Source organism: Mycolicibacter senuensis (genome assembly GCF_002101885.1).
GTDB lineage: Bacteria > Actinomycetota > Actinomycetes > Mycobacteriales > Mycobacteriaceae > Mycobacterium > Mycobacterium senuense.
The window spans coordinates 1-55379 of the sequence record NZ_LQPS01000027.1 but is presented as its reverse complement, the minus strand read 5'-3'; the positions used below and the strand labels follow the sequence as shown (position 1 = coordinate 55379).

The 55379-nt window shown below is 68.3% G+C and carries 60 protein-coding genes and 2 pseudogenes (1 of these 62 running past the window's edge); 36 read left to right on the top strand and 26 right to left on the bottom strand.

Annotated elements, in window-relative coordinates:
• The 5 genes in view from AWC24_RS06070 to AWC24_RS06050 are tightly spaced (at most 50 nt apart) and all read right to left on the bottom strand, a layout consistent with a single transcriptional unit that may run on beyond the window.
• A protein-coding gene (locus AWC24_RS06070; RefSeq protein WP_085083026.1) for an HpcH/HpaI aldolase family protein crosses the window boundary here: on the bottom strand, positions 1 to 105 show its beginning. The gene continues 648 nt to the left of window position 1, outside the view; the window shows 105 of its 753 coding nt (coding positions 1-105); its start codon is at positions 103 to 105; the stop codon falls past the left edge of the window.
• On the bottom strand, positions 102 to 1079 hold the full coding sequence (locus tag AWC24_RS06065) for a zinc-binding dehydrogenase (RefSeq protein WP_085083024.1): 978 nt from the start codon (positions 1077 to 1079) through the stop codon (positions 102 to 104). The genes AWC24_RS06070 and AWC24_RS06065 overlap by 4 nt, the downstream gene beginning before the upstream one ends.
• A gap of 3 nt (positions 1080 to 1082) precedes the next feature.
• Positions 1083 to 2255, bottom strand: coding sequence for a cytochrome P450 (locus tag AWC24_RS06060; protein ID WP_049792980.1), 1173 nt, complete (start codon positions 2253 to 2255; stop codon positions 1083 to 1085).
• A gap of 50 nt (positions 2256 to 2305) precedes the next feature.
• Complete coding sequence (locus AWC24_RS06055) at positions 2306 to 3022, bottom strand: NIPSNAP family protein (RefSeq protein WP_085083022.1); 717 nt, start codon at positions 3020 to 3022, stop codon at positions 2306 to 2308.
• Positions 3022 to 3579, bottom strand: coding sequence for a hypothetical protein (locus tag AWC24_RS06050; RefSeq protein WP_085083020.1), 558 nt, complete (start codon positions 3577 to 3579; stop codon positions 3022 to 3024). The genes AWC24_RS06055 and AWC24_RS06050 overlap by 1 nt, the downstream gene beginning before the upstream one ends.
• Before the next feature lie 148 nt (positions 3580 to 3727).
• Between AWC24_RS06050 and AWC24_RS06045 the strand changes: the two genes are divergently transcribed.
• Entirely contained in the window at positions 3728 to 4423 is a 696-nt protein-coding gene (locus tag AWC24_RS06045; RefSeq protein ID WP_085083018.1) for a DUF427 domain-containing protein, read from the top strand.
• Here the strand turns inward: AWC24_RS06045 and AWC24_RS06040 are convergent.
• A complete protein-coding gene (locus AWC24_RS06040; RefSeq protein WP_085083016.1) occupies positions 4420 to 5322 on the bottom strand; it encodes an acyl-CoA thioesterase in 903 nt (300 codons plus the stop codon). The two genes, AWC24_RS06045 and AWC24_RS06040, sit on opposite strands and share 4 nt — an antisense overlap.
• 129 nt (positions 5323 to 5451) lie before the next feature.
• Between AWC24_RS06040 and AWC24_RS06035 the strand changes: the two genes are divergently transcribed.
• On the top strand, positions 5452 to 6270 hold the full coding sequence (locus AWC24_RS06035) for an SMP-30/gluconolactonase/LRE family protein (protein WP_085083070.1): 819 nt from the start codon (positions 5452 to 5454) through the stop codon (positions 6268 to 6270).
• Positions 6271 to 6287: 17 nt separating this feature from the next.
• Positions 6288 to 7112, top strand: coding sequence for a thioesterase family protein (locus AWC24_RS06030; RefSeq protein ID WP_174813669.1), 825 nt, complete (start codon positions 6288 to 6290; stop codon positions 7110 to 7112).
• Here AWC24_RS06030 and AWC24_RS06025 read toward each other — a convergent pair whose 3' ends face one another.
• Positions 7113 to 7745, bottom strand: a complete 633-nt coding sequence (locus AWC24_RS06025; RefSeq protein WP_085083014.1) for an SDR family NAD(P)-dependent oxidoreductase — start codon at positions 7743 to 7745, stop codon at positions 7113 to 7115.
• A gap of 105 nt (positions 7746 to 7850) precedes the next feature.
• On the opposite strand from AWC24_RS06025, the gene AWC24_RS06020 reads away from it, so the two are divergent.
• Positions 7851 to 8432: a TetR/AcrR family transcriptional regulator gene (locus AWC24_RS06020; RefSeq protein WP_085083012.1), complete on the top strand. Its 582-nt coding sequence runs from the start codon at positions 7851 to 7853 to the stop codon at positions 8430 to 8432.
• Here the strand turns inward: AWC24_RS06020 and AWC24_RS06015 are convergent.
• The gene (locus tag AWC24_RS06015; protein WP_085083066.1) at positions 8402 to 9742 is read right to left on the bottom strand and encodes an FAD-binding oxidoreductase; all 1341 of its coding nucleotides are present in this window, start codon (positions 9740 to 9742) and stop codon (positions 8402 to 8404) included. The two genes, AWC24_RS06020 and AWC24_RS06015, sit on opposite strands and share 31 nt — an antisense overlap.
• A gap of 49 nt (positions 9743 to 9791) precedes the next feature.
• Between AWC24_RS06015 and AWC24_RS06010 the strand changes: the two genes are divergently transcribed.
• On the top strand, positions 9792 to 10688 hold the full coding sequence (locus AWC24_RS06010; RefSeq protein WP_085083010.1) for an alpha/beta hydrolase: 897 nt from the start codon (positions 9792 to 9794) through the stop codon (positions 10686 to 10688).
• A 6-nt stretch (positions 10689 to 10694) separates the two neighbouring features.
• On the opposite strand, the gene AWC24_RS06005 is transcribed toward AWC24_RS06010, so the two are convergent.
• Positions 10695 to 11342, bottom strand: coding sequence for a TetR/AcrR family transcriptional regulator (locus AWC24_RS06005; RefSeq protein WP_085083064.1), 648 nt, complete (start codon positions 11340 to 11342; stop codon positions 10695 to 10697).
• Between the two features lie 131 nt (positions 11343 to 11473).
• On the opposite strand from AWC24_RS06005, the gene AWC24_RS21555 reads away from it, so the two are divergent.
• Both AWC24_RS21555 and AWC24_RS06000 read left to right on the top strand, forming a co-directional pair.
• Entirely contained in the window at positions 11474 to 11617 is a 144-nt protein-coding gene (locus tag AWC24_RS21555) for a hypothetical protein (protein WP_013827042.1), read from the top strand.
• Between the two features lie 100 nt (positions 11618 to 11717).
• A complete protein-coding gene (locus AWC24_RS06000) occupies positions 11718 to 12536 on the top strand; it encodes a tyrosine-protein phosphatase (RefSeq protein WP_085083008.1) in 819 nt (272 codons plus the stop codon).
• Between the two features lie 52 nt (positions 12537 to 12588).
• On the opposite strand, the gene AWC24_RS05995 is transcribed toward AWC24_RS06000, so the two are convergent.
• The 4 genes from AWC24_RS05995 to AWC24_RS05980 form a co-directional block, all read right to left on the bottom strand.
• Positions 12589 to 13452 (bottom strand): SDR family NAD(P)-dependent oxidoreductase, encoded by an 864-nt coding sequence (locus tag AWC24_RS05995; RefSeq protein WP_085083006.1) that lies wholly within the window; start codon positions 13450 to 13452, stop codon positions 12589 to 12591.
• A 40-nt stretch (positions 13453 to 13492) separates the two neighbouring features.
• A complete protein-coding gene (locus AWC24_RS05990) occupies positions 13493 to 14869 on the bottom strand; it encodes an aldehyde dehydrogenase family protein (protein WP_085083004.1) in 1377 nt (458 codons plus the stop codon).
• 70 nt (positions 14870 to 14939) lie between these two features.
• A complete protein-coding gene (locus tag AWC24_RS05985; protein ID WP_085083002.1) occupies positions 14940 to 15875 on the bottom strand; it encodes a class I SAM-dependent methyltransferase in 936 nt (311 codons plus the stop codon).
• 61 nt (positions 15876 to 15936) lie between these two features.
• On the bottom strand, positions 15937 to 16599 hold the full coding sequence (locus tag AWC24_RS05980; RefSeq protein ID WP_085083000.1) for a TetR/AcrR family transcriptional regulator: 663 nt from the start codon (positions 16597 to 16599) through the stop codon (positions 15937 to 15939).
• 115 nt (positions 16600 to 16714) lie between these two features.
• Between AWC24_RS05980 and AWC24_RS05975 the strand changes: the two genes are divergently transcribed.
• Positions 16715 to 17308, top strand: coding sequence for a TetR/AcrR family transcriptional regulator (locus AWC24_RS05975; RefSeq protein WP_085082999.1), 594 nt, complete (start codon positions 16715 to 16717; stop codon positions 17306 to 17308).
• Here the strand turns inward: AWC24_RS05975 and AWC24_RS05970 are convergent.
• Positions 17295 to 18209, bottom strand: a complete 915-nt coding sequence (locus tag AWC24_RS05970; RefSeq protein ID WP_085083062.1) for a DNA-3-methyladenine glycosylase family protein — start codon at positions 18207 to 18209, stop codon at positions 17295 to 17297. The two genes, AWC24_RS05975 and AWC24_RS05970, sit on opposite strands and share 14 nt — an antisense overlap.
• Positions 18210 to 18273: 64 nt before the next feature.
• On the opposite strand from AWC24_RS05970, the gene AWC24_RS05965 reads away from it, so the two are divergent.
• Positions 18274 to 18663 carry a nuclear transport factor 2 family protein gene (locus AWC24_RS05965; protein WP_085083060.1) on the top strand — a complete coding sequence of 130 codons (390 nt, stop codon included), beginning with the start codon at positions 18274 to 18276 and terminating at the stop codon, positions 18661 to 18663.
• 6 nt (positions 18664 to 18669) lie between these two features.
• Here the strand turns inward: AWC24_RS05965 and AWC24_RS05960 are convergent, their stop codons facing one another.
• From AWC24_RS05960 to AWC24_RS05950, 3 genes are read right to left on the bottom strand one after another with little or no spacing between them, the layout of a single operon-like run.
• A complete protein-coding gene (locus tag AWC24_RS05960) occupies positions 18670 to 19065 on the bottom strand; it encodes a DUF427 domain-containing protein (protein WP_085082997.1) in 396 nt (131 codons plus the stop codon).
• Complete coding sequence (locus AWC24_RS05955; protein ID WP_085082995.1) at positions 19062 to 20099, bottom strand: NAD-dependent epimerase/dehydratase family protein; 1038 nt, start codon at positions 20097 to 20099, stop codon at positions 19062 to 19064. Before AWC24_RS05955 ends, AWC24_RS05960 begins: the two co-directional genes overlap by 4 nt.
• Positions 20096 to 20602 (bottom strand): nuclear transport factor 2 family protein, encoded by a 507-nt coding sequence (locus tag AWC24_RS05950; protein WP_085082993.1) that lies wholly within the window; start codon positions 20600 to 20602, stop codon positions 20096 to 20098. Before AWC24_RS05950 ends, AWC24_RS05955 begins: the two co-directional genes overlap by 4 nt.
• 120 nt (positions 20603 to 20722) lie before the next feature.
• On the opposite strand from AWC24_RS05950, the gene AWC24_RS05945 reads away from it, so the two are divergent.
• The 6 genes from AWC24_RS05945 to msrA are packed head-to-tail and all read left to right on the top strand — an operon-like array spanning position 20723 to position 25592.
• Positions 20723 to 21262, top strand: coding sequence for a VOC family protein (locus tag AWC24_RS05945; RefSeq protein WP_163705487.1), 540 nt, complete (start codon positions 20723 to 20725; stop codon positions 21260 to 21262).
• A gap of 11 nt (positions 21263 to 21273) precedes the next feature.
• Positions 21274 to 22104: an enoyl-CoA hydratase/isomerase family protein gene (locus tag AWC24_RS05940; protein WP_085082989.1), complete on the top strand. Its 831-nt coding sequence runs from the start codon at positions 21274 to 21276 to the stop codon at positions 22102 to 22104.
• Entirely contained in the window at positions 22101 to 22754 is a 654-nt protein-coding gene (locus AWC24_RS05935) for a TetR/AcrR family transcriptional regulator (RefSeq protein ID WP_234807273.1), read from the top strand. The genes AWC24_RS05940 and AWC24_RS05935 overlap by 4 nt, the downstream gene beginning before the upstream one ends.
• 16 nt (positions 22755 to 22770) lie before the next feature.
• Complete coding sequence (locus tag AWC24_RS05930; RefSeq protein WP_085082987.1) at positions 22771 to 23883, top strand: alpha/beta hydrolase; 1113 nt, start codon at positions 22771 to 22773, stop codon at positions 23881 to 23883.
• Positions 23883 to 25070: a cytochrome P450 gene (locus AWC24_RS05925; protein ID WP_163705485.1), complete on the top strand. Its 1188-nt coding sequence runs from the start codon at positions 23883 to 23885 to the stop codon at positions 25068 to 25070. Before AWC24_RS05930 ends, AWC24_RS05925 begins: the two co-directional genes overlap by 1 nt.
• An 18-nt stretch (positions 25071 to 25088) precedes the next feature.
• Positions 25089 to 25592, top strand: a complete 504-nt coding sequence (gene msrA, locus AWC24_RS05920; RefSeq protein WP_085082983.1) for a peptide-methionine (S)-S-oxide reductase MsrA — start codon at positions 25089 to 25091, stop codon at positions 25590 to 25592.
• Between the two features lie 20 nt (positions 25593 to 25612).
• On the opposite strand, the gene AWC24_RS05915 is transcribed toward msrA, so the two are convergent.
• Together AWC24_RS05915 and AWC24_RS05910 are read right to left on the bottom strand one after the other, a co-directional pair.
• Entirely contained in the window at positions 25613 to 26044 is a 432-nt protein-coding gene (locus tag AWC24_RS05915; protein ID WP_085082981.1) for a PaaI family thioesterase, read from the bottom strand.
• A gap of 38 nt (positions 26045 to 26082) precedes the next feature.
• Complete coding sequence (locus tag AWC24_RS05910; RefSeq protein ID WP_085082979.1) at positions 26083 to 27432, bottom strand: cytochrome P450; 1350 nt, start codon at positions 27430 to 27432, stop codon at positions 26083 to 26085.
• A gap of 107 nt (positions 27433 to 27539) precedes the next feature.
• Here AWC24_RS05910 and AWC24_RS05905 point away from each other — a divergent pair, with 107 nt between their 5' ends.
• Together AWC24_RS05905 and AWC24_RS05900 are read left to right on the top strand one after the other, a co-directional pair.
• Positions 27540 to 28148: a TetR/AcrR family transcriptional regulator gene (locus AWC24_RS05905; RefSeq protein ID WP_085082977.1), complete on the top strand. Its 609-nt coding sequence runs from the start codon at positions 27540 to 27542 to the stop codon at positions 28146 to 28148.
• Between the two features lie 46 nt (positions 28149 to 28194).
• Positions 28195 to 28407: a TOBE domain-containing protein gene (locus AWC24_RS05900; protein ID WP_085082975.1), complete on the top strand. Its 213-nt coding sequence runs from the start codon at positions 28195 to 28197 to the stop codon at positions 28405 to 28407.
• A 13-nt stretch (positions 28408 to 28420) separates the two neighbouring features.
• Here the strand turns inward: AWC24_RS05900 and AWC24_RS05895 are convergent, their stop codons facing one another.
• Entirely contained in the window at positions 28421 to 29536 is a 1116-nt protein-coding gene (locus AWC24_RS05895) for a fatty acid desaturase family protein (protein ID WP_234807272.1), read from the bottom strand.
• A 100-nt stretch (positions 29537 to 29636) separates the two neighbouring features.
• Positions 29637 to 30686, bottom strand: a complete 1050-nt coding sequence (locus AWC24_RS05890; RefSeq protein WP_085082973.1) for a flavin reductase family protein — start codon at positions 30684 to 30686, stop codon at positions 29637 to 29639.
• Positions 30687 to 30756: 70 nt separating this feature from the next.
• On the opposite strand from AWC24_RS05890, the gene AWC24_RS05885 reads away from it, so the two are divergent.
• From AWC24_RS05885 to AWC24_RS05860, 6 genes are all read left to right on the top strand, one after another.
• The gene (locus AWC24_RS05885; RefSeq protein ID WP_085082971.1) at positions 30757 to 31464 is read left to right on the top strand and encodes a TetR family transcriptional regulator; all 708 of its coding nucleotides are present in this window, start codon (positions 30757 to 30759) and stop codon (positions 31462 to 31464) included.
• Between the two features lie 224 nt (positions 31465 to 31688).
• A complete protein-coding gene (locus AWC24_RS05880) occupies positions 31689 to 33143 on the top strand; it encodes an alkaline phosphatase family protein (protein WP_085082969.1) in 1455 nt (484 codons plus the stop codon).
• Positions 33144 to 33149: 6 nt separating this feature from the next.
• Positions 33150 to 34622 (top strand): alkaline phosphatase family protein, encoded by a 1473-nt coding sequence (locus tag AWC24_RS05875; RefSeq protein WP_085082968.1) that lies wholly within the window; start codon positions 33150 to 33152, stop codon positions 34620 to 34622.
• Positions 34623 to 34698: 76 nt separating this feature from the next.
• Entirely contained in the window at positions 34699 to 34932 is a 234-nt protein-coding gene (locus AWC24_RS05870; RefSeq protein ID WP_085082966.1) for a FitA-like ribbon-helix-helix domain-containing protein, read from the top strand.
• Positions 34929 to 35372 carry a type II toxin-antitoxin system VapC family toxin gene (locus AWC24_RS05865; RefSeq protein WP_085082965.1) on the top strand — a complete coding sequence of 148 codons (444 nt, stop codon included), beginning with the start codon at positions 34929 to 34931 and terminating at the stop codon, positions 35370 to 35372. Before AWC24_RS05870 ends, AWC24_RS05865 begins: the two co-directional genes overlap by 4 nt.
• A gap of 25 nt (positions 35373 to 35397) precedes the next feature.
• Positions 35398 to 36516 carry a nitronate monooxygenase gene (locus AWC24_RS05860; RefSeq protein WP_085082963.1) on the top strand — a complete coding sequence of 373 codons (1119 nt, stop codon included), beginning with the start codon at positions 35398 to 35400 and terminating at the stop codon, positions 36514 to 36516.
• Here AWC24_RS05860 and AWC24_RS05855 read toward each other — a convergent pair whose 3' ends face one another.
• The gene (locus AWC24_RS05855; RefSeq protein ID WP_085082961.1) at positions 36517 to 37122 is read right to left on the bottom strand and encodes a GNAT family N-acetyltransferase; all 606 of its coding nucleotides are present in this window, start codon (positions 37120 to 37122) and stop codon (positions 36517 to 36519) included. It abuts the gene before it with no gap.
• A gap of 42 nt (positions 37123 to 37164) precedes the next feature.
• On the opposite strand from AWC24_RS05855, the pseudogene AWC24_RS05850 reads away from it, so the two are divergent.
• Together AWC24_RS05850 and AWC24_RS05845 are read left to right on the top strand one after the other, a co-directional pair.
• Positions 37165 to 37936, top strand: a pseudogene (locus AWC24_RS05850) (dipeptidase).
• Positions 37937 to 38146: 210 nt separating this feature from the next.
• Positions 38147 to 38479 (top strand): VOC family protein, encoded by a 333-nt coding sequence (locus tag AWC24_RS05845; RefSeq protein WP_407663473.1) that lies wholly within the window; start codon positions 38147 to 38149, stop codon positions 38477 to 38479.
• Between the two features lie 3 nt (positions 38480 to 38482).
• On the opposite strand, the gene AWC24_RS05840 is transcribed toward AWC24_RS05845, so the two are convergent.
• Together AWC24_RS05840 and AWC24_RS05835 are read right to left on the bottom strand one after the other, a co-directional pair.
• On the bottom strand, positions 38483 to 38833 hold the full coding sequence (locus tag AWC24_RS05840; protein ID WP_133055701.1) for a hypothetical protein: 351 nt from the start codon (positions 38831 to 38833) through the stop codon (positions 38483 to 38485).
• A gap of 139 nt (positions 38834 to 38972) precedes the next feature.
• A complete protein-coding gene (locus AWC24_RS05835; protein ID WP_085082957.1) occupies positions 38973 to 40130 on the bottom strand; it encodes a DUF4226 domain-containing protein in 1158 nt (385 codons plus the stop codon).
• Between the two features lie 138 nt (positions 40131 to 40268).
• Between AWC24_RS05835 and AWC24_RS05830 the strand changes: the two genes are divergently transcribed.
• On the top strand, positions 40269 to 41228 hold the full coding sequence (locus tag AWC24_RS05830; protein WP_085082955.1) for a hypothetical protein: 960 nt from the start codon (positions 40269 to 40271) through the stop codon (positions 41226 to 41228).
• A 93-nt stretch (positions 41229 to 41321) separates the two neighbouring features.
• Here the strand turns inward: AWC24_RS05830 and AWC24_RS05825 are convergent, their stop codons facing one another.
• Both AWC24_RS05825 and AWC24_RS05820 read right to left on the bottom strand, forming a co-directional pair.
• On the bottom strand, positions 41322 to 41687 hold the full coding sequence (locus AWC24_RS05825) for a hypothetical protein (protein WP_085082953.1): 366 nt from the start codon (positions 41685 to 41687) through the stop codon (positions 41322 to 41324).
• 92 nt (positions 41688 to 41779) lie between these two features.
• Complete coding sequence (locus AWC24_RS05820) at positions 41780 to 42850, bottom strand: DUF4226 domain-containing protein (protein ID WP_085082951.1); 1071 nt, start codon at positions 42848 to 42850, stop codon at positions 41780 to 41782.
• Between the two features lie 121 nt (positions 42851 to 42971).
• Between AWC24_RS05820 and eccB the strand changes: the two genes are divergently transcribed.
• The 10 genes and pseudogenes from eccB to AWC24_RS05770 form a co-directional block, all read left to right on the top strand.
• The gene (eccB, locus tag AWC24_RS05815; protein ID WP_085082949.1) at positions 42972 to 44471 is read left to right on the top strand and encodes a type VII secretion protein EccB; all 1500 of its coding nucleotides are present in this window, start codon (positions 42972 to 42974) and stop codon (positions 44469 to 44471) included.
• Between the two features lie 4 nt (positions 44472 to 44475).
• Positions 44476 to 48687, top strand: a complete 4212-nt coding sequence (eccCa, locus tag AWC24_RS22395; RefSeq protein ID WP_085082947.1) for a type VII secretion protein EccCa — start codon at positions 44476 to 44478, stop codon at positions 48685 to 48687.
• A gap of 104 nt (positions 48688 to 48791) precedes the next feature.
• Positions 48792 to 49094: a PE domain-containing protein gene (locus AWC24_RS05805; RefSeq protein ID WP_041316640.1), complete on the top strand. Its 303-nt coding sequence runs from the start codon at positions 48792 to 48794 to the stop codon at positions 49092 to 49094.
• 3 nt (positions 49095 to 49097) lie between these two features.
• Positions 49098 to 50291, top strand: a complete 1194-nt coding sequence (locus tag AWC24_RS05800) for a PPE family protein (protein WP_085082945.1) — start codon at positions 49098 to 49100, stop codon at positions 50289 to 50291.
• Positions 50292 to 50405: 114 nt separating this feature from the next.
• Complete coding sequence (locus tag AWC24_RS05795; RefSeq protein ID WP_013826998.1) at positions 50406 to 50723, top strand: WXG100 family type VII secretion target; 318 nt, start codon at positions 50406 to 50408, stop codon at positions 50721 to 50723.
• A gap of 36 nt (positions 50724 to 50759) precedes the next feature.
• Complete coding sequence (locus tag AWC24_RS05790; protein WP_085082943.1) at positions 50760 to 51047, top strand: WXG100 family type VII secretion target; 288 nt, start codon at positions 50760 to 50762, stop codon at positions 51045 to 51047.
• Between the two features lie 154 nt (positions 51048 to 51201).
• A complete protein-coding gene (locus tag AWC24_RS05785; RefSeq protein ID WP_085082941.1) occupies positions 51202 to 52050 on the top strand; it encodes an ESX secretion-associated protein EspG in 849 nt (282 codons plus the stop codon).
• A 94-nt stretch (positions 52051 to 52144) separates the two neighbouring features.
• Complete coding sequence (locus AWC24_RS05780; protein WP_109560340.1) at positions 52145 to 53161, top strand: MinD/ParA family ATP-binding protein; 1017 nt, start codon at positions 52145 to 52147, stop codon at positions 53159 to 53161.
• Between the two features lie 5 nt (positions 53162 to 53166).
• Positions 53167 to 54768, top strand: a complete 1602-nt coding sequence (gene eccD / locus AWC24_RS05775) for a type VII secretion integral membrane protein EccD (protein WP_085082939.1) — start codon at positions 53167 to 53169, stop codon at positions 54766 to 54768.
• A pseudogene (locus AWC24_RS05770) lies at positions 54753 to 55379 on the top strand (type VII secretion-associated serine protease); the annotation flags it as partial. The gene eccD and the pseudogene AWC24_RS05770, both read left to right, overlap by 16 nt.

The window sequence follows — 55379 nt, the reverse complement described above, 5'->3', positions numbered from 1 at the left end:
GCCCGCCCGGGCGAACTCCTCCGGGCCCAGCACCGTCGGCCCGGTGATCCAGCCGCCCCACAGCGGTGACTGGTGGGTCAGCGCGGTGCGCAGCGCCGAGGTCATGCGACGATCGCGATCTTGACCCGGTCCGGCACCGGCCGGACCGCCAACTCGAAGGCAGCCTGCGCGTCGTCGCAGCCGAAGACATGGGTGAGGTAGTTCTTCAGCAGCTCGGGGTGCTCGGCGGCGAACTTGCCGGCGGCCTCCAGCATCCGCGCGCGGTCGTGCGTCACGCCGGAGATCAACGTCAGGTTGTTGCGCAACATGGTGCGCATGCTGATCGGGTAGCTGTCGTCGTCGGGGACACCGAAGTAGAAGACGGTGCCGCCGGGTGCGACGGCTTCGATGGCGTGGCTCAAGGTGGCGACCTGGTGGCCGACCGCTTCGATCACGATCTCCGGCCGGTCCGCGGTGTCCAGATGGCGCAGCCAGCGGTCGCTGGTGGACTGCACGACGGTGTCGACGCCGAAGCCGGCGGCGACCGCGCGGCGGTCGACCGGGTCGACTCCGGTGACCCGCCGGGCGCCGGCGGCCTTGGCGACCGCGCTGAACAGCAGGCCGATCGACCCCTGGCCGAGCACCGCCACGTGGCGGCCGGCCAGCTCGGTATGCTGCGCAACGGCTTCAATGGCGTAGAGCACGCACGCCAGCGGCTGCAGGCCCACCGCTTCGGCCGGCGTCAGCGTCGGGTCGAAACCGGCGAGTCCGTCGCCGTCACTGATCACCCGCTGCATCAGGCCGTCGAAACCGGAGGCCCACCCGACGACACGGTCGCCGGGGCGGTGCCGCGGGTGCCGGCTGGCGAGGACGTCCCCGACGATCTCGTGGATCGGGAAGCCGTTCTTCTCCGCCGCGCTGGCGCCGCTGTCACCGGGCAGCCTGCCCTGCGCGCCGCGGAAGGCGGGCAGGTCGCTGCCGCACACCCCGGCGGCGACGAAGGACAGCAGCACCTGTCCGTCGCCGAGCTGTTGCTCGGTGAGGTCGGGGACCTCGATACGCTCGAATTCGTACGGCGCGACCAGCCGGTGGACCCACATGCGTCAGACCTCCACCGGAATGGTGTTCCAGCCCCACTGGAAACTCGACGGCAGCCTGGTCGCACCGTCCTCGACGATGCGGAACTCGGGCACCCGGCGCAGCCACTCCTGCACCAGGACGGTCACCTCGAGGCGGGCCAGGTGGTAGCCGATGCAGAAGTGCTGTCCGCGGCCGAACGCCAGCGAGCGTTTGATGGGCCGGTCCCACCGGAATTCGTCGGGGTCGGGGTATTGTCGCTCGTCGCGGCTGGCCGAGGCCAGCAGCGTGATGATGCGCTGCCCCGGCGCGATGGTGGTGTCGTGCACGGTGAACGGCTTACGCGCGGTCCTTGCGAACCATTGCGCCGGCGCGCAATACCGGATCATCTCCTCGCGGGCGAGCTCCACCGCCGCCGGGTCGGCGCGCACCGCGGCGAGCTGGTCGGGCCGGCGGACCAGCTCCCACAGCCCGTGCGCGACGATCTTGGGCACCGTCTCGGTACCGCCGATGAAGATGCACAGCAGTTGGGTCGCCGCTTCGACGTCGTCGAGCGCGCGCCCGTCCGGCAGCCGGTAGGCCAGCATGCCGTCGACGATCGGCAGCCCGCCCGCACCCTGCTCGGCACGCCGGCGCTGCACGGCCGGGATCAGGTACTCCAGGTAGTTAGGTCGGGCCGCAGCCGTGTCCACCCCGGCGCCGGCCTGCGCGAGGCTGCCGGCGTTCACCGCCGCGAGCACCTCGCCGGCCAGCTCGAGCGGGACGCCCAGCAGCTCGCAGACCACTTGGGCCACCACGATTCCGCCGTAGTCACAGGTGAGGTCGAACCGGCCCTGCGGCAGCAGCTCGTCGAGCCGCTGATTGGCCAGCACGCGGATCCGCTCGGTCCAGTCGGCTACCGACCTGGGCCGAAACGCCGGTGACTGCAGCCGGCGGATGTCGTCGTAGATCGGCTTGTCGAAGACGGCGTGAAACGGCAGCGGGTGCAGCGGCGGATCGGGGACGGGTCCGCTGTTGTGCTGTGCCAGCACGCTGGCCGCCGGCAGCGTTCCCTCGGAGGCGACGAAGGTACCGTCACTGACCGCCAGCACATCCCAGATGTCGTCGAATCGCGAGAGCGCAAACAGATCCCACTTGGGCACGTAGTACACCGGGTGGTGATCGCGCAGCACGCGATAGTACGGCAGTGGGTCGGCCATCACGGCCGGGTCGAACGGGTCGTACGAGAAGGCCCGGTCCGCCACCGCTGTCACTCGGCGCCTCGCTGGAGCGGGGCGGGCGGCAGCGCCTGCAGGATGGAGTCCTCCCAGCCGTCCCGCAGTGCCGGCGCCACACTCATCCAGGTCACGATCTCGGCCGGTGGCTGACCCTTCCAGGACGGGTAGTGCTGCGCGAAGCAGTCCCAGTCGCCGTCGAGCGCCCAGTAGTGGATGACCTCGTTGAAGCGGAAGGTGGTGGTGAACGAACCGAGCCAGCGTTTTCCGGTACGTTCCGACCACGGCACGTACAGGCGCTCCAACTCCCGGATGTAGTCGTCCTGGCGGCCGGGTTTGGTCTGCATGATCTCCTGGATCACCAACGTCGCGTCGAAGCCGGCGTCGCCGAGTTGCGCCAAGGTCTTGTTCTGCGGGGCGGGATACATGATGCGGCCCTCCCCAGCGGCCCCGATGCCGGCGAGATAGGCCGACCACTCGGCAGCGGGCTTCGCGTGGCTGCCGCCGCGGGCCTGCGCCCGTCCGATGCGGGCGTAGTCGGCGAACGCGTCGATCTCCCAGATGATGGTGACCTGCGGCCAGTGGCCGTTGTAGCGGGTGGTCTCCCACAGCGCGAACGGCCGGGCGCCCAGTTCGGTCATCATCGGCTGGTAGATGCCGGTGAACTTCCCGGTGAACTCGTCGGTCGTGCCCCGGCCGAGGTCGATCGTCTCATGCAGGTACAGCAGCGTGTGGTCATAGTACTTGCGCATCAGTCGACCGACACCAGATCGGAATCGACCGGCAGGCAACGCTTCTGATCGCTGCGGAACATCTCGGTGGAGTCCACTCGGAGGTCGGCCCGAGTGTCGGCGGCCAACAGGGCTTGCCTCTTGAAGGCCCGTCCCGCCACGGTGAGCACATGGCGCACCGCGTCGAGTCGCTGGTTGACGGCCACCGGCCAGCTTTCGCCCCACAGCACGACCTCGGTCACGCTGCGCCGCAGCGCGGACTGCACCCGCTGACGGATCCGGGGATCCCTGGCGAACGCGTCGGTGACGACGGCGAGGCCCTGCCTGGCCGTCTCGCCGCTGGTTGCCGACAGCTCGGTCTCCAGGTCGGCTGTCCGCACGCCGAGGATCTGCAGCGGGCGCAGGTCCTGCTGCGCCGGCACCATCACGTTGACGTCCCATCCGGTCGCCACCCGGTGATACAGCCAGCCGCCGGCGGCCTGCACCAGCGCGGTGACGTCGAGCGCAATGACATCCAGGTGGTAGCGCAGTTGCGGATCCTCGAACGGCAAGTCCAGCCTCGCAGCGCTGCTTGTCATCGCATCATCCCAGCTCGTCGTGACGATCTCAGGCGACGCCACCGGCCGGGCAGGGCTTGTCCGAGGGGGTGGCGCAACTCTGGAAGATATTACAGTTGAGGCATAAATTGTAAAGTCACGATCTGAACAAGGGGAGGGGTGACACGACGTGAGCCTGGTCGCCGGACACGGCCCGCTCAGCACCGAGCGCGCCGGTTGGTTCTCGCCCGAGATCGCCACCAGCCTGGTTTATGTCGAGCCGCACCCGCGCCGGGTACAGGCGGTCAGTGCCGATCACCCGGTGCTCGACACCGAACGCGTCCTGCTGGTGCACCGCCAGGGCCAGCCGCTGTCCTACGCCTTCCCGGTTGATGTCGTCGGCGATCTGCCGCGTCGGCCGGTGCCGGAAGCCCCGGGGTTCGTGCAGGTGCCGTGGGAGGCGGTGGATGCCTGGTTCGAGGAGGGGCGCCGGCTGGTGCACTATCCGCCGAACCCGTATCACCGCATCGACTGCCGACCGACGCGGCGGACGCTGCGCGTCGAGGTCGCCGGCGCGGCGCTGGTGGACACCGACGACACGGTGATCGTGTTCGAGACCGCCCTGCAGCCGCGGCTCTACGTCGCCCCCGGCCGCGTGCGCACCGACCTGCTGCAGCCGTCGGAGACCTCGACCTACTGCAACTACAAGGGTTACGCGACGTACTGGTCGGCGGTGGTCGGCGACACGGTCATCGCGGACGTGGCCTGGAGCTACCCGGACCCGCCGCCCGAAAGCCTGCCCATCGCAGGGTTTTTCAGCTTCGACATGGGCCGTGTCGGCGGGTTCGCCGACCTGCCGGAACCCGCGGCCGCGCCGGAGCGCTAGATCCGGGCCTGCTCGGCGATCTTGTTGTCGCTGGTGCGCAGCGGTCGGATCAGCCCGTCCTGGGCGAAGGAGGCGATGAGATCCCCCTCCTCGGTGTGCACCGTGCCGCGGACGTAGGACATACCCGCACCCACCTGGGTGCTCTCATGGCCATAGAGCAGCCAGCCGTGCCACCGCACCGGTTCGTGGAAGCTCACTGTGACCGTCATCGGCGCGGTGGACACGGTTAGATGCGACTGGCTGGTGCCGATCCCGGCGTGGGCGCGCATCGTCGTCGAAATGCCCAGATGGCCGGTGAAATAGGCGATCAGCGCCTTGGCGAGGTCGTCGCGGGTGGGGATGGGGTCATAGTGCAGCCAGGCGTGGATCTCCGGCGGTCCCACCTCGTCTGGACTGTTGACGTCGACGACATCGACGAGGCGCACTTGCCGGCCGATCATCGGCATTGCGCAGGGATTGGCCTGCGCGGGCGACGCGACGTTCGGGCGGGGCAGGTGGTGGCGGATGACATCGGCCGACGGGACGTCGGCGAGCACCGTCATGGTCGCGCAGCGCTTGCCGTTCTGCAGCACCGAGACGACCGCGGTGGCCGTGGAACGGCCCTCGTTGACCACATCGATGACGTATTCGACCGACGGGCCCACCAGGACAGCGCGGGCGAACACCGCGTGCACCGATCGGATCGACTTGTCGCCGAAGCGTTTTGCCACCCCGACGATGGCCTGCGCCAGCAACTGGGTGCCTTCGACCACCTGCCGCTCATCGTCGGCGGCCAAGCCGGTCGCGCCGGTGAACCGGTCCGGGCCATCGGCGTTCACCTCGAACAGCTCGAGCAGCCCGGTGACCGACCAGGGCGTGGCCGGCGAGGAGATCTCGGTGGACTCAGTAGACTGCGCCATTCCGCGAGCGTGACATTTCAGTCACGTTTTGTAAAGTGGGCGGGGTTGCGCCCATGAACGCAGGCCAGGAGGACGACCCTGTTGAGCATCGCCGAAACGAGCCTCGACCCCGACACCCCGGCAGCCGGTCTGACGCCCACCCGGCTGGCCGGCGGCTTCTGCTTCGGCGAGGGCCCACGTTGGTTCGAGGGCCTGCTGTGGTTCTCCGACATGCTCGGCGAAGCGCTGCACACCGTCGACCTGCACGGCTCGATGACCACGGTGGCCCTGCCCGGCCACACCCCGAGCGGCCTGGGTTTCCGGCCGGACGGCTCGCTGCTGATCGCATCCGCCCACGACCGTCAGGTGCTCTGCTACGACGGTGACGCGATCAGCACCGTCGCCGACCTGAGCGAACTCGTGCCGGCCGACCTCGGCGACATGGTGATCGACACGGCCGGGCGCTGCTACATCGGCTCGCAGGCGTATTCCGGCGGGGTCATCGTGCGGGTTGATCCCGACGCCGGCGTGCACACCGTCGCCACCGACCTCGACTTTCCCAACGGGATGGTGATCACCCCCGACGGCGGCACGCTGATCGTCGCCGAGTCCATCGGCCGGCGCCTCACCGCGTTCACCGTCGGCGCCGACGGCGGTCTCGGTGACCGCCGGGTCTTTGCCGACGGCCTCGACGGTCCGCCCGACGGCATCACCCTCGACGCGGCCGGTGGGGTGTGGACGTCGATGACGCTGGCCCACCAGTTCGAGCGCATCACGCGGGGCGGCACCGTCACCCAGCGCATCGACATCGGCGAGCGGGCCGCGATCGCCTGCACGCTGGGCGGGCCGAAGCGCCGCACCCTGTTCCTGCTGTCCAGCACCGACGCCTACCCCAAGCGACTGATCGGGACCCGTGAGTCCCGCGTGGACACGGTGACCGTGGAGATCCCCGGCGCCGGGCTGCCCTGAAAGGGATTGGTCCGAACGTGGAAAAGACCGTGGAAAAGGCCGATTTCTACTACGAACTGCTCGACGCGGACGATCCCCGGGGCGAGAAGTTCGCCGCCACCGACCTGGTGCGCGGCACCTGGTCGGCTCAGATTCAGCACGCCGCACCGGTTTCGGCGCTGCTGGTGCGGGCGCTGGAGCGCCAGGCGGCCCGCGACGACACCCGGCTGAGCCGGGTCGCCGTCGACCTGCTCGGTCCGGTCCCCGCCGAGGGTGCGCTGTGGGTCCGCGCCCGGGTCGAGCGGGCTGGCAAGCAGATCGAACTCGTCAGCGCCGAGATGCTGGCCCCGGGTCCCGACCAGCATCCGCGTGCGGTCGCCCGCGCCACCGGATGGCGGTTGCAGACGCTGGACACCACCGAGGTGGCGAACGCGTCGGCTCCCCCGCTGCGGCCGGTCGATGCGGCGCGCTGCACGGATATGCAGGCGAACTGGGACCGCAACTACGTGCACAGCCTGGACTGGCGGTGGCTGACCAAGCCGCTGGCTCCCGGCGCCGGCGAGTCCTGGATCCGCCCGATCGTGGACCTGGTGGCCGGCGAGCCGATGACGCCGCTGCAGCGGCTATTCGCGGTGGCCGACGACGCCAACGGGGTCGGCACGAAACTCGACATCCGAAAGTGGACGTTCCTCAACACCGACCTGGTGGTGCACGTCCACCGGATTCCCGACGGCGAGTGGGTCGGGATCCGCGCCGAGACCAACTACGGGCCGGACGGCATCGGGACGACCATCGGCACCCTCTTCGACGAGCAGGGCGCGGTGGCGGGCATCCAGCAATCGGTGCTGGTGCGGCGGCGTTGATCAGGCCGGTAGCGCCGGTGGGAGCAGCTCGACAAGGCGCAACCGCGGCCCGATGATCATCGACGCGACCAGCCGCCCGGCGTCCTCTGCGCACGCGATACCGCCGGCAGGTGCCGATCGGACGGTCGAGGCCCGCACCTGGGTGCCGACGAACTCCGCATCCAACGCCGCCGCCCAGGCGTCGAATTCCCGCCGGTGGGCGGCATCGGCCCACCCCACCAACTCCGGGCTGACCAGCACCACATCGCCGGGCCCGTTGGCGATCATCGCCGGAATCACCTGCGTGGCAAGGATTTGCGCCCCCACCCAGGTTCGCTCGGCCGACAGCCCGAAGTCGGTGATGAGCACGTCCGGTGTCCCGATGAGGTACTCCGCGGTGGCCAGGAAGCCCCTGATCGTCCGCGGGTCGGCGAAATCCAGCCGGGCGGCGAACGCGCTTCTTCCGCCCTGCCGTAGCTGCGCCGCGAACCGTTCGGCGCGGTCGGGTTGTCGGCTTCCGATCAGCACCAGGTGACCGTGGGCCGCCAGTCGCGCCGCGGCGGTCTGCGCGATCCCGGACGCCTCGGTGATGATCATGACGGCTCGCGGCGGGTGCGCCCGCTCCTCGTACGTGACTTGTGGTGCTTCGATCACGATAATTGCCCTACCGACCCGTCCAGTGGTCCCGCGACCGTGAGGAACGATGGCCAAGCACCGAACCAGCGTGACACTGACGCTATTTTTTGTAAAGTCTCCGATATGACCCGGAGCACGGTGGACGGCCCCGATAGCTCGACTCGGCAGCGGATTCTCGCCGCGACCGCCGAGGTGCTCGGCCGCAACGGGCTGACCAAGCTCAGCCTGTCCGAGGTCGCCTCGCAGGCCAGGGTGTCACGCCCGACGCTGTACCGGTGGTTCGCCTCGAAGGAGGAGTTGGTCTCGGCGTTCTCCCGCTACGAGCGGCATATCTTCGACAGCGGACTCCATGACGCCACCGAGGGCCTGAAAGGGACGGAAAGGCTCGACGCCGCCCTGCGTTTCATCGTCGACTACCAGCACTCGTCGACGGGCGTGCGGATGATCGACATCGAACCCAAGCACGTGCTCGGCGACTTCTCCCGGATCATCGTCCCGATGCGCGAAGGGCTGCAACGGATGCTGTCCGGTCCCGACGCCGCGGTGAAGGCCGCGGCGGCGATCCGGATCGCCATCTCGCACTACATCATCCGCAGCGACGACTCCGACCAGTTTCTCGCCCAGCTGCGCCAAGCGGTGGGTATCCGCCACCGCGACCAGCCGAACCGCCCGGATCAGTCGAACAGCACCGCGGCATTGAGGTAACCGGTCGGATCGAACGCGGCCTTGACCGTCCGCATCGCGGCGATATCGTCCGGCCCGCGCGACATCGGCAGGTAGGCGCGCTTGCGACTGCCCACCCCGTGCTCGGAACTGACATTGCCGCCGCAGTCGGCGATGAGCTCCATCATCGCCGCGTACAGCCCGGGTTCGGCGGCTTCGGAGCAGCGCAGCACGTTTAAGTGCAGGTTGCCTTCGCCGATATGGCCGAACAGCACCGGCAACGCCTCCGGGGCGTGCGTGCGCACCGCCGCGCCGGCAGCGGCGGCGAAACCGGCGACGGCGGCCAACGGCAGCGAGACGTCGAACTTCAACGGCGGACCGAAAACGCCCAGCACGTCGGCCACCGCCTCGCGCACCCGCCAGAGCCGCTGCCGGGTGGCGGTGTCGACGCCGACCGCCGGCTCGTCGCTGCACGACAGCTGCTGCAGCAGGCCGAACAGCCGGTCGGCTTGGTCGGTGTCGCCGGCCAGTTCCACCAGCAGCAGCCACTCGCCGCGCACCGGCGCGGCGACCCCGAGCCGCTCCCCGGTGAGCGCGGCGACCCGGGCGTCGATCAATTCGAGGGCGGCGATGCCGTCCAGATCGCGGAACGTCCGGGCGGCGCCGATCAGGGCGTCGAGGTCGGCGAAGCCGCAGACCGCGGTGACCCGATGGGCCGGCGCCGGCCGCAGCCGCAGCTCCAGGCCGGTGATGACGCCCAGCGTGCCCTCCGCGCCGACGAACAGCGCCGGCAGGTTGTAGCCGGTGTTGTCGGCGCGCACCGCACTGTGCCGGTTCAGCAGCGTCCCGTCGGGCAGCGCGACCGCCATGCCCAGCACCTGCTCACCCATGTTTCCGTAGTGCACGGTGAGCAGTCCGCCGGCGTTGGTCGATGCCATCCCGCCGACGGTTGCGGTGTCCCGGGCGGTCAGGTCGACACCGAATACCAGCCCGGCCGCCGCGGCGGCGCGTTGCACCGCCGCGAGGGTGACGCCGGCGCCCACCCTGATCCGGCGCTCGACGGTGTCGAGGTCACCGACGGTGTTGAGCCGCGCGGTGGACAGCAACACGTCGTCGTGTTCGGGGACGGTGCCGGCCACCAGCGAGGTGCGGCCGCCTTGGACGGTGACGTGTGCGCCGCCGTCCCGGCAGGCCCGCAGCACCGCGGCGACCTCCTCGGGGGATCCGGGCCGCACCAGCGCACCGGCCCGGCCCCGGTAGCGGCCGGTGTAGTCGACACTGTGAGCGGCCAGCACGTCGGGATCGTCGGTGACGTGGGCGTCACCCACCACTTCGGCCAGACTCCGCAGCAGGCTCGCTGTCACCGCCCCGGTTTATCACACACCGCGCTACCTTTCCCCTATGGCTACCCGCGAAGACGTCTCCTTCCGATCCGGCAGCGATCCGATCAGCGCCTGGCTCTACCGGCCCGACGACAGCGGCCCGGGCGGCGCACCGCTGCTGGTCATGGCCCACGGTCTGGGCGCCGTGCGCACGATGCGCCTGGACGCCTACGCCGAGCGGTTCGCCGCGGCCGGCTACGGCTGCCTGGTGTTCGACTACCGCAACTTCGGTGCGAGCGGCGGCGCGCCGCGCCAGCTGCTCGACGTGAACATGCAGTTGGCGGACTGGGCCGCCGCGGTCGACTTCGCCCATACCCTGGCCGGTGTCGACCCGGCCCGGATCGGGTTGTGGGGCACCTCGTTCGCCGGCGGCCACGTGATCGCAACCGCGGCACGGCTTCCGGTCGCGGCGGTGGTGGCGCAGTGTCCGTTCACCGACGGGATCGCCTCGGCGCGCACCATCCCGCCGCTGACGGTCGCCCGGGTCAGCCTGCTGGCAATGCGTGATCTGGCCGCGGCCCGGCTCGGCAACCCGCCGGTGATGGTGGCCACCGCCGGACGGCCCGGGGAGGTCGCGCTGATGAGCACGCCTGACGCCTACCCGGGCTACCTGAAGCTGGCCCCGGAGGGGCAGACCATCCGCAACGAGGTCGCCGCGCGGATCGGGATGAAGATTCTCGGCTACCGGCCTGGCCGGGCGGCGGCCAAGGTGAGCTGCCCGATCCTGTTCTGTGTCTGCGACACCGACTCGGTCGCCCCGGCCGGACCGACGCTGCGCTACGCCGAGCGCGCACCCCGCGGCACCATCAAGAGATATCCCGAGGGACATTTCGACATCTATGTCGGCGACGCGTTCGAACGGGTCATCGCCGATCAGCTGGAGTTCCTGGACCGCCATCTCAAGGCGGCCGGCTAGACCCGGCTAGACCCCCAGCGGCGATTCGACCCGGATCGTCTCGTCGCGGATCAGCCCGCGCAGCAGGGCGGTGCTGAACTCCGCGGCGATCTCCTTGGCGCTGCGTCGACCGCTGGGCCGCAACCAGCGGTAGGCCCCCAGCGTCATCCCGATGTAGCCGAGCGCCAGCACATGCGAATCGCACTGGTAGAACTCGCCGCTGGCGATACCCCGGTCGATCAGGCCGTGCACGTGCTCGTAGACCTGGGCTTCTTTCTCCCGGACCTCGGCGACCTGTTCGTCGGTGAACCACTCGGTGATGTAGGGCTGCTCCTGGAAGTAGACCGCCGCCCCCTCCGGGTTGACGGCGATCTGGTCGAGCAGTCGCACCGTGTACTGGTACAGCGCCTCGCGCGCAGTCCAGGTCGGGTCGTCGTGCACGGCGGCCAGCGTCCGTTCCGCGGCCTGCTGGTAGATGTCGTAGAGGATCAGCGACTTGCTGGCGTAATAGTGGTAGACAGTCGCCTTGTTCAGGCCGACCACATCGGCGACGTCGTCCATCCGGGTGCCGTGGTAGCCGCGGGCGGCGAACAACTTGGTGGCGACCGCGAGCAGCTCCTCGCGGCGGGAGGGCCCCTGGGCGGAGCTCCCCGATGCACCCTTGTCGTTTGGCATGTCCACTCGCTATCGGCCGGCCGGTGTCAACGGCGTATCAATCAACTGGTTGGAAGGATTCTATGCAGTCCGCCATCGCACCGTTGACGAGGCGACTAAACTGGGGGAATCCAAGCTGAGGGGTTGATGACATGGGTCCTGGTTACGGTTACGATCCGAATCCGGATTACGACATGAGCGACGAGGCCGAGTTCTTCTTCAAGTACCTGACCTGGGGCCTGCGCGGTGTCGACGGCGGCGGCGGCTACCCGCCGCAGAACTACCCGCCGATCTAACCCCGGCGCGCAGACCTGACGGCCCCCGATCCAGCACCGGATCGGGGGCCTTTTGCGTCCGCCCGACGGGTTCTCCTGCGCCGTGTCTTATCGTGACCACGTGACCTCCTCCCAGCCGGAACTGCCCGGGGCGTGGAATTTTCGCGACGTATCAGAGACGACCGGCGCACTGCGCCCGGGCCGGCTGTTCCGGTCCAGTGAACTGAGTCGCCTCGACGACCAGGGCCGCGAGCAGCTGGTGCGGATCGGGGTGGCCGACGTCGCCGACCTGCGGTCCCCGCGGGAAGTGACGCGCCGCGGGCCCGGCCGGGTGCCCGACGGGGTCGACATTCATCTGCTGCCCTTCCCGGATCTGGCCGCCGACCAGTCGCCCGAGAGCTCCTCGCCGCACGAGGACGCGTTCCGCAAGATGATGGCCGAAAAACCCGACGAGGACACCGCCGCCGACGTCGCGGCCCGCTACATGCTCGAGGAATACCAGCGCTTCCCGACGCTGGGCGGCTCCCGCCGGGCGGTGCAGCGAGTGGTGTCGCTGCTGGCGGCGGGCCGGCCGGTGCTGGCGCACTGCTTCGCCGGCAAGGACCGCACCGGGTTCGTCGTCGCGGTGGTGCTGCAGGCGGCCGGGGTCGACCGGGATGCGGTGGTGGCCGACTACCTGCGCAGCAACACCGCGGTCCCGGCGCTGCGGGACCAGATCATGGACATGATCCGGTCGCGGCCGGAAGACGAGATCACCCCCGAGGTGCTGACCTTCACCGAGGCCCGGCTCTCCGATGAGGTGCTCGGCGTGCGCGCCGACTATCTGGAGGCCGCCCAGTACTCGATCCAGCAGAACTTCGGGTCGCTGGACGCCTTTCTGCACGCCTCCGGGGTCACCGACGCCGACCGCGACGGCCTGCGCGCCGCGCTGCTCGACTGAGACCGTCCGACCGCTTCGCCCCAACGCCTGAGAGTGCGGTTCGGCCACCGCGCTACTGCAGCGAGAAGCTGGCCGCCTTGGCCGCCGACAGGTCGGCGATCGTCGACCACTGCGCCGCGACGTCGTCGACCGACGGCGGGTTCTCGAAGTTGGCTCCGGCGTTCTCGAACAGTGCCGCCCGCTGCACCTTGCCGCCACCGGCGATGAACACCGAGCCGGTCTCGGCGAGCTCTTCGGTGCACAGGTAGGCGACCACCGGTGCGACGTACTCGGGCTTGAGCTTCTCCAGCACCTCCGGCGGCAGGATGTCCTCGGTCATGCGGGTGGCGGCGATCGGAGCGATCGCGTTGGCCTTGATGTTGTACTTGGCGCCCTCGATGGCCAGCGTGTTGATCATGCCGACCAGGCCGAGCTTGGCAGCCCCGTAGTTGGCCTGCCCGAAGTTGCCGAACAGACCGCTGGTGGAGGTGGCCACCACCACCCGGCCGAAGCCCTGCTCGCGGAAGTGCGTCCAGGCGGCGCGCACCACGTTGTAGCCGCCGTAGAGGTGCACCTGCAGCACGGCGTTCCAGTTGTCGAAGGTCATCTTGTGGAAGGTGCCGTCGCGCAGGATGCCGGCATTGCTGACCACCCCGTCGACCTTGCCGAACTCGTCGATCGCGGTCTTGATGATGTTGGCCGCGCCGTCGCTGTCGGCGACGCTGTCGTAGTTGGCGACGGCCCGTCCGCCGGCCGCCTTGATCTCGGCGACCACCTCATCGGCCATGTTGTGCCCGGCTCCGGTGCCGTCCCGGGCCCCGCCGAGATCGTTGACCACCACTGCGGCACCCTCGCGGGCCAGGGTCAGGGCGTATTCACGGCCCAGTCCTCCACCGGCTCCGGTAACGACGACAACACGATCCTGCACTCCGGGCATGAGCTTCCTTCCTCGATTCGATCGCCACGATAAAACAGCCCTAGAAAAGCCTTCGCGCCAACTTCCAGGCCTTCTCTGTATACGGCGGGTAGATCATCGCGCTGACATCGGGTCGGGTCGGCTTGGTCAGCACCGTCTTGCGGTGGCTGAACTCCTCGAAGCCCCACCGGCCGTGGTAGGCGCCCATCCCCGACGGGCCGACGCCACCGAACGGCAGCTTGGCGGTGGACACCTGGAACACCAGATGGTTGACCAGCATGCCGCCCGAGGGCACCCGGCTGATCACCTTCTCGCGCACCGCGCGGGTCTTGGTGAACAGGTAGGCCGCCAGCGGCTTGGGCCGGGCGTTGACGAAGTCGATCGCGGCATCGACGGAGTCGACGGAGATCACCGGCAGGATGGGCCCGAAGATCTCGTTCGTCATCAACGCCTCGGCGGGATCGGGGTCGACGACCACGGTGGGTTCGATCCGCAGTGTCGCGGCGTCCGAGCCACCACCGAGCGCCACGGTACCGCGGGTGTCGGCCAGATACTTTGTGAGACGGTTGAATTGGCGTTCGTTGACGATACGCATGCCGTGCGTCTCTGGTGCCCGGAAGTCGGTGATGGCCGCGCCGATCCCGGCGACCAACTCGTCGCGGATCGCGGTGTCGGCCAACACGTAGTCCGGGGCGACGCAGGTCTGCCCGGAGTTCAGCAGTTTGGTGAAGGCGATCCGCTTGGCCGCGACATCGATGTCGGCGTCGGCGGCCACGATGCACGGACTCTTGCCGCCCAGCTCCAGCGTCACCGGAGTCAGGTGCTCGGCCGCGCCGGCCATGATCTTGCGGCCGATCTCGGTCCCGCCGGTGAACATCACCCGGTCGAAGCCCTGGGCGATCAGCGCCTGGCTGACCGCACCGTCGCCCTCGACCACCACGATCGCGTCGGGGTCCAAGTAGCGGGGCACCAACTCGGCCATCAGCCGCGACGAGGCGGGGGAGATCTCAGATGGCTTGAGCACCACGGTGTTTCCCGCCGCGATCGCACCCACCAGCGGTCCCAGCGTCAGATAGAACGGGAAGTTCCAGGCGCCGATGATCAGCACCGTGCCGTAGGGCTCGTACTCCACCCAGCCGCGGCCGGGCAGCTGGGCCAGCTCGAGCAGCCGGTGCTTGCGGCGCATCCACTTCTTGACGTGCTTGGCCGCATACCGCGCCTCGGCGGCGGTGCCGGCGATATCGGCCAGCCACGCCTCGAACGGCTTGCGGTCCAGATCGGCCGCGAGCGCCTCGGCGATCTGCGCCTCGTTCTCGTTCATCATCTGCTCGAGGCGGTTCAGCTGGGTGCGCCGCCAGCGCACATCGCGCGTCCGCCCGGTGGCGAAGGTGCCGCGGAGCAGGGCGACGACATCCGCGACGTCGGTAGTGGTGGTCATGGTCCATTCCTACCGCTGCGCGGCCGGCCATGCCGCGCGATCGGCGCAAGAAGGCCCGCTGGACAGCTGGTCAGTCGCGTACCGCGGTGACGAACTCCGAGAATGCATCGGTGTCGTCGCCCATCGGCACGTTCACCCAGCGTCCCAGCCGGCGCATCTCGTCGGTGGAGTGTTGCGCGGTCGCCCGCCACCCGTGCCCGTTGAGCCAGTCCGGCACCGCCGCGCGCTCCTCGTCGTGGTAGATCAGGTCCTGGATGTCCACGGTCTGCTCCAGGCCGATCTGCTCGGCGACCTTCTTGAATCGTTCCGACATCTCCTGGCGCCGCTGGTCGGCGTGGTTGGCCGCGGTCTCGGCCGCGATCCGGCTCCCGGGGGCGCTGAGCGCCGTGATCTGGTCGAACAGCCGATCCTGGGCGTCGGCCGGCAGGTACATCAACAGGCCCTCGGCCAGCCAGGCCGTCGGGGCTGACGGGTCGAAGCCGGCGGCGGTCAACGCGGCGGGCCAGTCCTGCCGCAGGTCGATGGCCACCGCGCGGTGCTGCACCGGCACGGTCACGTCGTGGGCCGCCAGCGTCGTCTCCTTGTAGGCCAGAACCTTCGGCTGGTCGATCTCATAGACCGTGGTCCCGGCCGGCCACTCCAGCCGGTAGGCCCGCGAGTCCAGTCCGGAGGCCAGGATCACCACCTGGCGGATCCCGGCGCCGACCGCCTCGGCGAAGTAGGCGTCGAAGAAGTGCGTCCGGACCGCCTGGTAGCTGCGCATGTGGTGATACACCGCGGCGATCTCGGGGTCCACCGACTCCAGCTTGTCGATCAGCGCCTCGTTGAGCAGCGTCTCCCACACCCCGGTGCCGGCGTTGGCGACCAGAAGTTTGGCGTAGGGATCGGAGATCAGCGGATCGGGACTGTCGGTCTCGACCGCGCGGGCGGCGGCCACCATCACCGCCGTGGAGCCGACGCTGGTGGCGATGTCCCAGCTGTCGTCGTGGGTGCGCAGTGTGCTCATCGGTTACCTCGCTAGCTTGCCGTCGGTATCGCAAGCCATGCTACCGAAAAAGTTAGTCGAGCTATTCACTGCTCCCGGCGGCCGGCGCCCCCGGCTGATGCAGCTGCCACAGCCGGTTCGCCAATAGTGCCTGCACGCTGGCGATCACCGCGGCCGACTCGTCGTGGTCGCCGAGTGCGGCGATGTAGAACCCGATCCCCCACAGCACGGCCAGCAACGTCTCGGTCAGGTCGCCGACCGAGGTCGCGGTGACCAGCTCGCCTCGATCGATGGCATCGATGAGCGCGTCGGTGAGGAACCGCCGGGTCGGCCCCTGCAGGTCACCGACCAATGCCCGCAGTTCCGGGTCCCGTTGAGCATCCAGCACCGCGGTGACCGCGAACGCCGCGGCCGTGCGGTCCGCCTCTCCCAACTGGGCGAACGCGTAGATGACCGACGACAGCCGTGCGATCAGGCCGTTCTCGGCGCGCGCCCGCTCGACGGCGTGGTCGAGAATCGATTCGTTGCGGTTGAGCACCGCCTGGTAGAGCAGTTGCTTGTTCGAGAAGTAGTGGTTGATCGCCGGCCGCGTCAGGTGCGCGCGGGCGGCAATGGCCTGAAACGTCGTCGCGTGGTAGCCGAATTCGCCGAACACACCGCTGGCAGCGACAATGATGCGCTCCCTGGTCAGCCCGGACCGTGCGCCGCGGGGACGCCCGAGCCGGTGGAACGCGACTTCCTGCATGAGATGAATTCTGACACCGCCGCCGTGACCCATCGGTAAATTCCACATTACGAACATTCACTTCTGCATCCCCAGATGCGTCCCGTCAGCGGCTCCGGCGAACTAAAGTCAACTTATGGGCGCGGTCCTCTCCCGGCAGGCGTACTTCGAGACGGGTCTCGAAGTGCTGTCGGAATTGGGATACGGCGGCCTCAAGCTGGCCGAAGTCTGCAACCGGCTCGGGGTGACGACGGGCTCGTTCTACCACTACTTCACCAGCTGGCCGGTCTACACCCGCGATCTGGTTCAGCACTGGCTGGACGACCGCACCGTCCAGCACGTGGAGTTCGCGCGGGCCCTGCCCGACCCACGCGAGCGTCTCGACAGCCTGATCCAGATCGGCCTGGCGCTGCCGCACGGCGCGGAGGCCGCGATCCGCTCCTGGGGTTCGGCGGACCCGCAGGTGCGCGCCGTGCAGACCCAGGTGGACCGGCAGCGGTTCGACATCATGTATGAGTCGGCGCTGGAGATCCTGCACGACGAACGTCAGGCGCACCTGTTCGCCAGCTGGGGCATGTACATGCTGATCGGTTATGAGCAGGCGCTACTACCCCGCGACAGTGCCGCGATCGCCTGGATAGCCGCCCAGTTGCTCGACGCACTGGACTCGGGACGATTCGCCGGCGCCGCGGGCAACGAAACCCCCGAACGGCCCTTCACAGCGAGCTGATCCGTTGCACCGCCAGCCGCGGCCCGCGCCGCGGTTCGACGGCCAGCCCGCTCTCGATCAGCAGTCGCACCACCCGGTGGCGGTGCGGTCGCATCGGCTCCAGCAGTTCGATCATGGCGTCGTCGTCGATCGGCCGGCCGAGCAGCGTCCAGCCGATCATCTTCGCGACGTGATAGTCGCCGACCGACAGCGCATCGGCGTCGCCGAAGGCACGCTGGGCCGTCTCGGCCGCGGTCCACACCCCGACACCGGGCAGCGACATCAGGGCCACTTGAGCCTCGTCCGCCGGCCTGCCCACCAGCCGTTCCAGCGACGCCGCCCGCTGCGCGCAACCGACCACGGTGCGGGCTCGCCCGCCGTCGACGTTGGCGCGGTGAAACTTCCACGACGGGATGGCCCGCCACACCTCGGCCGACGGCGGCACCCGCATCCGCGTCGGCGCCGGCCCGGGCGCGGGACCGCCGAACTCGGTGACCAGCACCCGCCAGGCCCGAAACGCATCGACGCCGGGCACCCGCTGTTCGAGCACCGCCGGGATGAGCGCTTCGAGCACCCGCCCGGTGCGGCCCAGCCGAAGGTGTGGCAGCCGGCGGTGTGCGGCGGCCACCGTCGGCTCGCTCGGCACGAAGTCCGAGGCGTCGTCGTCGGCGCCAAGCAGTCCCGGCAGCCCGTCGAGGAACTCCGCGGCGCCGTCGCCCCACGCCGTGCAGTCCACCGCGTCGGGCGCCGCCCGAGTGATCCGCGCCGTCACCGGGCCGCCGGGCATCAGGCTGGTCCGCCAGATGGCGCCGTCGATGATCTGCAGGCAGGGGTCACCGGGGCCGCGGCGCAGCGGGGACAGGGCCAGCGCGGGACTGGCCGGGCCGGAAAAGGTGATGGTACGGCGAAGCGAACTGTTGATGACGTGATCATAGGGACAGCGTCTCCACGTTGACCGCTTCGCGTCACCACGCCACGATGAACAGGTGGCCACCCCGTTCGACGACCCGCAGGCGGAATTGGCGTGGATGTTCCTGCAGGGCATCTGTGGCGACGACGACCTGGACGAGACCTTCAGCCTGGTCAGCGACGACTTCACCTACTGGAGCATCCTGACCCGTCGAGCGATCGATGCGGACGCCCTGCGCCAGCAGGTGGAGGAGCGCCGCCGCGGGCTGCGGATCACGCTGGATCTGACCCGCTGCATCAACGAGGGTGAGACGGTGGTGATCGAGGCGCACGGCGACTGCGTCACCGCCGACGGCGGCCACTACGACAGCCCGCTGGTGTTCATCGTCGACTGCCACGACGGCCAGATCGTGTCGGTGCGGGAGTACACCGAGACGCGGTTCGCCGGAGAGGTGCTGGGAATCTAGTCCGATCTAGTCCTGGCCGAGGCTGATCTCGGCCTTGTCCGGATAGAAGGCGAGGTGCCCGGCGATCGCGGCGACCGCGGGAAACGGTTGTTCGTAGGTCCAGATCGCATCGGCGACGGTCTGTCCGGCCGGGGTCGTCACGGTGTAGTAGGCGGCGTCGCCCTTGAACGGGCAGTACGTGGTCGTCTCGGTCCGGCTCAACATCTCGCGCCGGACGTCGGCCCGCGGAATGTACTGCACCGCAGGGCGGGTCGATTCTTGCAGCGTCAGCGCGTCGTCGGTGTCGGCGACGACTTCGCCGCCGATGCGCACCGTGACGTGCCGGCCGGTCGGGGTCACGGTGATCGGGTACTCGGCGGTCGGGAGGTGGACAGGTCGGTTGCCCGGGCTGTGCTGGGTCATGCGGGGGTCCCTCGCTTCCTGGCGTCACGCAGTTTCATCCAGAAACGCGCCGCCTCGCGGATCGATTCCTCCACCGGCCGGGGCCGCCAGCCCAACTCACGCACCGCCTTGGAGTGGTCGACCTCGGACTCGGCGCGCATCATCTTGACCGACGCCGTCGAGAGCTCGGCATCCTCGCCGCGCAGCCGGGCCTTCAGGCCACCCAGGGCACCGAGTGCGTACAGCATCGGCACCGAGATCGACCGCGCCGGCGGCGGCACCCCGGCCTCGTCCGCCGCGATCGCGCTGATCTCGGCGTTGGCGATCATCCGCTCGGAGATCAGGTACCGCTCACCGTTGCGGCCGTGTGCGGCGGCCAGGATCAGCGCCTGCGCGGCGTCTTCGACCCCGACGGCCTCCAGTCGGATGCCGTCCATCACGAACGGCAGCTTGCCGTAGACGGCGCCGGCGATGAACGCGCCGTGCGGGGTGCGTCCCCAGTCGCCGGCGCCGTAGGTGCTCGACACGCACATCGCCACCGCCGGGAGTCCGGCGTCGGCGGCGTAGCGCAGCACCAGGTCTTCGGCCTGCACCCGGGACCGAACATAGGGGGTGAGCCGGCGGCGGTCGATCTGGTCGGCCTCGGTGGCGACGTGGTCACGGCGGCGGCCGACGGTCACGTAGCTGCTGGTGAACACGAACCGGCGCAGCCCGGCGGCGATCGGCTCCTCGACCGCCACGTCGAGGACGTTGCGCAGGCCTTCGACGTTGGTGCGGAACAGCGGGGCCGGATCGCGCAGCCAGGCGCGGGTGTCGACGACGCAGTAGTAGATGTCGTCGCAGCCGGTCATCGCTTCGCGCAGCGTGGCGGTGTCGAACACGTCGCCGTGGTAGCGGGTGACGTCGAGGTCGTCGATCCCGACGGTGTTGGCGGTCGGGCGCACCATCACCCGGACGTCTTCAGCGGCATCGACGAGTTGGCGGGTGACGTGCGAGCCGAGAAAGCCGTTGGCGCCTACGACCAGCTTGGGGCCGAGCTTGGGCTTGCGGTTCACGCATTCCCTCCGAACTGCTTCATCCAGGCGGCCGCCTCGTCGTCCAGGGTGCCGAGCTCTTGGGCCTTGCGGCACCACTTCATCGAGGCGGCGACGAAGCGCAGCGGGTTGTAGATGTCCTCCTGACGGCGCCACAGGCCGTCGCCGGCATAGGTGATGATCGAGATGTTGGTGGCGCTGATGATGGTGCCGTCGCCGGGATCGCGCATCGGGTTGTCCAGTTCGCAGATGATCCGCCCGCCGGCCTCGTCGATGACCGACCACAGCGCCGGGAACTCGGTCATGTAGCTGCCCGGGAACGTCGACATGGTCTGGCGGATCCAGGGCCGCACCTCGTCGCGGCCGTGCATGGTGCCCATGGCGTGCTCGACGTATTCGACGTCGGGGGTGTAGTGGCTCACCCAGGCGTCCCAGTCCTTGGTCTCGGCGGCGCGGGCGACGGTCTGCTCGAAGGTCTCGAATGCGGCCGCGAGCTCCGCGCGGCTGAACTGCGGATTCGTCATGCGAAGAACTAGAACACGTTCTATCGGAGTTGTCGAGGGCGGTCGGAATCGAATCTGGGTTTATATTCGGATCAGTGTTACGGTGACGCCGTCGAGCCCACCGGTCTTAAGGAGATCGCCGTGACGCCCAGCAAACCGGCCGTCGGGCTGCATCACGCGGCCTACGCCTGCACCGACCTGGCGGCGACGCACCGCTTCTACCAAGACCTGCTGGGGTTTCCGCTGGTCCACACCGAGGTCGAACACCTGCAGGACGGCTACTTCCGGCACGTGTTCTACGACCTCGGCGACGGCTCGTGCATCGCGTTCTTCGACCTGCACGGCGTCGGCGAGAAACCCGACTGGTCGAGCTCGCTGTCGCGCCCGAACGGGCTGCCGGTGTGGGTGAATCACGTGGCGTTCCGGGCCACCGAGGAGAAGCAGAACGACGTCCGCGCCCGGATGGACGCCGCCGGCATCAAAGCGCTGATGGACGTCGACCACGGCTGGTGCCACTCGTTGTACTACCTGGACCCCAACGGCATCATGGTCGAGTTATGCCGGGACACACCCGGCTTCGAGCGCAACCCGGAGCAGGCGCATGCGCTGCTGACCAGCACCGAACGAGCGGCCGACCCCAAGGTGGTCACGTCCCGCTCGACCACCACCCAGCTCGGCTGAACCGGCCGCGCATGGGCCTCGACTCGCTGACGACGCTCGCCGTCGCCCACGACGGGCCGGTGGCCCGAGTGCTCATCGACCACGGCGAGCTCAATCTGATGGACGCCGCGATGATGGGCGACCTGTGGCGGCTGGTGAAATGGCTGCGCGCCGCGGGCGATCAGGTCCGGGTAGTAGTGCTGGAAAGCGCCAACCCGGAGTTCTTCATCGCCCACGTCGACCTGGCACTGCTGCAGGCCTCGGCCGAGGATCCCGAGGCCGCGGTCGGCTCGTTCCAGGACCTGGTCGGCGCATTCCGGGCGCTGGACCAGGTCACCGTCGGAGTGGTCGCCGGGCGGGTGGCCGGCGGCGGGATGGAGCTGCTGGTGAACCTGGATCTGCGGTTCGCGGTCACCGACCGGGCGGTGTTCAACCAGATCGAGACCGGAATCGGGGTCATCCCGGCCGGCTCGGGCCCGCAGCATCTGCATCGGCTGCTGGGGCGGGGCCGAGCGCTGGAGATCATGCTGGCCCACGACGACCTCGACGCCGCGCTCGCCGAACGCTACGGACTGGTCAACCGGGCGCTGGACGCAGGCGACGCCGCGGCGTTCGTCGACCGACTGGTGGGGCGCATCGCCACGGTGCCGCTGGCCGACATCGCCGCCATCAAGGCCGCCCTGGCCGCCCCGAACGTCGACACCGGTCTGGCGGTGGAGCGTTCGGCGTTCGCCGAGGTGCTCGGCCGGGGCGCGGCGCTGCCCAAGATGCAGCGCTTCCTGGCCGCCGGCGGCCAGACCCCGACCGGTGAACGCCGGCTGGCCGACCTGGTGGCCGGCCTCGACGCGACGGGACCGGCGTGACGGCCCGAAGCGGGCTGGCGGGCGCGTCCGCCGGCAGCCGTCCCACCGTGCGGGGCCGTGACACCCAGGCCCGCCTGGAACAGGCCGCCCGCGAGGTGATTGCCCGCAAGGGCTTCTTCAAGACGACGATCACCGACATCACCTCGGCGGCCAGGCGGTCACCGGCGTCGTTCTACCACTACTTCGACTCCAAGGAAGACCTGCTGGCATCGCTGGCCGAGGACTTCCGGGCCTTGGCCAAAAGCCGTGCGGTGCAGGCGTTGCACCCCGGCCAGGACCTGCGGGAGATCATCGAGGAATCGGTGCGGGCGCACTGGGAGACCTACCGCGAACACCTCGGCGTCATGGTCGGGGTGTTCCAGCTGGCGATGATCAACGACGAGTTCGCCCAGCGCTGGCGCGACATGTGCGCCGACGCGATCGACTGGGTGGCGCAGACGGTGCGCATGGCCCAGCGCAAGGGCTTCGGGACCGACGCGGATCCGGAGCTGGTCGGGTCGGCCATCGTGGCCATGCTCAACCACTTCACCTACGTCTGGCTGGTGGCCGGCGGTGACGTGGCGGGCCGCGAACTCGACGACGAAGCGGCGATCAAGACCCTCACCGACACCTGGTATCGGTCGGTGAGCTGGCGCGAACAGGGTTCATAACAAAAGGAGTTGAGCAGTGGCGGTAACTCGCGAATTCGTTTCGCTGACATCGGCGACCGGGGCGGTGAACCCGGCCGGCTATCACCCCGCGCAGGGGCTGTACTGGACCCCGGCCGGGGCCAAGCCGAAGGTGGCGGTGATCGCCAGCCACTACAACGTGGACTTCGCCGAGCACTATCTGGCGCCGCTGATCGCCGAACGCAGTTACGGCTTCCTGGGCTGGAACACCCGGTTCCGCAGCGGTGAGTCGATCTTCCTGCTCGAGCACGCGCTGCTGGACATCGCGGCGGGGGTGCAGTGGCTGCGCGAGCAGGCCGGCGTCGAGACGGTGGTGTTGCTCGGCAACTCCGGGGGCGGGTCGCTGATGGCCGCCTACCAGTCGCAAGCCGTCGACCCGCACATCACCGCGGTCGGCGGCGGCCCGGTGCCCGATGCGGTCAATACTTTGCCGCCCGGCGACCTGTACGTCTCCACCCAGGCCCACGCCGGCCGTCCGGAGGTGCTGACGGCCTGGATGGACCCATCGGTGACCGACGAGTCCGATCCGCTGTCGTGCGACCCGGCCCTGGACATGTACGCCGAGCAGAACGCGCCGCCGTACCCACCGGAGTTCATCACCCGCTACCGCCAGGCGCAGCGGGACCGCAACGACCGGATCACCGCGTGGGCGCAAGCCGAATTGCAGCGACTCAACGCCGCCGGAACCTACGATCGCTCGTTCTCGGTGCACCGGGTGTGGGCCGACCCCCGCTACCTGGATGCCTCGCTCGACCCGTCGGATCGTCCGCTGAACCGGTGCTATCTGGGTGACCCGCGGCGTGCCAACCGGGCGCCGTACAACATCGCCGCGCACTGCACGTTGCGAACCTGGCTGTCGATGTGGAGCCTGCAGACCTCGTTCTGTCAGGGCGCCCCGCACCTGAGCCGGATCACCTTGCCCGCCTTGGTGATCCAAGGCACCGCGGACACCGGCGTCTTCCCCAGCGACGCCCACCACATCCACGACTCGTTGGCCAGCACCGACAAGCAACTGCACCTCATCGCCGGCGACCACTACTTCGAGCAGCCCACCGACAGCCGGACGGTATGCGCCGATCTGGTGGCGTCCTGGATCGCCGAACGAACCTGATGGGCGCGCTCGACTTCGACTTCCGCGACCCGGACCTGCATGCCGATCCGCTGACGTATCAGCGGCGATTCGCCGACGCGGACCCGGTACACCGCAACAGCCAGGGACTGTGGGTGCTGACCCGTCACGCCGACGTGCTGGCGATACTGCGCGACGAACGCGCCGGCACCGACCGGCGAAACCTGTACCGCGGCAAGCTCGATGCGGGCCGGCCCTATCTGACCCACGTCGAGCACAACCTGTTCTACCGGTCCGGCGACGACCACCGGCGGCTGCGGGCCCCGCTGTCGCGGGCGTTCACCCCGCGGGCGCTGGCCTCCTTCGAAGCCGAAGTCGCCGCCCGCGCCCGGACACTCGCGGCCGCGCTGGACCCGGCCGGCTTCGACCTGGTGGCCGAGTTCGCCAAACCGTTGCCGCTGGGTGCGATCGCCACCCTGCTGGGGGTGCCCGACAGCGAACTGGGCAACCTGCAGGACTGGTCGATGGCGCTCATCGCCGCGCTGGAGCCGGCGGCGCCGCGGTCGGTGTTCACCGCCGCCGACGACGCCGCTGCCGGGATGAAGGCCCTGCTCGCCGATCTGCTGGCGCTGCGCCGCGCCGACCCGGGCCACGATCTGCTGTCGGTGGTGGCCGCCAGCGGGCTGCCGGTCTCCGATGACGAACTGCTGCACAACGCCATCTTCTTGTTGTCGGCCGGGCACGACACCACCACGGCGGTACTCACGGGGGCGACCGCGTTGCTGATCGAGAATCCCGGTCAACGGCGCCTGCTGGCCGACCCCCGGGCCGCGCCGCACGCCGTCGACGAGCTGGTCCGGCTCATCAGCCCGGCCATGATGATCTCCCGGGTCGCCGAGGCGCCCATCGCGATCGGCCGCGGGAAGGGCACCGCGGTCATCGACACCGGTGCCCCGATCCTGCTCGGGCTGGCCGCCGCCAACCGGGATCCGGCGGTGTTTCCCGAACCCGACCGGCTCGACCTGACCCGGCCGCAGACCGGCCAGCTGGGCTTCGGGTTCGGCCCGCACGTCTGCCTGGGCGCCCCGCTGGCCCGGATGCAGATCCGGTCGGGACTGCTCGCGCTGTTCGGCCGATTCGCCGAGCTGACCGCGCAGGCGCCGCCGCAGCGCGAGCCCAGCGCGGTGTTGACCAGCTACCGCTCCTATCCACTGGCGGTCCCGGGCTGAGCCGGGATAATCGGAGACATGACTGATTTCCCGAAAGCGATACTGGCCGGCGGGTGCTTCTGGGGCATGCAGGATCTGATCCGCAGGCAACCCGGGGTGGTGGCCACCCGGGTCGGCTACACCGGCGGCGAGGTACCGAACGCCACCTACCGCAACCACGGCAACCACGCCGAGGCCATCGAGATCACCTTTGACCCGTCGGCGACCGACTACCGCAGCCTGCTGGAGTTCTTCTTCGCCATCCACGACCCGACCACCCGCAACCGGCAAGGCAACGACGTCGGGCCGAGCTACCGGTCGGCGATCTTCTACGTCGATGACGAGCAGCGGCAGGTCGCGCTGGACACCATCGCCGAGGTGGACGCGTCCGGACGCTGGCCCGGCAAGGTGGTGACCGAGGTCAGCCCGGCCGGTGATTTCTGGGAGGCCGAACCCGAGCACCAGGACTACCTGGAGCGGTTCCCGAACGGCTACACCTGCCACTACATCCGGCCGGACTGGCAGCTGCAGCGTCAGCCGTAGCGCCGTCGAGCACCGGGCGACTACTTGCCGTGTGTCCGCAGCTGATACAGCCCGCGGGTGGTGGCGACGGTGTTGCCGTCGGCGTCGGTGACCACGGCCTCCAGGGTGTAGTCGGCCTTGCCTCGTTCGGCGGCCTCGGCGCCGATCCGGGCGATCTCGGCGGCATCGAGGCAGGCCTCGGCCCGCAGCTGTGATTTGGCCATCCCGACGAATGAGATGTCGATGTTCTTCACCAGCGGGAAGTACCTGGCGGTATCGAAGCTGCTCAACGCGATGATGCCGCCGAGGACCTCGGCCACGGTGAACTGCACGCCGGCATACACCACCCCGAAGTGGTTGCCGTTGCCCTCGAACGGGACGGTGGCGGCGGCGTAGCCATCGCCGACCTCGACGACCTGCACCCCCATCCGATGCGCGGCGGGGATGGTGTGTTCGATCGCGGCGTTGAACATCTCGACACGTTGCGCGGCCTGTCGCTCATCAGCGCATCTTAGCCGCGGCGGTGCACGGTGATCCGCCCACCGTTCTTCGGTGTGAAGGCCACGCCCCGGGAGTGGTACTTCTCCCCCGGCGCAGCGCTGGGTTCGATAGCGAAGTGCCGCAACACGGTTCGCAACACGAGGTCCATCTCCAGGTTGGCGAACGCCGAGCCCGGGCAGCGCCGGCTGCCGCCGCCGTAGGGCAGCCATTCGAACGCCGACGGGCTGCCCTCGAGGTAGCGCTGCGGATCGAAGCGGTTCGGCTCGTCGAACACGGCGGGGTTCTGGTGGATCTGGTTGAGTCCCACGATCACCCCGTACCCGCGGGGAATGACCCATTCGCCGATCTGGACGCTGGGAGCGTAGACGTGCCGGCCGGCGAAGTCGATCACGGTACGCACCCGCTGGACCTCGCGAATCGTGGCGCGCCGCAACTTGTTCTCGTCGGTTCCGGCCTCGGCGGTGAGCTCGTCGAGCAGCCGCGGATGGCGGCTTAGCCGCTCGAACACCCAGGCCATCGTCGACGCCGTGGTCTCATGGCCGGCCGCCAGAAAGGTCAGCAGCTCGTCGCCGATCTCCTGGCGGGTCATCGCCGTACCGTCGTCGTAGCTGCTGCTCAGCAGCAGTGTCAGCACGTCGGTGCGGTTCTCGAAGTTCGGGTCGGCGCGCACGTCGTCGATCAGCTTGTCCAGAATCGCTTCGTACTGTTCACGCCACGCGGCCAACCGGCCCCATGGGGTGAACCGCCCATAGTTGCGGATCGGCATGGGCAGTGCCACCAGCCGCGAACCCAGCGTCACCCACTTGGGCAGGCCCGCCCGCAATTGGTCCAGTTCAGCGCCTTCCGCCCCGAAGATCGCCCGCAGAATCACGTTCAGGGTGATCCGGTTCATCGGCGACAGCGTCTCGAAGGGTTTGCCGATCGGCCAGTCGGCGATCTCGCGGCGCGTCTCCTCGACGACGATCTGCTCGTAGGCCCGAATGCTCTTGCCGTGGAACGGCGGGCTCAACAGATTGCGACGGCGGCGGTGCTCGGCGCCGTCGAGGGCGAACACCGAGCCGGGCCCGAGGATCCGGGACAGGTTGGGCTGGATGTTGCCGAGGTCCTCGGGGTTGGCCAGGAACACCTGCTTGGCCAGGTCCGGTTCGGTCACGAAGACCGTCGGCCCGAACACCGGACTGTCGACGGTGAAGGCGGCGCCGTAGCGGCGCGTCAGGGCACCCATCAGCCGGCGCCGGTCCAGGGTGAACAGCAGGGCGCTCACCACCTTGGGAATCGGCGGCTTGGGCGGGAGTTTGATCGCCGGTGCGCCCTCGGCGTCGTGCCGCTGCGGGGTCTGGTTGGTAACCGTCTGGGTCATGCGATGCCTCCCGAGGCGATCTGTGGTACCGACGCGTACCAAACGCTTGGCGAACACGGTACTCTCTAGTACCAGGGACTGGCAAGGCTCACGGGAGAGGTGCGGGGATGACGGCGCTGGCGGCCGACGGCGAGGTGACGGGCGCCGCCGACCCGTTTCGGCGCCGGCTGCTCGACGGCCTGGCCGACTCGATCGCCGAGCGCGGCTACCGCGCCAGCACCGTCGCCGACATCGTGCGCGCCGCCCGAACCTCCAAGCGCACCTTCTATGACCGCTTCGCCAGCAAGGAGGAATGCTTCCTGGAGTTGTTGCGCGCCGACAACGAGGCGCTGGCCCTGCGGATCCGCGCCGCGGTCGATCCGCAGGCCGACTGGCAGGAGCAGATCCGCCACGCGGTGGGGGCCTACGTCGCCCAGATCCGGTCCCGGCCGGCCATCACGCTGAGCTGGATCCGCGAACTGCCCTCCCTGGGCGAAGTGGCGCGGCCCGCCCAGCGGCGCGGTCTGGATCTGATGTCGAACCTGCTGGTCGAACTCAGCGGTAGCCCGGGATTCGCGCGTGTGGACCTGCCGCCGTTGAGCCCGGCACTGGCGGTGATCCTGCTGGGCGGCCTGCGGGAGCTGACCGCGCTGGCAGTCGAGGACGGCACCGACATCGGCGCGATCATCGAGCCGGCGGTCGATGCGTCGATTGCCCTGCTGGGTCCCCGGCGCTGATCTACGGTTGACCCGTCAGGGGCACGGAGAATCGAAGAGGACCACCATGCGACTCTCAACGCGCAATCAACTCACCGGAACCATCACCGACCTGGACGTCGGCGCAGTGATGGCTGTGGTCAAGATCCGGCTCGACGGCGGCGAGCAGGTGATCACCTCGTCGGTCACCCGCGACGCCGCCCTCGAACTCGGCCTCGAGGTCGGTCAGCCGGCGACGGTGTTCATCAAATCGACCGAGGTCACCGTCGGGGTCGAGTAGCCCCTGTTGCCCGCTAATTCCAGGGCAGCGCCAGCTTCCAGATCTTGCGGACCACGCTGCCGAACTGCTTGAGCAGCGGGCCGGTGTTGTACGGGACGCCGTAGCGTTCGCAGATCTCGCGCACCCGCGGTGCGATTTCGGCGTAGCGGTGCGCGGGCAGGTCGGGGAACAGGTGGTGCTCCACCTGGAACGACAGGTTGCCGGTCAGGATGTGGAACCACTTGCCGCCGGTCAGGTTCGCCGAACCGAGAATCTGGCGGTAGTACCACATTCCGCGGGACTCGTTCTCGGTCTCCTCGACGGTGAATTCCTGTGTGCCATCGGGGAAGTGCCCGCAGAAGATGATGGTGTAGGACCACACGTTGCGCATCAGGTTGGCGGACAGGTTGCCCGCGAACACCAGCGGCGCGAACGGGCCCGCCAACAGCGGGAAGGCCACGTAGTCCTTGAGGGTCTGGCGGCGCACCTTCTGCCAGGTCTCCCGCAGCATCTCGCGCTTGTCGGCGAATCCGATCTCGCCGGCCCGGATGCGTTCGGTCTCCAGCTCGTGCACCGCCACCCCGTACTGGAACAACACCATCAGCAGGAACGCGTAGAGCGGGTTGCCCAGAAAGTAGGGCTCCCAGGGCTGTTTTTCGCTCATCCGCAGGATGCCGTAGCCGACATCGCGATCCATCCCGACGATGTTGGTGTGGGTGTGGTGCATGTAGTTGTGCGAGTGCCGCCACTGATCGCCCGGGCAGGCGTTGTCCCACTCGAAGTCCTTGCCGTACAACGCGGGTTCGCCCATCCAGTCGTACTGGCCGTGCATGACATTGTGGCCGATCTCCATGTTGTCGAGGATCTTCGACAACCCCAGCATGACCGTGCCGGCCAGCCAGGCCGGCGGGATGATGCTGAAGAACAGCAGGGCGCGCCCACCGACCTCAAGCGTGCGCTGCGCCTTGATGATGTTGTGGATGTACTCGGCGTCGCGCTCGCCGAGATCATCGAGGACTTCTTGGCGGATGGCGTCGAGTTCTGCGCCGAACGCGTCGAGGTTGGCCGGGAGGCCCGGGCGATTGCCGGCCAGCGGCTGTTCGAGTTGCGGCTGTTCGGTCTGCGGCCGCTCGAGGACTGACTGCGTCATGGTTGGCTCCTTTACTCGTCGTTTTCTGTGACTCGGAATCTCCCGACGCGACACGCGGTGGTGGCGTCGTGTGATTCCGACTCACGGGTGGTCATTGGTCCTACAGGTCGATTTCGACGTCGCCGACGGGCACCGACACACAGATCTGGATGTCTTCGCTCTCGGCGGTCGAGACCGCCCCGGTGATCAGATTTCGCACCGTGCCGGCGGTTTTGCGGCAGGTGCAGCTGTGACAGATGCCCATCCGGCATCCGCTGGCCGGTTGCAGTCCGGCCGATTCGGCCTGCTCCAGCAGCGACCGCCCGTCATCGGCCACCGCGATGGTGCTGCCGAGGAAGGTGACCTGACCACCGGACGGGTCGGCGGTGAATTGCGGCGGCACGAAGCTCTCCGAAATCGCGTCGGGCCGCTGCTCGCGCACCGCGGCCACCAGCGCCGGCGGGCCGCACACGTACACCGCATCCGGCTCCGGTCCGGCCGCCCGCAGGTGCTCGGCGTCGAAGTGGCCGCGCAAATCGCCGGCTTCCGGTGCGCGGGTGTAGCCGTGCAGCACCTGCACCCGCGGCATCGCGGCGAGTTCGTCGCGGTAGCAGGCCTCCTCGGGAGTGCGCGCGTAGTGGATGAACGTCAGCCGGCCCGCATAGCGTTCGGCGAGCAGGGTGCGCGCCATCGACATCACAGGGGTGATGCCGCTGCCACCGGAGACCAGCAGGATGCGCCGCGGGCGGATCGCCGGCAGCACGAAGTCGCCGCCGACCTTGTCCAGCCCGACGACCATGCCGGGCCGGGCGTTGCGGTACAGGTGCTCGGAGACCAGGCCGGCCTCGTGGCGCCCGATGGTGAGCTCGATGAGCCGCTGCCCCTCGGCGCTGGCCGGCGAGTAACACCGGGTGCGCCGGCGCCCGTCGATCTCGACGGACAGGTTGATGTGCTGGCCCGCCTTGAACCCGCCGAACGCGCCGTTGGGTTCCAAGAGCAGAGTCACGCTGCGCGGGGTGGCGCGCCGCACGGCGACGACCCGGGCGCGGGCGTCGGCGCGGCTCCAGGTCGGTGACACCAGCTCGGTGTAGCGGTCGACCCCGTGCGGCCCGGTGAGCAGGTCGACCAGGCTGGAGCCCAGCACCCGCCGTGTCAAAGTTTGAGTGAACATACGTACACCGTGAACACTTGTTTACGATCCGTCAAGGGCTTTCGGCCGGTTGTGTTACGCTTCACACCCAGTGAACAGTCGTACGCCGAATTTACGGTCCGGGCGGACCAGGCCACCGCGGCCGCCCCGTCCCGAGCGTCCCGCCCGGCCCGAACGGCCGGAGCGGATGTCGCGCGAGGAGCGCAAAGAGGCCACCCGGCGCGCCATCATCAGCGCGGCGCTGACCCTGCTGGAGGAACGCAGCTTCAGCGCGCTGAGCCTGCGCGAGGTGACCCGGGCCGCCCACATCGTGCCGGCGGCGTTCTACCGCCATTTCGAGTCGATGGACGCGCTGGGTCTGGTGCTCATCGACGAGTCGTTCGGGGCGCTGCGCGAGACGCTGCGCGACGCCCGCACCGGCGGGGTCGACCCCAACCGGGTCATCGAGTCCTCCGTGGAGGTACTGGCCGACAGCGTGGCGTCGCGCCGCGAGTACTGGCGGTTCATCAACCGGGAGCGGTTCAGCGGCATGACGGTGCTGCGCTATGCGATCCGCACCGAGATCCGCTTGATCACCGCCGAGCTGGCCACCGACCTGGCGCGCTTCCCGGCGTTGAGCGCGTGGAGCACCGAGGATCTGAACATCCTGGCGGGACTGTTCGTCAACGCGATGACCGTCACCGCCGAGGCCATCGAGGAGGCCCCGGACGAGGACACCCTCGCCGAGATCAAACATGTTGCCGTCAAACAACTCCGGATGATCGCTCTGGCTGTCGGCGGCTGGCGCAGCAAGCCCTGAGCGGTGAGCCCCGCAGCGCGCCGCGGGGCACGGGTGGACCGCACCGGCGGGGCGGGCCCGATGGTGTCGCAGCCGGCCGCGCCGCCCAAACGCGCAGCTACTCCACAGAATACTCAGTAACTTCCTGGCTTAATAAGCACATATTCGCGAAAACTGAGCTTTTCCTGGGTTTCTGCTAGTGTCTCGCGCAACTGACGTGGGCAACTTCGACGAGGGACACGATCGTGACGACAATCAAGCAGTTCCTGTGTGGTGCGACCGTCGCCGGCATGGTCGCCGGGACCGGGGCGGCCGTCGGGGTGCCGTCGGGACTGTCGGCGCTGACCGCCGACTGGCTGCTCGCCGCCGAGCACGTGCTGCTGATCGGGGTCGACGGCGTCAACCTCTCCAAGGTTTTGGAGTACGCCTACGGCGACGACAGTGGCTTCAAGACGGCGATGGAGCAGGGCATCACCGGGGCCTCAAGCCTGACCAATCACACGACGCTGTCCGGGCCGTCGTGGTCGACGGTCCTCACCGGGGTGTGGGACGACAAGCACGGTGTCTTCAACAACCTGTTCCGGCCCGAGCCGTACAACCAGTGGCCGTCGGTGTTCAACCTGATCGAGTACCACAAGCCGGAGGTCGACACGACGATCATCAGCAACTGGGAGTACCTCAACCAGTTGGCCGGGGCGGGCGGCTATTCGGTCGACAACAACGTCTTCGTCGAGGCGGGGGACAGCCCGGCCGACTCCGACGCGCAGGTCACCGCGCTCACCATCGCCCAGATCCTGGGCACGGAGGACAATCCGGATGACATCTCGAGTTTCCTGTTCTCCTACCAGTCGCAGGCCGACCACGCCGGACACTCGTTCGCCGGCGGCTCGGAAGAGTACATGCAATCCATCATCAACCTCGGGGCCAACATCCAACAGATCCTGGCCGCGATCGCCCACGTACAGACGATCACCGGCGATGACTGGTCGATCATCCTCACCACCGACCACGGCCACCAGCAGACGGTGACCCTGCCCGGTCTCAGCATCGGCCACGGCTTCCAGTCGCCCAACGAGACGTCGACTTTCGTCATCTTCGATCAAGCCGGCGATGACTCGCAGGACGGCAGCCAGAACCTGGCTTACTCCACGGTCGACATCACGCCCACGATCCTGTCACTGTTCGGCATCCCGCTGCGCTCAGACTTCGACGGAGTCTCCCTGGTGGACGACCCGTCCGTGCTGAACAGCCACGTCACGCCCGACGATCTCCAGCAGGCGCTGCTCGCCGCGATCGCGATGTACGGCTACCCGAATATCGGCAACGACATCACGCTGGCCGTCCGGACCGTGATCGGGTCCGTGCCGTACTTCCTGGACAAGTTCGTGACCGGGATCGACAACTTCCTGCAGTCGATCGTCGACCAGGACATCTTCCTGATCAGCGGGCTCGCCGAGATCGCCCAGCAGATCAACGAGTTCTTCGGCGGTCTGACGGTGGACGTGACCAACACGGTGGCACACGGATTCGCGTATCTGCTCGGGGCGGGCGTGATCGCCCCAACCGATGCACCGCTGCCGGGGGCGGCCGAGTTCACCGGATCGTTGGAGTCGCTGCTGGCCGGCGACACCTTCACCGCTCCCGACGTCGGCGACCTCGACCTGCCGCTGCTGCTCGACGTCGACGCATTGCTGGGCTGACGCGCCGTGACAACCCTCAAGCAGATTGTGTGCAGTACCGCGGTCGCCAGCCTGGTAGCCGGAGCGGGCGCAGCGGTGGGAACGCAGGTCGGCCTGTCATCGGTGACCGCCGATTGGATGCTCGCCGCGGAGAACGTACTGCTGATCGGCACCGACGGAACCCGCATCGACAAGATCCTCGAGTACGCCTTCAACGACGACAGCGGCTTCAAGATGCTGGCGGACCGGGGCATCACCGCCGTCACGAGCCTCACCGGCCACCAGACGCTGTCTACTCCGTCGTGGTCGACCATCCTCACCGGGGTGTGGGACGACAAGCATGGGATCGTCAGCAACGTCTACCGTCCGGAGCCGTACACAACCTGGCCGTCGGTGTTCAACCTGATCGAGTACAACAAACCGGAAATCGAGACCACGGTCGTCTCCGGCCGGGGCCTGTTCACCGAGATGGCCTCGATAGGCGCCTACCCGGCCGACAACATCATCGGCATTTCCGGCGGTTCCAGCTCGGCCGAGATGGACGCGCTGACAGCCGACGAGACCATCTCCCGGATTCTCGCGACCACCACCAACCCGGAACTCTCGAACTTCATGTTCGCCTACCAGTCCCAGGTCGACCACGCCGGACACTCCTACGGCGCCGAGTCGGATGAGTACATGCAGGCCGTCATCAACGTCGGCGCCAACCTCAAGCAGATCCTGGAGGCGGTGGCCCGGGCCGAGGCGGCCACCGGCGAAAAGTGGACCATCATCCTGACCACCGACCATGGCCACCAGGCGAATCCGGAGCTGCCCGGCTTCAGCCTCGGACACGGACTCCAGTCACCGAACGAGACGACCAGTTTCATAATGTTCTCGCTGGCCGGGAACGAGGACCAGGCCGGAGCCCAGAACTTGGCCTACCAGACCGTCGACATCGTGCCCACGATTCTGCAGGCGTTCGGGATCCCGATGCGGTCGGACTTCGACGGCACCCCGATGCAGCTCGACCCGGAGTTGCTCAACAGCACCGTCTTCCCCGATGACCTGAGGGCGGCGCTGCAGGCCGCAATCAACACCTACGACTATCCCGACATCGGCACCCACATCAGCCTGGTCATTCGCGCGCTGGCCGGCGGCGCCGGCTACTTCCTCCGGGATTGGGCCTTCCCCCCCATCAACAACTTCCTGCAGTCGATCATCGACCAGGACATCTTCCTGGTCAGTGGACTGGCCCAGGGAGCCCAGTGGGTGTTCAACGCCGTCGGTGGGGTGGTGGTCGATGTGGCAAACGAATTGGGCAGAGCGGTCGCATACCTCACCGGGGCCGGCGTCATCCCGCCGAGCGACCCCCCGCTGCCGCTGCCCGGCAGCGCCGAGTTCTCCGATTCGGTGGCGGCGCTGCTGGCCGGCCACACTCTCGTCTTGCCTGAAGCCGTCCCCGACCTGGCAGACGCCGACCTGCCCTTGCTGCTGGACATCGACGCGCTGGTGGGCTGATACGCCCCGTTCGTGCACCGGCCCCGGCAAGACCTTTCGAGTGATATCGTATAGCTGATATCACGTTGGAGGTGCCGTGAATCTAGAGCAGATCCTTATCCGGAACCTGCCCGCAGGCACCAAAGCCGCACTACGAGAACGCGCCCGGCAACACCGCCGCTCCGTTGAGGCAGAGGCCCGGTCGATCCTCAGTCAAGCTCTCGAGCAATCGGCCGCCACCCTGGTCGACATGCTCAGCAGCGACGAAGGCTCGGAGATCGAGTTCGAGCCGCAACGCTTGCCCGTCACTGCGCGCACACCCGACCTATGAGATACGTCCTCGACACGAACGTGGTGTCCGCCTTGCGGGTCCGTGGTCGTAATCCGTCGGTCGAGGCGTGGACGACGTCCGTGCCGGTGGGCGATCAGTTTGTGGCGGCGGTGACTATCGCCGAGATCGAGCGGGGTGTGGTGGCCAAGGAGCGATCTGGCCCGGCGCAGGGACAGGTCCTCCGACGATGGTTCGAGGATCGTGTGCTTCCCGCCTTCGCCGATCGGGTGCTGGCCTTCGATCTGCCGGCGGCACGCATCCTTGCTGCGTACCCTGTTCCCGAGCGTGCACCGCTGGATGACGCTCTTATTGCGGCGGTTGCAGAGTCGACCGGCATGGTCGTGGTGACGCGAAACACCAAGCATTTCCGGGGGTTGGGCGTCCGGTGTATCGACCCTTGGGCAGCGGGGGCGATCGCCGAGTCCCGGGGCCCCGAATGAGCTTGTTCAACAAAGGAGCGGCGACGTGAAGACTCCCATTTGCGAGCAATACGGCATCGACTTTCCGCTGTTCGCCTTCAGCCACTGCCGCGACGTCGTGGCCGCCGTGACGAATGCGGGCGGTTTCGGCGTACTCGGGGGTGCCGCCTACACCCCGGAGCAACTCGATCAGGAGTTGAGCTGGATCGACGAGCAGGTGAAGGGCAAGCCCTACGGCATCGACATCCTCGTGCCCGCCAAATTCGAAGGCAAAGGCGAGAACCTGTCCGACGGCCAGCTGTCCGACCGGATTCCGGCTGAGTACCAGGCCTTCATCGCAGACCTGTTGGCCCAGCACGACATCCAACCCGACGACTCCCCCCGGTTGGGAACGTCCGTGCTTGCCGGCAGCACCGGAGAGCAACTGCTCGAGGTGGCCGTCGCCCATCCCATCAGGCTGATGGCCAACGCACTCGGCGTGCCGCCGGACTACATGATCAAGTCCGGTCAGGACCACGGCATCCCGATCGCGGCCCTGGTCGGTGCCAAGGAACACGCCCTCAAGCAGGTGACCCACGGTGTTGACCTCATCGTCGCCCAGGGCACCGAGGCCGGCGGTCACTGCGGCGAGGTCTCCACGCTGGTGCTGGTGCCCGAAGTCATCGACGCCATCGACGACGCCGTACCCGTGCTCGCCGCCGGCGGGATCGTCACCGGCCGGCAGATGGCCGCGTGCGTGGCTCTGGGTGCGGCTGGAGCCTGGACGGGTTCGGTGTGGCTCACCACCGAGGAAGCCGAAACCGCCCCGCACACCAAGCAGAAGATGCTCGCCGCGACCTCACGCGACACCATCCGCTCCACCGGGCGCACCGGCAAGCCGGCCCGGCAACTGGTCTCGGAGTGGACGGATGCCTGGCGGCCCAACGAAACCGGCCACCCGACACTGCCGCTGCCGCTGCAGTCGATGGTGGCCGAACCCGTACTTCGCCGCGTGGATGCCCTCGCCGCCGCCGGGCACCCCGGAGCGCAGGCCTTGTCCACCTATTTCGTGGGCCAGGGCGTCGGACTGATGAACAAGGTCAAGCCCGCGCGCGACGTGGTGTTCGAGTTCGCCCAGGACTACCTCGCGGCTGCCGAACGCCTCGGGGACTCGGTCAGTGACTGACTACCGCGGCTCGCGCCACATCTTCCACAGCGTCGGCCCGCCGTTGGGCAAAGTGATCTCCCCGAACACCCGGAAGCCGAACCGCTCGTAATACGGCACGTTCTCTTCCTTGCTGGACTCCAGATACGCCGGGCAGTACTCGGCGTCGCAGCGGTCCAGCCGCGGCTGGATGACGGCTTGCCCGAAGCCTTTGCCGCGCACACCGGGGTCACTGCCGATCACCGCCAGATACCAGTGCGGCTCCTCGGGGTGGTTGGCGTCCAACAGATCCGACAGCGCCCGGCCCTGCGAGAGCCGGAAGCCGAACGACCGGATCAGCCCCGGCACCATCCGCAACTGCGACCACGTCGACTGCTTCCAGCGGTTGGGCGGGTCCCATAGCGCCGCCGCCCCCACCGTCGAACCGTCGTAGGCCACCTCGACCCCGCCGCCGGACAGATGGTGTACGCGCGTCGAGGTGCCGAAGAACGCCGTCAGTTGCGCGGTGCGCGAAGTGTCGTCGGGCAGCATCCACATCGACACCGGATCGTCGTAGAACGCCCGGCCCAACGTCTGCGCCAGGGGTGCGATATCGGGCTTGTTCGCGGACCGTACGTCAATCGCCATCTGGCCAGATTAGTGCCGCCCGCAGGGGCAGGATCAGTGGCCATGAGCACATTGTTGTGGGACCAGCACACCTGCCTGCCGCTGCGTGCGGGCACCGACGTGGCGCCGCTGACCCGCTATCAACGCCCCGGCGGGGCCGCTCGACGACGATCTGGACAACCTGGCCGTGCTGGTCGAGTACGGCGTGCGCACCCTGCTGCCCACCTACAACCACGCCAACCGGGCCGGGCACGGCTGCCTGGACGCCACTGACGGGGGCCTCACCGCATGGGGCCGGGCGATCGTCGCGGAGATGAACGTCGTCGGCATGGTTGTCGACGGTTCGCACTGCAGCACCCGCACCGGGCTGGACCTATGTGACGCCTCGACGCGACCGGTCGTCTACAGCCACTCCTGCATGCGGGCGATCTGGGATCACCCGCGCAACATCACCGACGATCAGGCCCGGGCGTGCGCGGCCACCGGCGGCGTCATCGGCATCACCGGAGTCGGAATCTTCCTGGGCCCCAACACCCCGACGCTTCAGGCCATGACGCAGCACCTGGAGTACGCGGTCGAGCTGGTGGGCATCGACCACGTCGGGGTCAGCACCGATTACTCGTTCGATCAGACCGAACTCACCCAGGAGATGGCCGCCAACCCGCAGTTGTTCGACGACAGCTACACCCGTTGGGGGCCGATCCAGTGGATGCCGCCGCAGACGTGGCTGGGCCTGCGAGAGCACCTTGCCGCACGCGGCTGGGCCGACCCCGACATCGGCGCGGTGCTCGGCGGCAACTTCCGCCGGGTGGCCGAGCAGGCCTGGATCGATTAGCGTGGCCGGACGAATCCTGTTACAGCGCCGAGGAATCCGGTAGGTGCGACGCGCGGTGGCTGCGCACCGCATTTGGCCAGCAGTGCGGAAAGGGAGACCGTGATCGCCAAGGCGGCGAGGCGTTTACCCACCCGCAGCCGGTATCTCGGGCATAGCCTGGACCGAGACCGGACCGATCAGGAGGCAACAGTGAGCGACCACGACATTCGGATGATCGTCTTGTCCACCGACGACCTGGATGAATCGATCAAGTTCTACAGCGAGACGCTGGGCATGCCGTTGAAGTTTCGCGACGGCACCCACTTCGCCGCGCTCGACGGCGGGTCGGTGACCCTGGCATTGGCGACCGCGGTGGACCACCCCATCCACGGCCAGGTCGTCGTCGGCATCAAGACCGACGACGTCGACGGCGCCGCCAAGGCCATCGAAGCCAGTGGCGGCGGAATCGTGAAAGGCCCGTACGACGACGCGCACGAACGTCGCGCCGTGGTCTATGACAACAAGGGCAACGGGCTGGTGTTCTACAAGCCGTTGGCGCGGTAGGAGTCAGGGTCGGGGCGGAAAGGCCTCGGGGCAGGCTGTCCGTAGCTTGTCGGCGGTCAGATAGATCAGATCACCCGCCTGGGAGATGCGTTCGGATTCCGCGGTCGGCTCTGTCGGAGTGGATCGTTGTGCGTCGCTCCGAATAATTTGAGCCAGCAGGGCGAAGCCGTCTGCCCAGCTGGCCAGGTTCTGCTTGATCGCGGGATCGGTGACCGATTGCGCTGCGGAGCGCACCTTCTCGCTGAGGGCGGCGGTGCCATCGGCTTCAGCAGGCGGATCGCTGTCATCGCTTGCAAGTGAGTCCATCGACCGCGCTGAATCCGCTCGCCACAGCTGCGCAAGCTGAGCAACCACCCGGCAGTCTTCGGCGGAGGCGGCGGACGAAGAATGGTGCTGGTGTCGAACCGCCCAACTGCCGCCGAGAACCAGACCTACGCCAACGGCTAGCGCCGCCGTCGCTCCCACCAATCTCCGGTACCGCTTCGTTGTCATATCAGCGCCCCGCAATGACGCTCGGCGTACCCGCGGGCATGGGGAACGTTCCGCCCAGCGGGGTGGGTAACGACAACGAGAGCCGCGGGTTGTCTACCTGGAGTCGGTATATGTCTTTGATCCCGATCGGAGCCCAGTTGTTCATGCCCCACGGCTTCATTCCATAGCCCGCAGCGTCATTGTGGGGTACCAGCGCTCGCACATGTTCGGCCTGGAAGTCATAGTCGATCCACTTCGCCTGATACCACTGGCCGTCGCGCTGTACCCAGCGCAGGTGACCGGGCGCACCGTTGAAGGTCTCGCCGACCACCCGGAACCGGTAGGCCTCCTGCAGAGTCCACGCCGGCTCCACGCCCCAGCCGTTGGGCTGGGGTGCCACAACCTCTTCCAGCCCCGAAGTCGCGCCGGTCACCGGCGCAGTGGTGCGATGCCACGGCGCCGGCACCGGGAACGGCCCCATGGGAGGCCCCCCACCGGGGCCACTTTGGTGCGGCGACTGGCCGTCGACATCCCAATAGCCACCACCAGGCGCCGAGTCGGCGGGCGGCGGGGGATCCCACGGGTACTGCCATGGCCCCTCGCGATCGTCATTGCCCGCTCGCGCGACGTCGCCGGGGCCTACTTTGTCGGTGCCGGGTCGATCCGAGTCATCGTCCGGAGCCCTGGGCGGCGCCAACGGTGGACCACCGCTGACCGAGTAACGGCCACTGAGCGCTTGCAACTTGTCGGCCCTGTCGCGACTATCTGCGGCGCCGTCGGCGATGACCTGGTGGATCTCGCGGGTCTTGGCAATCAAGAATTGCTGGAACTGGCGGGCGCCGGCGGGGGTGTCGAGCCCCCGCCAGGTGGCGGCGGCCTGTTTGATCTCAACTTCGATCATGTCGAGGCGCTGGCGCGAATTGCGGTTGTGCTGGACAGCACCCCGCAGCACCGACTCAAACTCGCTATCCGCCGCCACCGACGCCGTCAGTCGCTGCACCAATTGGCCTTCGCGCTCCCGCGCCGCATCGGCAAAAGCCCCGATCACTTCCGCCACTCCGCAAAAATAGCCGTCGCTTTCCCGATCAGCAATAAAGAGCTGGTGCGGTGACCCAGCTACTTGCAACGGCGATGTAAGCGAAAAAACCGTGTTCGGGTCTACCATCCGCAAGGTGACCATGACACCGTCGCCCGGGCCAGTACGGCCCTCGGTTCAGCCGCGTCGTCGATTGGTTTTGGCGCTCGTGGCGCTACCTGCGTTGCTGTCGATCGCCCGCTACCACCAGGCGGTAGCAGTACCCTACGGAGGGTTCACGCCATGACAGACCCGATCGAAGTCAACCCGCTGGACTACCTGGCCATAGCGGCCGGTCTTCCGCCACTGCCGCTCCCGCCAGGTCCTGTCCACCCGGGCGGACAGTCCCCGGTCGACGCCACGATGGCGGCCTTTGGCGCCGCGACCAACGCGGACTTGCCTGAAACCAACACCCAACTCACCCAGGACCACGCCGACCGCACCGGCCACGCCGCGGACGCCGCGCGGAAATTCGCCGCCAACGAAACCGACGCGGTCTCGAAGTTCGAGGACGTCGCTTCCCGGGGCGACGCCACCATGGCGCAGCAGGGACCGCAGGAAGCCATGGGCGGAGCCATGCAGGGCATGACCGGCGCGATGCAGGGCATCACCGGCGCACTCAGCGGTGCGCTCGGCGCGGCGAGCCGGCTGCCGCAGGGGCTGATGCAGGCGGGCCAAGGCGCGTTGTCACCGCTGATGGGCGCGGCGCAATCGCTGGCCAAGGGCGGCCTCGGCGGCACCACGCTCGCCTCCGATGTCAATCCCGTTTCCGGCTTGGAGGGCGGTGACTTCGGCTCCGGCGGAGCCGGTGGCGGCGGGCTCGGGGTGGGTACCACCCCCGCCAGCAACCTCGGTCCACCCCCGGTCCCGGGCACCTCGACACCGACGACGCCTACCGGTTCCATGGCGAACACCAGTGTGGCCGGCCCCACCGGCGGCACGCCCGCCACCGGCGGTGCGGGCGGCGGCGGGATGATGCCGATGATGCCGGGCGGCGCCGGTGGCGGCGGCAAGGGCGGCAAGGACGACAAGGCCGGCGAGAAGCGGATCGCCGCCCCCGGGGTTCCCAACGGCCAGCCCGTTAAGGGCCGCACCACGGCCCCGCCGAACGTACCGGTGACGAAGTCCGTCGCGAAGGATGCCGGCCCGACCGGTCTGACTCCCCTGAAACGCATCGTCGACAAGGACGACTCGCCGAAGTAGCGACTTAGCCCAGACTTAGCCCAGGAAGCACGCGCATCGGCGTCATCGCGACACCGCCAGCGGCTGGTTCCTATACCGATGGAACCGCAAAAATCACGCTCCCGCCGAAGGCAACGTCAACTGCAGAAACCCCGCACCCCACGGTTGCAGCATCACATCGTTGGGCCAACTCACGCGATGGTCCTGCCCACGCAGGTAGTCGGCGGCAATACCGACGGCCTTGACGGGCTTCCCATGGTCCTCGAAGACCAACAGACTGGCTTTGGATTCAAAGAAATTCGACCGGATCACCGGTGCGCCGACGGTTTTCTCGATGAACTCCCGCTCGGCGTATTCATTGAACAGATGCACCTCATCCCAGGGCCAAGAGGTGAAGTCACTCAGCCTGCCCGACTTACCTTGATGCAGCAGGTTTGCCAAGCCCTCGTTGAGTCGCTGATCGTTGTAGTCGATGTCCATCGATTGCCTCGTCAGCCCGCAGCTCGTCACCAATATGCACAGCAATAGGACACTAAGCGCACGGCGTATCGGCGCTGCCTTGCTCGCCACGTTCAGTACCCTCCTGCCGAAGTTCCGTAGCCGCCGGGTTGGCCCGGATCGTAGACTCCACCGGGCCCGGCACCGGTCGGCGTTGGCGCCTGGCCCGGTACGGTCGCGTTCGTCGTCGTGCCTGCCTCGCCCCAGGCAACGGTGTTGCTCCAGGCCAGCTTGTCGCCGCCGGGCGCAATCACGACGGTGTCGCCCCTCTCGACAGCCTGCTGCACCAGGTCGGCCAGCTGCGCCGGCGTGGCGCGCGGGTTAGCTGCTGCGATTTCGCGTCCGACTTCGTTGTTGTACAGATCCATCGCCTCGGCGGTGGCAGGGTTGTTGGGCAGTCGTTCGTGTGCGGTCGCGAAGTCGCGGGTCCAGTTCTCACCGAATCGTTGCGTCATCAGGGCATTCCAGTATGTGTGCCGGAAGGCGTCGGTGTGGTTGTCAGCGGTGTCGTTGGGACCATTCTGGGGCGGAAAACGCACCTTGGCTTCGGTCGCGGCAGCTTCCTTGATTTGGTTCAGGTCCCGCAGCGCAAACGGTGAGAGGTCCCCGAGCATGCGCGCTTCTCCCGCGGTCACGTGCACGGGGTCAGTGGCCAAACTGAGTGGCCACGGCGGCTCCCAATCGAGTTCGCCATCGGGATCCTCCGACACCTGGTATCTCTTCAAGATCTGTTCAAGCGGGTCGACGGGTGGCGGGCCGTGTAGCGGGAAATCCGCCGATCGGATAGTTCGGTCTCCACGAAGCGGATAGCGCCCGGTTAGTGCCTGCACCTGCGCCGCGCGTCGCTGGCTGTCGGCGGCGGCATCGGCGACGATCTTGTGGATCTCGCGGGTTTTGCCACTCAAGTACGCCTGAAACTGTCGTGCGCCTGCCGGGGTGTTCAGGGCGGGCCAAGCAGCGGCGGCCTGGCGGATCTCGGCTTCCAGCGCATCCAGCCGCTGCCGCGACTGCACGTTGAACTGGTGAGCATCACGCAAGATCTCCTCGAAAGACCGGTCGAGTTCCACCGACGTCGTCAAGCGCTGCACCAATTGGTCTTCACGCGCCCGCGCCGCGTCGGCGAACACGCCCGTCACCTCCGGCATAGCGCAAAAGCTACGCGCATCGGCGTCATCACGTCACCGCTTGTGACTGGTTCCCGCAGGCCGGCGCCAGTATTGTCGTCGAGTGCGGTTGTCGCGCGTGCGTCAAAGGAGCAGCTAGATCATGCCGCTGAGTCTGTCGAACCGGGACCAGAACTCCGGGCACCTGTTCTACAATCGCCGGTTGCGTGCGGCCACCACCAAGTTCTCGGTGCGGATGAAGCACGACGACCGCAAGCAGACCGCCGCGATCGTGCTATCGGTCGTGCTGATCTTCATCGGCATGGGCTGGATGCTGCTGCTGAACGTCCTGCGCCCCGCCGGAATCGTGCGAACGTCGGCGATCGTCGGTGACCGCGACTCCGGCGCGATCTACGCCCGCATCAACGGCCGGTTGTATCCGGCGCTCAACATGACCTCGGCGCGTCTCGCGGTCGGCAACGCCGAGCTACCCACCTGGGTCAAGCCCCCCGAGATCGCCAAATACCCGACCGGCCCGATGATCGGGATCCCCGGCGCGCCGGCATCGCTGATCGCCAACACCGGCGCACCGTCGGCCTGGGCGGTCTGCGACACCGCGGGCTCCCCGCGCCGGGTCGAACCGCCCGTCATCACCGCCATCGCGGGGGCGCTGAGCTCCGCCGGCCGGGCGGCGCCGCTGGCCTCGGACGCCGCGGTGCTGACCCGTTTCCAGGACGCCACCTACGTCGTCTGGGGCGGCAAGCGTTCCCAGGTCGACCCGGCGGACCGCGCGATCACCCTGAGCCTGGGTATCGATCCGGGCACGACGGCCCCGGTGGAGATGTCGCGGGCGCTGTTCGACGCCTTGCCCAGCACCGAACCGCTGCGCGTTCCGGTGATCCCACTGGCGGGCACGCCCTCGCAATGGGTCCCCGGCTCCCAGGTGGGCACCGTGCTGGAGACCCGGACCGCCGGCGGCGGCTCGCAGTTCTACGTGCTACTGCCTGACGGAGTACAGAAGATCACCAGCTTCGTCGCCGACTTGATCCGCAGTGCCAACTCATTCGGATCCGTTGCACCCCTGGTGATCAGCCCCGACAAACTGGTCAACATTCCCGAAGTGGGCACGCTCCCGGTCGAGTACTACCCCAACAGCCGGCTCCGGTTCGTCGACACTGCCGCCGACCCGACCACCTGCGTGAGCTGGGAGAAGGCCCCCACCGATCGCCAGGCGCGGATCACCGTGTTCAGCGGCCGCGGCCTGCCGGTATCGCCGGGTATGGACAATCGGATCGTCCGGCTGGTGCGCGACGATCGCACGCCCGGATCGGTGGTGGCCAACCAGGTGCTGGTGCTGCCGGGCGCGACGAATCTGGTGACATCGACCAGCGCCCTGCTCGAGTCCGATTCGCGCGAGACCTTGTTCTGGGTGTCGCCCAACGGGGTTCGGTTCGGGATCGCCGCCGAGGACGAGACACTGCGGGGCCTCGGTCTGGACCCGGCCTCGGCGCAGCAGGCGCCGTGGCCGCTGCTGCGCACCTTCGCGGCCGGCCCGGAACTGTCCCGGCATGCCGCTCTGCTGGCCCGCGACACCTTGGCCTCGACCGGCGAGGTGATGCCGGTGGCGCCCAATAATCAGCAGGCCAACCCGGGGGGACACTGAGGCGATGTCGAAACGAGCGTTCGTTCCGGTGCGCCTTCAGGTTCCCGAGCCCAAGCCGGTGCGAGTCGCCCCGCGCGCGCCCGACGCGCTGCCCGAACGGGAACCACGCAATCTGTGGGTGATGATCGGGCTTCCCGCGCTGGTGGTCGCGCTGATCGGCACGATCGTGATGCTCTATGTCTCCGGGGTCCGCAGCCTGGGTTCGGGCATGTTCCCGATGATGGGCATGGCCGGCCTGGGCATGCTGATGTTCTCCGGCCGGTTCGGGCGGGCACGCAAGATCAGCTGGGGCGAGCAGGAAAAGAACCGGCGCAGCTACCTGCGGTCGCTCGACGCCGAACGCGACGAGATCCAGAAGGCGGTCTGTGCTCAGCGCAGCGCCCAGGGAACGGTGCACTCCAACCCGCAGGGGCTCGGCGCAGTCATCGGCGGACCGCAGATGTGGGAGCGGCGGCGCTCCGACGCGGACTTCCTCGACGTCCGGGTGGGCGTCGGTGTGCAACACGCCCCCGACTCGGTGTTGTCGGTGCAGTGGCCCGAGATCCCGGTCGACGAGGAGCTCGAGCCGGTCACCGGCCAGGCACTGCGCGACTTCATCCTCGAGCAACGCAAGATCCGCGACATCGCCAAGGTGGTCAACCTGCGCTCGCGCCCGGGGTTCAGCTTCGTCGGCGATGACCTCGACAAGGTCCGCTCACTGCTGCGCTCGGTGCTCAGCGCGCTGGCGGTGTTCCACAATCCGCTCGACGTCAAGCTGATGGTGGTGACCCGCCACCCCGAGCTGTGGTCGTGGATGGTGTGGCTGCCGCACAACCAGCATGACGAGTTGTTCGACGCCTGCGGATGGCGCCGGCTGGTGTTCACCACGCCCACCGAACTGGAGTCGACGCTCGGCGCCGACCTGCACATGAAGGGCAAGCGCGGGGCGTGGCGGCCCCCGTCGGCGCCGAGTCCGACGACCATGGGCTCGGCGCTGGAGTCCGGCGGCGACGCGCACGATCTCGGACCGCACTGGGTGATCGTCGACGACAACACCGGCAGCCCCGAGGCGTGGGAGAGCGTGGTCGGACGGGTCGGGAAGGAGGGCATCACCGTATTGCGGGTGGCCTCCCGGCTCGGCGCCGGTGTCGGGTTCGCGCGCGACGAGATCTTCGAGGTCGTCGACCATCCGGCCCGGCACCACCGCACCGACGTGCCGTCGGCGACCCATCGCCGGAACGGCCGGGGCGCCGATCCGTCCCGGCCGCCGATGTTGCGGGCGGGCGGCAAGTTCTTCGCGCATGCCGATCAACTGTCGGTGCCGCGCGCTTATCGTTACGCGCGGGCGATGGCGCGCTGGACACCGACGGCCAGCGTGGACGTCACCGACTCCGGCAGTGGCGCCCTCGAACTGCTGCGCGCGCTGGGCATCGACGACGCCCGGGAGCTGAACGTCGACCGGCTCTGGGCCGAACGGCGCAGCCGCGGCGACGAGCGGTGGGCCGAGATCCCGGTGGGGGCCAAACCGAACGGTGAGCTGCAGAACATCGTGCTGCGCGCAAAGGACTTCGGCGGCTTCGGCTTCCACTCGGTGGTGATCGGCACCAGCGGTTCGGGCAAGTCGGAGTTCTTCCTGTCACTGGTGTACGGCATCGCGCTGACCCACTCGCCGGAGACCTTCAACGTGATCTTCGTCGACATGAAGTTCGAGTCCGCCGCCCAGGACATCCTCGGGATCCCGCACGTCTCGGCGGCGCTGTCCAACCTCGGCAAGGACGACCGGCACCTCGCGGAACGGATGCGGCGTGCGATCGACGGCGAGATCGCCCGGCGTTATCGGCTGTTCAACTCCGTCGGGGCCCGAGACGCCAACGACTACGAGGAGATCCGCCTGGCCGGGCGCGATCTGGAGCCGGTGCCGATCCTGCTGGTGGTTATCGACGAATACCTGGAACTCTTTCAGAACCACGGTAAGTGGATCGATCTCATCATCCACATCGGCCAGGAAGGCCGCGGCGCCAACGTCTTCTTCATGCTCGGCGGCCAGCGTTTGGATCTGTCGTCATTGCAAAAGGTGAAGTCCAACATTGCGTTCCGGGTCGCACTGCGCGCTGAATCCGGTGACGACAGTCGTGAGGTGATCGGTTCGGACGCCGCTTACCACCTGCCGTCGAAGGAGAACGGCTTCGGGCTACTCAAAGTCGGCCCGCGGGATTTGGATCCCTTCCGCTGCTTCTACCTGTCGGCACCGTTCATCGTGCCGAAACGCAAGGCGTCGGCGGCCAAGACCCTCGACATGACCCTGACGAAGCCTCGCCTCTACACCTGGCAGTACCAACCGCTGGACGAAGCGGACGCCCAAGCGTTGCAGGACATGTCGGCAACCGACGCCGAACCCGACGAGTACTTGCTGCACGCCGACGGATTCAAGAAGAAGAAGATCGTCGACGTGCTGCGCGAGTCGCTCATCTCCGCGGATCGCAAGGCGCCCCACCGGCCGTGGCTGCCTCCGCTGGAGGTTTCCGAGGCGGCCGACGCGCTGGTTGCGCTGTACCGCGGCAAGCCGTGGGACGTCGACTACGGGCGTAATCCGGGCCTGGTGTGGCCGCTGGCCGTCAAAGACATCCCCGAGGACGCCCAGCAGTTGGTGCACTGTGTCGATGTGTTGCGCAGCAACGTGATGGTGGTCGGCGCCAAGAGCCGCGGGAAGACCACGACGCTGATGACGCTGATGTGTTCGGCCGCGCTGATGTACACCCCGGCCCGGCTGACGTTCTTCTGCGTCGGCGGCGCCACCCTCGGCTACGCCGAGACCCTGCCGCATGTGGCCGACATCGTCTCGCCGGCCGACCGTGAGGGCGTCGAACGCACCGTCGCGACGATGGCCGCGCTGGTCAGTGCCCGCCAGGACACCTTCCGGCGGGACAAGATCGACATCAACGAGTTCCGGGAGCGGCGCTTCGGAGCCGGCAGCGACGGCCTGGGCGGCACCGACGCCGGCGATCCGTACGGAGATGTGTTCCTGGTCATCGATGACTTCTCCGACCTCTACGCCGCCGACACCGTGCTCGGCGACCGGATCATCGCCCTCAGCGGCGTCGGTCCGGAATACGGCGTGCACCTGATGACCAGCGCGTCGGGCTGGATTCACGGCCAGCGGCAGACCTTGCTGCAGAACTCCGACGTGCGCATCCAGTTGCGGCTGCAGAACCCCGGCGAGAACGAGATGGGCACCGCCTCGCTCGACGCGCGCGACGCCGCCAAACGGACCGTGAACCGGCCCGGCTTCGGGCTCACCGAATCCCTGCACGAGATGCTCATCGGGATGCCGGAGCTCACCGCGCAGGACGGCACCCGGGTCGGCACCCGCGACCTGGGCGCCCGGGTGGCCGAGGTCGCCGGCGTCACCAAGCACGCCACCCTCAAGCGGCTGCCGCCGGCGGTGGCACTGTCGGAGGTGCTGGCCTACGACGTGGCGCAGCGCCCGCCCGCCCAGACCGCGCCGTCGATCGCGTTCATGATCGGTGAGCAGCACGACCTGCTGCCGGTTCCGCTCGAGTTGGGCGAACACCCCGGCATGATGATTTTGGGCCGTGCGCTGTGCGGCAAGAGCGCCACGCTGGCCGCGATCGGCGAGGCGGTGATGGCGCGATTCAGCCCCGAGCAGGCGCAGATCACCATCGTCGACCCCAAGACCGGCCCGCTGCGGGACCTGCAGGGACCGGGCTACGTCAACGCCTACGCCTACGACCAGGACGAGATCGACGAGGTGCTGACCACGCTGGCACAGCAGGTGCTGCTGCCCCGGCTGCCCGCCAAGGGCCTCAGCCAGGAGGAGTTGCGGGCGCTCAAGCCGTGGGAGGGCCCGCGCCATTTCGTCCTCGTCGACGACGTCCAGGACCTGCGGCCGGCACAAATCCACCCGGCGAAGCCACCGGTGGGTGCCGCGCTGTGGAAACTGATGGAACGTGGGCGCCAGATCGGCCTGCACGTGTTCACCACCCGGAACTCGTCGAACTTCGGCCAGCTGGAGATGGATCCGTGGGTCAAGACGCAGCGCAGCGCCAAGGCGCCGACGCTGTTCATGGACAACGACCCGCAGAACAAGGTCAGCCGGACGGTGCGAGCTCAGGCCCTGCCGGCCGGCCGCGGTCTGCTGGTTCTCGACGACTCCCGGGTGGAGGGCGTGCTGGTCGGAGTGCCGTCGTCGATGATTCACAATTTCGAGCAGCAGTAGCCTTTTATTCCGTCGGTGAAGTGACGCGTGCCGCGCCTTGGGTTTAGGATTTACCCCGACCTGCCACCGTCGGCACATCAGCGATGAGGCATCGGGAGGAAAACATGTTCTCTGTGGAACCGGAAGCTGTTCTGGCATCGTCCGGCGTTGAAGCCGCGATCACCGCCGAAACCGCGGCGGCCGCGTCCTCGGCCAGCCCGGCCCTGCTCGGTGTGCTGCCGATGGGCAATGACCCGGACTCCATCGCCTTCCAGGCTGCCTTGCTGGCCTCCGGGAGCGAATACCTCGGCATCGTCGCCGAGCACTCGGCCCAACGGGGGCTGTACTCCGGCGCGCAGTCGACCGCGGCCGGCGTCTACAGCGCCACCGAGGCGTTGCGGGCCGCCACCGCCGCGCTCAGCGGCTAGCCGATGGCCGATCCGGGATGGGCCGCACGCCCGCCGGAGGTCAATGACACGTTGATCAAGTCCGGCATGGGCGTGGCCACCATGCTGGCCAACGGCACCGCCTGGACGGCGCTGGGCGCGGCTCACCACGCCTCGGGGATTGCCTCCGCTGTCAATACCGCGCTGACCTCAGTCGGGTGGATCGGCGCGGGGTCGGCGAGCTCGGCGCTCAATGCGACCCTGCTCAACGTCGCCCTGCACGGCCTGGCCGGCTGGGTGGACATGAAGGCGCCGATCGTCGCCGCTGCGGTCGAGGCCTACCAGTTGGCCTACGGGAGCATGCGCACCACCCAGGAGTGCGAAGAGAACCGGATCGAAACCGCCACCGACTACGGGATCAACCCATCGGTCCTCGGCGCATTGACCCCGCGGATCACCTCGCTCGAGTTCGAGTACTTCGGCATGTTCTGGCCCAACAATGCCGCGGTCGGTGCGTCCTACGGCGCCACGCTGACCGCCCTGACGTCCAGCCTCACTGTTCCCGCCCCGGTGGCCGGAATGGGCGCCTCACCTGCCGCTCCGGCGGCGGCGGCCAGCGCCGTCGGCGATGCTGCCGCGCAGACCGCGGCGGGCGGCGCGATGCGGGCCGCCTACACCGGGACGTCGGCGGCGAGCAACACGGCCGGACAGGGGGCCTCCGCCGCCCAGGGCATGGGGGGCGAGATGAGTTCCCTGCTCGGCCCGGTGCAGTCGATCGGCTCGTCGCTGATGCAGGCGCCGCAATCCCTGATGCAGATGCCGCAGTCGATGATGAGCCCGATGCAGTCGATGATGGGCATGTTCATGAATCCGAGCATGTTCGGCGGCGCCCTCAATGCCGCCGGGGCCGGGGGTGCTCCGGCCACCGCGATGCTGGCCAGCGCGACCGCAACCCCCGGCGCAGGCGTCGGCGGTGGCGGCGTCGGGGGTGCCGGTGCGCCGGTGTCGGCGTTCACCCGACCGGTCAGCGCGTTCGAATCAGGGGGCGGCCGGCCGGCCGGGCTTCGTCCCAGCGGCGCGCTGGGCTCGGTCGAGTCGCAGCAGCGGGTGACGGCCACCGGCGGCGGCGGGATGGGTGGAATGCCGATCGGGCATGCCGCCGGCGCGGGCGGCCGAGGCCAAAGCGGACGGCCCTCCGACCGGGCCAACACGGTGCGAGTGGTCGATGACCGGCTGTGAGCTGGGTATTCGCTGTGCGCAGGGTGAATCGACACATCGAAAAAGAGCTTTTACACTACCGCGAGGTACATCCCGCCGAACCCGGGGGGTTGCTCTACAACCGAGGAGGAAACGATGGCAGCCATTGTCGTCACGCCCGAGTTGATGCGGAACACCGCATCGAAGCTGGCGCAGCACATCGAACACGCCCAGGCGATCGCCAACCAGTACCTCGCTGACCACGAGAACATCTTGGGTGCCGGCACCTGGGACGGCGCGGGGTCCAAGGCGTCGTTCGTCACGGCCGGCCAGATTCACGAAGACATGCAGAAAGTCCTCATCGGCGGCACGCGCCTGACCGAGGGCCTCAACCAGGCCGCTGCCTTGATGGAGTCCCACGAGTCCCACTCTGAGCACGCCTTCCACTCGCTCTTCGGCGGACAATCCGCCTAACCTCCCACCCCCGTACTCGAAAGGACACCGATCCCAATGGCTGACGGCATTACCTACAACCCCGGCCCTGTGGCCGATCAAGCCCACAGCGTGATCACCAGCGCCGGCACGCTCGACCAGATCCACGCCGACGCCCACCAGCTCACCCAGATGCTGACCGAGTACTTCGCCGGTCACGGTGCCACCGGCTTCTTCGAAGCACAGGCGCAGATGCTCTCCGGCCTGCAGGGCCTGATCGAGACCATCGGCCAGCACGGCTCGACCATCGGCTCCGTGCTGGAGGGAGCCATGCAGACCGACCAGACGATCAGCAGCCTTTTCTGACCACCACCGCGGGCGCCCACGACCACGGCGCCCATCGCGGGGTGGTGACCGAGCAGCGATGAGGATGTGGGGTGTCTGCGCGACAGGCGCAGATGCCCCGCTTCCGGTCTGAGCTTGTTTCAGACTGAGGACGCACGGGTGAGGCGGCAGTGACATGTTGACGACAACCCTCGACGGGCTGTGGGTGCTGCAGGCGGTGACCGGTATCGAAGCACTCTGCCCCGAGCTGGGCCTGCGGCCACTGTTGCCCCGACTGGACACCGCCGAGCGCGCCTTGCAGCATCCGATCGCCGAGGAGCTCGCCGAGATCGGTGCGCTCGACGGCCAGGGTGAGGCCGATCCGATGATCCGCGAATGGCTGACCGTGATCATGCGCCGCGATGTCGCGCTGCTGCTGCAGATGAACTTTCCCGGACGACCGTACGGCGACCCGCAGCACATGACGCGAGTGTCGATCAACCGGTTCGCCTCCTGGTGGGTGGTGCTGGAACGGCACGACCAGGAAATCCGGCTGTATCCGGCCGGAACCGCCGGCGATCAGGCGGCCGCCGCAGACGTGGTGGTCGGCCAGATCGAGCGACTGTGCGGTGTCACCGAGCCGGCGCCGCTGCGGCCGGTCACCCTGGACACCAAGGAGCTGCTCGAACGGGTGCGGGACGCTGACGGCCTCCGCAACTACCTGGCGGGTCAGCGGCTCGACATCGACCAGCAGCAGATACTTCTGATGGCCGCTGACCCGGAGGTGTCCGGGCAGGCCGACATCGTGGCGCTCCAGCCTGGCGCCGGACCCGACGAACTGGCCCGAATGGCCATCGGCGACACCTCGGTGCTGATCTCCGATACCCCGGCCGGCCGCGTCTGCGTGGAAAACATCGACAATGGGGGGCGGCGCTATCAGATCGTCTCCCCCGGCGCACGCGCCGATGTCGCCAATGCGATCCTGCGGCTGATCCGTCGGCTACCTGCCGGCGCGGACTGGCATTCACACCGGCGGGTTGTGTAGCGATGAATTTAGCGGGACACCATTACCACGTATTAGCACCAACCTTTAGAAACGCTGTAAACGAGGTAACTGCAACCGTGTTAACATCACGCACGTGACGAGCCCCTGGAATAGCCCCCATATGCCTGACGAAGGCGCGCCCGGGCGGCGGGATCCGGCAGCCGGTCACCGCTACCGGGATTCCGTGTCGGACTCGATGCGCATTTCCGACCTGGCGACACCGCGAAAGATTCCGCCGGGGTCCGGCTGGCGCAAACTCGTGTATTTGGCGTCGGCGAAGGTGATCAATCCGGGCGAATCGCCCCGCGAACGGCATTACCGCGATCTGCGGAACAGGATCCGGCGGCACATCCGGCGGCAGTACGTGATCACACTGGTGTCCGGAAAAGGCGGCACCGGCGTGACCACCATGGCCGCATCCATCGGCAGCGTCTTCCGCGAATGCCGGCCCGAAAATGTGATCGCCATAGACGCCGTTCCGGGCTTCGGGACCCTGTCGGATCGCATCGATGAGCACCCGCCCGGTGACTACTCGGCGGTGCTGAGCGACACCGACGTGCAGGGATACTCCGACATCCGCGAACACCTGGGGCAAAACGCCCTCGGCTTGGACGTGCTGGCCGGTAACCGCACTTCCGACCAGCTCCGTCCGCTCGTCCCGGCCATGTTCAGCGGGGTGTTGTCCCGGCTGCGCCGAACCCACAACGTGATCATCGTCGACACCGCAGCCGACTTGGAGCACCCGGTGATGAAGCCGGTGTTGGAGAACACCGACACGCTGGTGTTCGTCTCCGGGATCACCGCCGACAAGTCCCGGCCGGTGCTGCGGGCGGTCGACTACCTGGCCGCCCAGGGCTATCACGAGCTGGTGTCGCGAGCGACGGTGATCTTGAACCACTCCTCTCCCCTCGAGGACAGTGCCGCGGTCGCCTATCTGACCGAGCGGTTCAGCAAAACCGGTGCCACCGTGGAGGTGATGCCCTACGACGCCCACCTGGCCAAGGGCGGCATCATCGATGTCCACCATGAAGTCAAGAAAAAGACGCGGCTGCGGCTATTTGAAGTAACTGCCGGTTTGGCCGATAAATTCGTACCGGACACTGAAAGGTAGTCACGATGACTACCCCGAGCACGCCGGCAAAAGTCGCATTTCCAGCACGCTGCGCGGTGAGCCTCGCCTACGATAAACACCTCGTGTCGCAGGTATTCCCGGCCGGAATTCCGGTTGAGGAATTCTTTGAGGGAATGGTCGAACTGCTCGACGAGGATTTGAAGCACCACGGCTTTGACGGCGTCGCACTTCCACCCGGCAGTTACGAACTTCATAAAGTCAACGGAGTGCGGTTGGACATCACCCGCAGCCTCGATGATCTCGGCGTGCAGGACGGCGACACCCTGGTGCTGGTGCCGGTGGTCGGCGGTGACTCGTTCGAACCGCAATACGAGTCGTTGTCGAGTGCGCTGGCCGCAACGGCCCGCCGACTCGGTACCCAACCCGAGATCCGGTGCTCCGAGTGCGGGCACAAGGCCGACGAGCAGACCGTCACCCGGTTACTCAACGTGAAGGTTGATCGGATGTTCGCGCCGGTCACGGCGGTGACCGCGGCGCACACCGCAATCGGCCTACTGGCGATGGCCGTCGTGGTGATCTCCGCGCTGGCGGTACGTGCCCGCACGTTCAGCGACAGCTGGCCCCCCGCAGTGGTTCTGGCCGGTCTCGGCGCGCTGCTGACGGTCGGCGCCGCGGTGGTCCGACGCAACTGGCCCGCGCGTCACGACTTGTTCAGTGGTTTCGGCTGGTTGGCGGTGATCGCGCTTTCCGGTGCGGCGCTGTGCGCGGCGCCCGGGCCGTTGGGCGCCCCCCACCTGCTGATCGGCGTGACGGTCTTCGCGATGGGGGCGGTCGCGCTCAGCGTCCTGTCGCGGTCGCAGACCGCGGTCGCCACCGCGGTGGTCACCGCCAGCGGAATCGGCGGGGCGGTGGCGGCCGTGCGGATGTGGCATCCGGTCTCCCCCCAGGTGATCGGGATCTGCATGCTGCTCGGCCTGCTGATGCTGGTGCGCATGTCGCCGACGATCGCGCTGTGGGTGGCGCGGGTTCGGCCGCCGTACTTCGGGTCGATCACCGGGCGCGATCTGTTCGCCCGCCGCGCCAACATGCCGATCGACACCGTCTCGCCGGTGGCCCCCGAGGACGGCGAGGACGACGAGGACGACCTGGTCGACATCTCGGCCCGGGGGGCGGCGATCGCGGCGTCGGCGCGGCTGATCAATGCGGTGCAGGTCGGCATGTGCGTGGCGATCGCGGCGGCGCTGCCGATCGCGGTGTGGATGGTGCTGGCGCCGGGTTCGGCCCGCCAGCGCGGCGCGGTGGCATTGTGCGGGCTGGTGGCGGGACTGTTCATCACCCAGGGCCGCGGGTTCGCCGGCCGGGTACAGGCGATCGCCCTGGTCGGCGGTGCGTGTGCCGCGGTGTTCGTCGGGATCACCAAGTACGCCTTGGCTGCTCCCGGCTACGCCGCCGGTGGCTTTCTCTGGCCGACAACGGCGGTGGCCGTCTTCGCGGGGCTCGGCCTGGCCGCCGGTCTGCTGGTTCCGGAGACGAAGTTCGTGCCCTGGATCCGGCTGGCCGTCGAATGGTTGGAGGTGTTGGCGTTCATCGTGGTGGGGGTGCTCGGCGCTTGGCTGGGAGGACTGTTCGTGTGGGTGCGCAACTGAGGCGGCTGCGCACCCGGGCCGTCGCGCTGACCGCCGTGGTGCTGCTGGCCGGCCTCGCCGACATCCCGCCGATGGCCCGGGCGATCGAGCCGCCGTCGGTGGACCCCGCGCTGGCGCCGGCCGACGGGCCGCCCGGCCCGGATCAGCCGATGCGCCGCTCGAACTCGTGCAGTGTCCCGATCACGGTCAGCAATCCCGACGTGGCGCAACTCGCCCCCGGGTTCGACATGCTGGGCATCGCCGCCGCGTGGCAGTACTCCACCGGCAACGGGGTTCCGGTGGCGGTCATCGACACCGGGGTCACGCCGAATCCACGGCTGCCGGCCATCGCCGGCGGGGACTACATCATGGGCGGAGCCGAGGGTCTGGGCGGTCTGCAGGACTGCGACGCCCACGGCACGATCGCCGCGTCGATCATCGCCGCGGCCCCACTCGGCGTGCTGCCGATGCCCCGCCCGATGCCGGAGGTTCCCGCCTTCCCGGTACCGGCCGGCCCGCCGCCCAGCTTCGGTGCGCCGCTGCCGCCGGCTGATATTCCCGGGCCGCCCGCTCCTCCCCCGCCACCGGTACCGGTGACGATCACCCAGCCCTTGACCGTCGACGCGTACCAC

Coding starts and splice junctions, on each gene's coding strand:
- AWC24_RS05995 (WP_085083006.1), bottom strand. CDS start 13,452: ATGCCCGGAGTGCAGGATCGTGTTGTCGTCGTTACCGGAGCCGGTGGA.
- AWC24_RS05795 (WP_013826998.1), top strand. CDS start 50,406: ATGGCAGCCATTGTCGTCACGCCCGAGTTGATGCGGAACACCGCATCG.
- AWC24_RS05985 (WP_085083002.1), bottom strand. CDS start 15,875: ATGAGCACACTGCGCACCCACGACGACAGCTGGGACATCGCCACCAGC.
- AWC24_RS05915 (WP_085082981.1), bottom strand. CDS start 26,044: ATGTTCAACGCCGCGATCGAACACACCATCCCCGCCGCGCATCGGATG.
- AWC24_RS05785 (WP_085082941.1), top strand. CDS start 51,202: ATGTTGACGACAACCCTCGACGGGCTGTGGGTGCTGCAGGCGGTGACC.
- AWC24_RS05865 (WP_085082965.1), top strand. CDS start 34,929: ATGAGATACGTCCTCGACACGAACGTGGTGTCCGCCTTGCGGGTCCGT.
- AWC24_RS05790 (WP_085082943.1), top strand. CDS start 50,760: ATGGCTGACGGCATTACCTACAACCCCGGCCCTGTGGCCGATCAAGCC.
- AWC24_RS05825 (WP_085082953.1), bottom strand. CDS start 41,687: ATGGACATCGACTACAACGATCAGCGACTCAACGAGGGCTTGGCAAAC.
- AWC24_RS06005 (WP_085083064.1), bottom strand. CDS start 11,342: ATGCCAAACGACAAGGGTGCATCGGGGAGCTCCGCCCAGGGGCCCTCC.
- AWC24_RS05800 (WP_085082945.1), top strand. CDS start 49,098: ATGGCCGATCCGGGATGGGCCGCACGCCCGCCGGAGGTCAATGACACG.
- eccB (WP_085082949.1), top strand. CDS start 42,972: ATGCCGCTGAGTCTGTCGAACCGGGACCAGAACTCCGGGCACCTGTTC.
- AWC24_RS05890 (WP_085082973.1), bottom strand. CDS start 30,686: ATGTTCACTCAAACTTTGACACGGCGGGTGCTGGGCTCCAGCCTGGTC.
- msrA (WP_085082983.1), top strand. CDS start 25,089: ATGACTGATTTCCCGAAAGCGATACTGGCCGGCGGGTGCTTCTGGGGC.
- AWC24_RS06040 (WP_085083016.1), bottom strand. CDS start 5,322: ATGGCGCAGTCTACTGAGTCCACCGAGATCTCCTCGCCGGCCACGCCC.
- AWC24_RS06060 (WP_049792980.1), bottom strand. CDS start 2,255: ATGGCCGACCCACTGCCGTACTATCGCGTGCTGCGCGATCACCACCCG.
- AWC24_RS05950 (WP_085082993.1), bottom strand. CDS start 20,602: ATGACGAATCCGCAGTTCAGCCGCGCGGAGCTCGCGGCCGCATTCGAG.
- AWC24_RS05975 (WP_085082999.1), top strand. CDS start 16,715: ATGGGCGCGGTCCTCTCCCGGCAGGCGTACTTCGAGACGGGTCTCGAA.
- AWC24_RS05835 (WP_085082957.1), bottom strand. CDS start 40,130: ATGGTCACCTTGCGGATGGTAGACCCGAACACGGTTTTTTCGCTTACA.
- eccCa (WP_085082947.1), top strand. CDS start 44,476: ATGTCGAAACGAGCGTTCGTTCCGGTGCGCCTTCAGGTTCCCGAGCCC.
- AWC24_RS05855 (WP_085082961.1), bottom strand. CDS start 37,122: ATGGCGATTGACGTACGGTCCGCGAACAAGCCCGATATCGCACCCCTG.
- AWC24_RS05925 (WP_163705485.1), top strand. CDS start 23,883: ATGGGCGCGCTCGACTTCGACTTCCGCGACCCGGACCTGCATGCCGAT.
- AWC24_RS05990 (WP_085083004.1), bottom strand. CDS start 14,869: ATGACCACCACTACCGACGTCGCGGATGTCGTCGCCCTGCTCCGCGGC.
- AWC24_RS05895 (WP_234807272.1), bottom strand. CDS start 29,536: ATGACGCAGTCAGTCCTCGAGCGGCCGCAGACCGAACAGCCGCAACTC.
- eccD (WP_085082939.1), top strand. CDS start 53,167: ATGACTACCCCGAGCACGCCGGCAAAAGTCGCATTTCCAGCACGCTGC.
- AWC24_RS21555 (WP_013827042.1), top strand. CDS start 11,474: ATGGGTCCTGGTTACGGTTACGATCCGAATCCGGATTACGACATGAGC.
- AWC24_RS06020 (WP_085083012.1), top strand. CDS start 7,851: ATGACCCGGAGCACGGTGGACGGCCCCGATAGCTCGACTCGGCAGCGG.
- AWC24_RS05830 (WP_085082955.1), top strand. CDS start 40,269: ATGACAGACCCGATCGAAGTCAACCCGCTGGACTACCTGGCCATAGCG.
- AWC24_RS06065 (WP_085083024.1), bottom strand. CDS start 1,079: ATGTGGGTCCACCGGCTGGTCGCGCCGTACGAATTCGAGCGTATCGAG.
- AWC24_RS05905 (WP_085082977.1), top strand. CDS start 27,540: ATGACGGCGCTGGCGGCCGACGGCGAGGTGACGGGCGCCGCCGACCCG.
- AWC24_RS06050 (WP_085083020.1), bottom strand. CDS start 3,579: ATGACAAGCAGCGCTGCGAGGCTGGACTTGCCGTTCGAGGATCCGCAA.
- AWC24_RS05910 (WP_085082979.1), bottom strand. CDS start 27,432: ATGACCCAGACGGTTACCAACCAGACCCCGCAGCGGCACGACGCCGAG.
- AWC24_RS05980 (WP_085083000.1), bottom strand. CDS start 16,599: ATGCAGGAAGTCGCGTTCCACCGGCTCGGGCGTCCCCGCGGCGCACGG.
- AWC24_RS05820 (WP_085082951.1), bottom strand. CDS start 42,850: ATGCCGGAGGTGACGGGCGTGTTCGCCGACGCGGCGCGGGCGCGTGAA.
- AWC24_RS05845 (WP_407663473.1), top strand. CDS start 38,147: ATGATCGTCTTGTCCACCGACGACCTGGATGAATCGATCAAGTTCTAC.
- AWC24_RS06010 (WP_085083010.1), top strand. CDS start 9,792: ATGGCTACCCGCGAAGACGTCTCCTTCCGATCCGGCAGCGATCCGATC.
- AWC24_RS05940 (WP_085082989.1), top strand. CDS start 21,274: ATGGGCCTCGACTCGCTGACGACGCTCGCCGTCGCCCACGACGGGCCG.
- AWC24_RS06055 (WP_085083022.1), bottom strand. CDS start 3,022: ATGCGCAAGTACTATGACCACACGCTGCTGTACCTGCATGAGACGATC.
- AWC24_RS05900 (WP_085082975.1), top strand. CDS start 28,195: ATGCGACTCTCAACGCGCAATCAACTCACCGGAACCATCACCGACCTG.
- AWC24_RS05960 (WP_085082997.1), bottom strand. CDS start 19,065: ATGACCCAGCACAGCCCGGGCAACCGACCTGTCCACCTCCCGACCGCC.
- AWC24_RS05805 (WP_041316640.1), top strand. CDS start 48,792: ATGTTCTCTGTGGAACCGGAAGCTGTTCTGGCATCGTCCGGCGTTGAA.